The organism is Bifidobacterium aquikefiri (assembly GCF_002259795.1).
Lineage (GTDB): Bacteria > Actinomycetota > Actinomycetes > Actinomycetales > Bifidobacteriaceae > Bombiscardovia > Bombiscardovia aquikefiri.
On the sequence record NZ_MWXA01000003.1, the window covers coordinates 173,015 to 230,685 of the forward strand.

Annotated in this window: 50 protein-coding genes (2 of these 50 running past the window's edge); 34 read left to right on the top strand and 16 right to left on the bottom strand. The window is 53.0% G+C overall.

Going from position 1 to position 57,671, the window contains the following annotated elements:
- Positions 1-1,182 carry the 5' portion of an aryl-sulfate sulfotransferase gene (locus BAQU_RS02420; RefSeq protein WP_094692678.1) on the bottom strand. It extends 579 nt beyond the left edge of the window, so 1,182 of the gene's 1,761 nt are visible here — the first part of the coding sequence; it begins with the start codon at positions 1,180-1,182; the stop codon falls past the left edge of the window.
- Between the two features lie 375 nt (positions 1,183-1,557).
- On the opposite strand from BAQU_RS02420, the gene BAQU_RS02425 reads away from it, so the two are divergent.
- Both BAQU_RS02425 and clpB read left to right on the top strand, forming a co-directional pair.
- Complete coding sequence (locus BAQU_RS02425) at positions 1,558-2,373, top strand: fumarylacetoacetate hydrolase family protein (RefSeq protein WP_094692680.1); 816 nt, start codon at positions 1,558-1,560, stop codon at positions 2,371-2,373.
- Between the two features lie 197 nt (positions 2,374-2,570).
- Entirely contained in the window at positions 2,571-5,306 is a 2,736-nt protein-coding gene (gene clpB / locus BAQU_RS02430; RefSeq protein WP_094692466.1) for an ATP-dependent chaperone ClpB, read from the top strand.
- 55 nt (positions 5,307-5,361) lie between these two features.
- Here clpB and BAQU_RS02435 read toward each other — a convergent pair whose 3' ends face one another.
- Complete coding sequence (locus tag BAQU_RS02435; protein WP_094692467.1) at positions 5,362-7,302, bottom strand: HAD-IC family P-type ATPase; 1,941 nt, start codon at positions 7,300-7,302, stop codon at positions 5,362-5,364.
- A 176-nt stretch (positions 7,303-7,478) separates the two neighbouring features.
- On the opposite strand from BAQU_RS02435, the gene BAQU_RS02440 reads away from it, so the two are divergent.
- The 11 genes from BAQU_RS02440 to BAQU_RS02490 all read left to right on the top strand — a co-directional run bounded on the left by BAQU_RS02440 (position 7,479) and on the right by BAQU_RS02490 (position 20,094).
- On the top strand, positions 7,479-8,897 hold the full coding sequence (locus BAQU_RS02440) for a DNA recombination protein RmuC (RefSeq protein ID WP_094692682.1): 1,419 nt from the start codon (positions 7,479-7,481) through the stop codon (positions 8,895-8,897).
- A gap of 14 nt (positions 8,898-8,911) precedes the next feature.
- On the top strand, positions 8,912-9,607 hold the full coding sequence (locus BAQU_RS02445) for an orotate phosphoribosyltransferase (RefSeq protein WP_244568403.1): 696 nt from the start codon (positions 8,912-8,914) through the stop codon (positions 9,605-9,607).
- The gene (locus BAQU_RS02450) at positions 9,604-10,329 is read left to right on the top strand and encodes a TrmH family RNA methyltransferase (protein ID WP_094692468.1); all 726 of its coding nucleotides are present in this window, start codon (positions 9,604-9,606) and stop codon (positions 10,327-10,329) included. Before BAQU_RS02445 ends, BAQU_RS02450 begins: the two co-directional genes overlap by 4 nt.
- A 46-nt stretch (positions 10,330-10,375) precedes the next feature.
- The gene (gene gatC / locus BAQU_RS02455) at positions 10,376-10,672 is read left to right on the top strand and encodes an Asp-tRNA(Asn)/Glu-tRNA(Gln) amidotransferase subunit GatC (protein ID WP_094692684.1); all 297 of its coding nucleotides are present in this window, start codon (positions 10,376-10,378) and stop codon (positions 10,670-10,672) included.
- An 8-nt stretch (positions 10,673-10,680) separates the two neighbouring features.
- Positions 10,681-12,237, top strand: coding sequence for an Asp-tRNA(Asn)/Glu-tRNA(Gln) amidotransferase subunit GatA (gene gatA, locus BAQU_RS02460; RefSeq protein WP_094692469.1), 1,557 nt, complete (start codon positions 10,681-10,683; stop codon positions 12,235-12,237).
- A gap of 21 nt (positions 12,238-12,258) precedes the next feature.
- A complete protein-coding gene (gene gatB, locus BAQU_RS02465) occupies positions 12,259-13,761 on the top strand; it encodes an Asp-tRNA(Asn)/Glu-tRNA(Gln) amidotransferase subunit GatB (protein WP_094692470.1) in 1,503 nt (500 codons plus the stop codon).
- A 199-nt stretch (positions 13,762-13,960) separates the two neighbouring features.
- Positions 13,961-15,205 (top strand): GNAT family N-acetyltransferase, encoded by a 1,245-nt coding sequence (locus BAQU_RS10745; RefSeq protein ID WP_094692471.1) that lies wholly within the window; start codon positions 13,961-13,963, stop codon positions 15,203-15,205.
- Between the two features lie 3 nt (positions 15,206-15,208).
- The gene (locus BAQU_RS02475; RefSeq protein ID WP_094692472.1) at positions 15,209-15,523 is read left to right on the top strand and encodes a DUF2469 domain-containing protein; all 315 of its coding nucleotides are present in this window, start codon (positions 15,209-15,211) and stop codon (positions 15,521-15,523) included.
- A 92-nt stretch (positions 15,524-15,615) separates the two neighbouring features.
- Positions 15,616-17,238, top strand: a complete 1,623-nt coding sequence (locus tag BAQU_RS02480; protein ID WP_094692473.1) for an NAD(P)/FAD-dependent oxidoreductase — start codon at positions 15,616-15,618, stop codon at positions 17,236-17,238.
- A 294-nt stretch (positions 17,239-17,532) separates the two neighbouring features.
- Positions 17,533-19,527 carry a transcription termination factor Rho gene (rho, locus tag BAQU_RS02485; protein ID WP_094692474.1) on the top strand — a complete coding sequence of 665 codons (1,995 nt, stop codon included), beginning with the start codon at positions 17,533-17,535 and terminating at the stop codon, positions 19,525-19,527.
- A 174-nt stretch (positions 19,528-19,701) separates the two neighbouring features.
- Complete coding sequence (locus BAQU_RS02490) at positions 19,702-20,094, top strand: chorismate mutase (protein WP_094692475.1); 393 nt, start codon at positions 19,702-19,704, stop codon at positions 20,092-20,094.
- A gap of 140 nt (positions 20,095-20,234) precedes the next feature.
- Here the strand turns inward: BAQU_RS02490 and valS are convergent, their stop codons facing one another.
- The 4 genes from valS to BAQU_RS02510 all read right to left on the bottom strand — a co-directional run bounded on the left by valS (position 20,235) and on the right by BAQU_RS02510 (position 26,287).
- Positions 20,235-22,970, bottom strand: coding sequence for a valine--tRNA ligase (gene valS, locus BAQU_RS02495; RefSeq protein WP_094692476.1), 2,736 nt, complete (start codon positions 22,968-22,970; stop codon positions 20,235-20,237).
- A 246-nt stretch (positions 22,971-23,216) separates the two neighbouring features.
- Positions 23,217-24,836: an ABC transporter substrate-binding protein gene (locus BAQU_RS02500; protein WP_158215615.1), complete on the bottom strand. Its 1,620-nt coding sequence runs from the start codon at positions 24,834-24,836 to the stop codon at positions 23,217-23,219.
- Positions 24,833-25,510, bottom strand: coding sequence for an endonuclease III (nth, locus tag BAQU_RS02505; RefSeq protein ID WP_169713249.1), 678 nt, complete (start codon positions 25,508-25,510; stop codon positions 24,833-24,835). Before nth ends, BAQU_RS02500 begins: the two co-directional genes overlap by 4 nt.
- 33 nt (positions 25,511-25,543) lie before the next feature.
- Positions 25,544-26,287 carry a winged helix-turn-helix transcriptional regulator gene (locus BAQU_RS02510; protein ID WP_169713256.1) on the bottom strand — a complete coding sequence of 248 codons (744 nt, stop codon included), beginning with the start codon at positions 26,285-26,287 and terminating at the stop codon, positions 25,544-25,546.
- Positions 26,288-26,565: 278 nt separating this feature from the next.
- On the opposite strand from BAQU_RS02510, the gene BAQU_RS02515 reads away from it, so the two are divergent.
- Complete coding sequence (locus BAQU_RS02515; protein WP_094692479.1) at positions 26,566-27,357, top strand: hypothetical protein; 792 nt, start codon at positions 26,566-26,568, stop codon at positions 27,355-27,357.
- 144 nt (positions 27,358-27,501) lie between these two features.
- Here the strand turns inward: BAQU_RS02515 and BAQU_RS02520 are convergent, their stop codons facing one another.
- From BAQU_RS02520 to BAQU_RS02530, 3 genes are all read right to left on the bottom strand, one after another.
- On the bottom strand, positions 27,502-28,092 hold the full coding sequence (locus tag BAQU_RS02520; RefSeq protein WP_169713250.1) for a manganese efflux pump MntP: 591 nt from the start codon (positions 28,090-28,092) through the stop codon (positions 27,502-27,504).
- Between the two features lie 385 nt (positions 28,093-28,477).
- Positions 28,478-28,972 (bottom strand): inorganic diphosphatase, encoded by a 495-nt coding sequence (locus BAQU_RS02525; protein ID WP_094692481.1) that lies wholly within the window; start codon positions 28,970-28,972, stop codon positions 28,478-28,480.
- A gap of 113 nt (positions 28,973-29,085) precedes the next feature.
- Positions 29,086-31,380, bottom strand: coding sequence for an alpha-1,4-glucan--maltose-1-phosphate maltosyltransferase (locus BAQU_RS02530; RefSeq protein ID WP_094692482.1), 2,295 nt, complete (start codon positions 31,378-31,380; stop codon positions 29,086-29,088).
- 243 nt (positions 31,381-31,623) lie between these two features.
- Between BAQU_RS02530 and BAQU_RS02535 the strand changes: the two genes are divergently transcribed.
- From BAQU_RS02535 to BAQU_RS10260, 3 genes are all read left to right on the top strand, one after another.
- Positions 31,624-33,918 carry a hypothetical protein gene (locus tag BAQU_RS02535; RefSeq protein WP_094692483.1) on the top strand — a complete coding sequence of 765 codons (2,295 nt, stop codon included), beginning with the start codon at positions 31,624-31,626 and terminating at the stop codon, positions 33,916-33,918.
- Between the two features lie 255 nt (positions 33,919-34,173).
- Positions 34,174-34,431: a GlsB/YeaQ/YmgE family stress response membrane protein gene (locus BAQU_RS02540; protein ID WP_094692688.1), complete on the top strand. Its 258-nt coding sequence runs from the start codon at positions 34,174-34,176 to the stop codon at positions 34,429-34,431.
- A gap of 559 nt (positions 34,432-34,990) precedes the next feature.
- The gene (locus BAQU_RS10260) at positions 34,991-35,248 is read left to right on the top strand and encodes a hypothetical protein (RefSeq protein WP_143241953.1); all 258 of its coding nucleotides are present in this window, start codon (positions 34,991-34,993) and stop codon (positions 35,246-35,248) included.
- A 139-nt stretch (positions 35,249-35,387) separates the two neighbouring features.
- Here the strand turns inward: BAQU_RS10260 and BAQU_RS02545 are convergent, their stop codons facing one another.
- The gene (locus BAQU_RS02545; RefSeq protein WP_158215616.1) at positions 35,388-36,869 is read right to left on the bottom strand and encodes a polysaccharide deacetylase family protein; all 1,482 of its coding nucleotides are present in this window, start codon (positions 36,867-36,869) and stop codon (positions 35,388-35,390) included.
- A 251-nt stretch (positions 36,870-37,120) separates the two neighbouring features.
- Here BAQU_RS02545 and BAQU_RS02550 point away from each other — a divergent pair, with 251 nt between their 5' ends.
- The 4 genes from BAQU_RS02550 to BAQU_RS02565 all read left to right on the top strand — a co-directional run bounded on the left by BAQU_RS02550 (position 37,121) and on the right by BAQU_RS02565 (position 42,510).
- Positions 37,121-38,311, top strand: a complete 1,191-nt coding sequence (locus BAQU_RS02550; protein ID WP_094692485.1) for a thiolase family protein — start codon at positions 37,121-37,123, stop codon at positions 38,309-38,311.
- Positions 38,308-39,666 (top strand): hypothetical protein, encoded by a 1,359-nt coding sequence (locus BAQU_RS02555; protein WP_094692486.1) that lies wholly within the window; start codon positions 38,308-38,310, stop codon positions 39,664-39,666. Before BAQU_RS02550 ends, BAQU_RS02555 begins: the two co-directional genes overlap by 4 nt.
- A gap of 90 nt (positions 39,667-39,756) precedes the next feature.
- Positions 39,757-40,953, top strand: coding sequence for a hydroxymethylglutaryl-CoA synthase (locus tag BAQU_RS02560; protein WP_211277092.1), 1,197 nt, complete (start codon positions 39,757-39,759; stop codon positions 40,951-40,953).
- A 255-nt stretch (positions 40,954-41,208) separates the two neighbouring features.
- A complete protein-coding gene (locus tag BAQU_RS02565) occupies positions 41,209-42,510 on the top strand; it encodes a hypothetical protein (protein WP_094692487.1) in 1,302 nt (433 codons plus the stop codon).
- Between the two features lie 79 nt (positions 42,511-42,589).
- On the opposite strand, the gene BAQU_RS02570 is transcribed toward BAQU_RS02565, so the two are convergent.
- Complete coding sequence (locus BAQU_RS02570) at positions 42,590-43,507, bottom strand: VIT1/CCC1 transporter family protein (protein ID WP_094692488.1); 918 nt, start codon at positions 43,505-43,507, stop codon at positions 42,590-42,592.
- 181 nt (positions 43,508-43,688) lie between these two features.
- On the opposite strand from BAQU_RS02570, the gene rpmB reads away from it, so the two are divergent.
- The 13 genes from rpmB (at position 43,689) to BAQU_RS02635 (ending at position 52,413) form a co-directional block, all read left to right on the top strand.
- Entirely contained in the window at positions 43,689-43,928 is a 240-nt protein-coding gene (rpmB, locus tag BAQU_RS02575; RefSeq protein ID WP_094692489.1) for a 50S ribosomal protein L28, read from the top strand.
- 34 nt (positions 43,929-43,962) lie between these two features.
- The gene (gene rpmG / locus BAQU_RS02580) at positions 43,963-44,133 is read left to right on the top strand and encodes a 50S ribosomal protein L33 (RefSeq protein ID WP_094692490.1); all 171 of its coding nucleotides are present in this window, start codon (positions 43,963-43,965) and stop codon (positions 44,131-44,133) included.
- Positions 44,134-44,151: 18 nt separating this feature from the next.
- The gene (gene rpsN, locus BAQU_RS02585; protein WP_094692491.1) at positions 44,152-44,457 is read left to right on the top strand and encodes a 30S ribosomal protein S14; all 306 of its coding nucleotides are present in this window, start codon (positions 44,152-44,154) and stop codon (positions 44,455-44,457) included.
- A gap of 107 nt (positions 44,458-44,564) precedes the next feature.
- The gene (locus BAQU_RS02590; protein WP_094692492.1) at positions 44,565-44,828 is read left to right on the top strand and encodes a type B 50S ribosomal protein L31; all 264 of its coding nucleotides are present in this window, start codon (positions 44,565-44,567) and stop codon (positions 44,826-44,828) included.
- Between the two features lie 74 nt (positions 44,829-44,902).
- Positions 44,903-45,025 carry a type B 50S ribosomal protein L36 gene (gene ykgO, locus BAQU_RS02595; protein ID WP_094692493.1) on the top strand — a complete coding sequence of 41 codons (123 nt, stop codon included), beginning with the start codon at positions 44,903-44,905 and terminating at the stop codon, positions 45,023-45,025.
- Positions 45,025-45,192: a 50S ribosomal protein L32 gene (gene rpmF, locus BAQU_RS02600; RefSeq protein WP_094692494.1), complete on the top strand. Its 168-nt coding sequence runs from the start codon at positions 45,025-45,027 to the stop codon at positions 45,190-45,192. The genes ykgO and rpmF overlap by 1 nt, the downstream gene beginning before the upstream one ends.
- Positions 45,193-45,649: 457 nt before the next feature.
- A complete protein-coding gene (locus BAQU_RS02605; protein WP_094692495.1) occupies positions 45,650-46,408 on the top strand; it encodes an ABC transporter ATP-binding protein in 759 nt (252 codons plus the stop codon).
- Positions 46,405-47,064, top strand: coding sequence for an ABC transporter permease (locus tag BAQU_RS02610; RefSeq protein ID WP_094692692.1), 660 nt, complete (start codon positions 46,405-46,407; stop codon positions 47,062-47,064). The genes BAQU_RS02605 and BAQU_RS02610 overlap by 4 nt, the downstream gene beginning before the upstream one ends.
- On the top strand, positions 47,061-47,738 hold the full coding sequence (locus tag BAQU_RS02615; protein ID WP_094692496.1) for an ABC transporter permease: 678 nt from the start codon (positions 47,061-47,063) through the stop codon (positions 47,736-47,738). The genes BAQU_RS02610 and BAQU_RS02615 overlap by 4 nt, the downstream gene beginning before the upstream one ends.
- 49 nt (positions 47,739-47,787) lie before the next feature.
- On the top strand, positions 47,788-48,705 hold the full coding sequence (locus tag BAQU_RS02620; protein WP_094692497.1) for an ABC transporter substrate-binding protein: 918 nt from the start codon (positions 47,788-47,790) through the stop codon (positions 48,703-48,705).
- Between the two features lie 266 nt (positions 48,706-48,971).
- Positions 48,972-49,922 carry a uridine-preferring nucleoside hydrolase UriH gene (gene uriH, locus BAQU_RS02625; RefSeq protein ID WP_169713251.1) on the top strand — a complete coding sequence of 317 codons (951 nt, stop codon included), beginning with the start codon at positions 48,972-48,974 and terminating at the stop codon, positions 49,920-49,922.
- Positions 49,919-51,358: a uridine transporter UriT gene (uriT, locus tag BAQU_RS02630; RefSeq protein ID WP_094692499.1), complete on the top strand. Its 1,440-nt coding sequence runs from the start codon at positions 49,919-49,921 to the stop codon at positions 51,356-51,358. Before uriH ends, uriT begins: the two co-directional genes overlap by 4 nt.
- 50 nt (positions 51,359-51,408) lie before the next feature.
- Positions 51,409-52,413 carry a ribokinase gene (locus tag BAQU_RS02635; RefSeq protein ID WP_094692500.1) on the top strand — a complete coding sequence of 335 codons (1,005 nt, stop codon included), beginning with the start codon at positions 51,409-51,411 and terminating at the stop codon, positions 52,411-52,413.
- Positions 52,414-52,552: 139 nt separating this feature from the next.
- On the opposite strand, the gene BAQU_RS02640 is transcribed toward BAQU_RS02635, so the two are convergent.
- The 5 genes from BAQU_RS02640 to BAQU_RS02660 all read right to left on the bottom strand — a co-directional run.
- Complete coding sequence (locus tag BAQU_RS02640) at positions 52,553-53,917, bottom strand: MFS transporter (protein WP_094692501.1); 1,365 nt, start codon at positions 53,915-53,917, stop codon at positions 52,553-52,555.
- A gap of 77 nt (positions 53,918-53,994) precedes the next feature.
- Complete coding sequence (locus BAQU_RS02645) at positions 53,995-54,657, bottom strand: winged helix-turn-helix domain-containing protein (RefSeq protein WP_094692502.1); 663 nt, start codon at positions 54,655-54,657, stop codon at positions 53,995-53,997.
- A 267-nt stretch (positions 54,658-54,924) separates the two neighbouring features.
- Complete coding sequence (locus tag BAQU_RS02650) at positions 54,925-56,163, bottom strand: MalY/PatB family protein (RefSeq protein WP_244568404.1); 1,239 nt, start codon at positions 56,161-56,163, stop codon at positions 54,925-54,927.
- Between the two features lie 109 nt (positions 56,164-56,272).
- On the bottom strand, positions 56,273-57,226 hold the full coding sequence (locus BAQU_RS02655) for a LysR family transcriptional regulator (RefSeq protein WP_244568414.1): 954 nt from the start codon (positions 57,224-57,226) through the stop codon (positions 56,273-56,275).
- Positions 57,227-57,490: 264 nt separating this feature from the next.
- Positions 57,491-57,671, bottom strand: the final stretch of a protein-coding gene (locus BAQU_RS02660; protein ID WP_094692504.1) for a uroporphyrinogen decarboxylase family protein. The gene runs 869 nt beyond the window's last position; the window shows 181 of its 1,050 coding nt (coding positions 870-1,050); its start codon lies off the right edge, out of view — the gene reads right to left on this strand; it ends in the stop codon at positions 57,491-57,493.

The following is a 57,671-nucleotide window of genomic DNA, read 5'->3' on the forward strand; positions in this document are numbered from 1 at the left end:
CGCACTTCCATCGTCCAGGACCTGGATGGTGTTGAGGTGAATCCAATCCTTCTTATGAGGTGTGGAATCGGCATTGAAGTCGGAGCTGTTGCTATCGGATGTCGAAGATTCTGAAGTACCGAGTGAAGCGTTCTTTGCTGTTGCCTCATATGATTTGAACAGTGAGACCATGTCCACCAAGAGGCTGACCTTGCCAGTGGTGGCATTGATCTTGATGATTTTGTCCTGGATGCTCTGTTCCCTAAGATCGGTTGCCAGCACAATGAAGTTTCCGTGCTTGTCGAATTCGTAATCGTGATGCAGTATGTAGTTCGTGCCGGTGTTATAGAACTTGACGAGCCTGCCGAGTTTGTTCATGCCAACGATCAGATGTGTGGAAGCGCTGAAGTACATCAGATCGTTACGGAAGAGCAGTCGGTGGCTTCTATAGAACAGGATGGGAATCTCACCGCGGATCACACCATGGGTGTCGTAGTAATACATGAAATCCTGTTCTGTACTGTCGTTGCCAAGAATGGCGTACAGGCCGTTGCCCAAATTCTGGGAGGAGTTCTTCTTGGTGCTGGACAGCTGAACCTCGACATCGCTTTGGAGCTTGCCTTGCTTGTGCTGGATGGTTCTGGTGAACTGTTCGCCATTCTTCAAGGTGAGCGTGATGGTTATGACGTTATTTGCCTCTGGAATGAGGCCCAATGCCTGGAACTCATGCGTTGTCGTGAATTCGTCGCCTTTGTCGGGAGTTGCGCTGAAATCAGGATAATCGGTGTCCGGGGCTGAAATCGTATAGCTGACCTTGGCGGGCTGATCGGTGGTGAAATAGATGTATGCACCTGTGGTGCTGGTTCCGTAGGGGTTGTATTTCACAAAGATGTTGTCTTGATTGTGGGCACTCTTATCGCGCTGGGCAATCAGATCCGCCTGCGCTTTCTGCTGATATGAAGTGGTATAGATCTTTTCGATCTTTGCGGTCAGACGCGAAAGCTTAACCTTATTGATGCTTGTGGTCACGCTTGTTGCGGAGGCAAATGAGACTACCGTGATGATTGCTACGACAATGATTCCCGTAACAATCCTGCCGATGGGCCCTTTGAGATCCTCTTGGAATCTCTTCAGGCGTGGGTGTGTTGCCTCATTCGATGATGAGGATGGCGAATCCTTATCATCGGGTGTCTTCGCTGACATAACATGATCCTTTCCGATATTCATAATCTGCCTTGGTGCAGATCCCCTCTGCTTTCCATGCTTCGGCCGTATGTCTCAATAGTATTGTGAAGACTTGAAACTTTCTGGAATTATCTCGAAGAATTCCTGATATTTGCCATGAACGGAGATCCCTCGACTCCGCTCCGCTTCGCTCGGGATGACGGGGTGGGCTACGTTCCGCTCGGGATGACAGGGAAGGCTCCGCTCGGGGTGACGGGGTGGGGCTTGCTTGTGATCTTGACGTTTTTCCTGTCATCTCGAGCGAAGTCGAGAGATCTCCCCGACTCCGCTCCGCCATGCTCGGGATGACAGGGAAGGCTGCACTCGGTGCGGTGGTGGGGATATGCTGGTCGCATGAGAATTGCACGTTTTTCATTGAACGACCAGCCGCAATATGCGTTCGTTCAGCACGATGACAAAGAAAACAAAGACTACCTGATCTGCCTCGATGGCTATCCATTGGGGGCGAAACAGGTGAGTCCGACCGGTGAGCGCCATGCCTTGGATGAAGAGGGCATCCGTCTGCTCGCACCGGTAATCCCGTCCAAGGTGTTTGGATTGGCAAAGAACTACGCAGCGCACGCCAAGTTCATGGCCGATGCCGGGCATGCCCCAACTCCTGTCCCACCGGAACAGATGGTGATTTTTTCGAAGCCATCGACCTCGGTCATCGGTCCTGACGATCCGATTGTTTACCCGAGCTTCTCTCATAACATGAACTTCGAGCCTGAGCTTGCTGTGGTGATTGGTCGCATTGCCAAGAATGTGTCTGAATCCGAGGCGATGTCGTATGTGCTGGGCTATACATGCGTCAACGACGTTACCCTGCGCGATCTTCAGGGCGGCGACCCGATGTGGACAAGAGCCAAGGGCTTCGACACCTCGTGCCCGCTTGGGCCATGGATAGAGACGGATGTCGATTATGCCAACACCAGGATTTCATTCTCGCTCAATGGCAAGGATGTTCCTGAAGCCAGTGGCACGACTGCGCAGCTCGTTCATTCGATTCCTGCTCAGATATCGTTCATTTCAAGTTTCTCCACCCTGCTTCCTGGCGATGTCATCATGACGGGGACTCCGAATGCATCCATGGAATTAAAGCCGGGAGACGAGCCAGTCGTTCATATTGAAGGTGTTGGCAGTCTGCGTAATGTGGTGGTTCAAGGCTGAAACGAGAAGCAACAGCGAACCAAACTTCTTATATTCCCAAAACTTGAGTCGACATCACTCAAGTTTTGGGAATATTATTTTTTCCGAGTGGTTGTTCATAGCAGAACACAATCGTCAAGACATATGGCTGGCGTTGGACCGAACTATCAGCATGCAATCGGGATGTTGCAGGCAGGTACCAGCCTTTTGGAGGAAATATGGAACAGAAATTCACCACGTTGGCACAACAGGCAATTGGTGATGCGATTCAAAGCGCATCAGCTGCAGGCAATGCGCAGGTCGACACTCTGCATCTGCTGGATTCGTTGATGCGTCAACAAGGAGGAGTCGTCGGCGCTCTGCTCAAGGAGGCGGGCGGTGACTCCCAGCAGATTGGTGCTCAGGTGCGCAATGCGCTCGTGGAGCTGCCGGCTGCAAGCGGTTCAAGCACTGCTCAGCCACAGGCGAGCCGTCAGCTTACCGTTGCCCTGACCCAGGCTGAACATGAGATGCAGCACATGGGAGACGATTATGTCTCTACGGAACATTTGCTGATTGCCATTGCAGTGGGACCATCGCAGGCCGCGGATATCTTGCGCAAGTCTGGCATCACTCCGGAGAATCTGCGCAAGGTGATTCCAAGCGTGCGTGGGGGAGCGAAGGTCACCAGTCCAGACGCCGAGGGCAATTACAAGGCATTGGAGAAGTACTCATCCGATCTGACAGCTCAGGCGAAGGAAGGCAAGCTCGATCCGGTCATCGGCCGTGATCAGGAGATTCGCCGCGTCATTCAGATTCTCAGTCGTAGAACCAAGAACAACCCGGTGCTGATCGGAGAGCCTGGTGTCGGCAAGACAGCCGTCGTCGAAGGTCTCGCGCAGCGGATCGTCGCGGGCGACGTACCGACTGGTCTACAGGGCAAGAAGTTGATCTCTCTGGATCTGGGTTCGATGGTTGCGGGCAGCAAGTACCGTGGCGAATTCGAGGAACGATTGAAGTCAGTGCTCAACGAGATCAAGAGCGCCAATGGAGAGGTCATCACCTTCATCGATGAGATTCATACTATTGTAGGCGCGGGTGCTGCTGAAGGATCGATGGATGCCGGCAACATGCTCAAGCCCATGCTCGCTCGCGGCGAGCTGCGTCTGATCGGCGCGACGACACTCGACGAATACCGCGAGAACATTGAGAAGGATCCTGCACTTGAACGCAGATTCCAGCAGGTGTTTGTCGGGGAGCCATCGGTTGAGGATACCGTTGCCATCCTTCGTGGCTTGAAGCAGCGGTACGAGGCGCACCACAAGGTGACTATCGGTGACGATGCCTTGGTTGCAGCAGCGACACTCTCGAATCGATACATTACCGGTCGCCAATTGCCAGACAAGGCGATTGACCTGGTTGACGAGGCAGCGGCCCATCTTCGCATGGAGCTCGATTCGCAGCCTGAGGAAATCGATGAATTGCAGCGTAAGGTAACGCGTCTCGAAATGGAGGAGATGCAGCTGAAAAAGGCCGAAGATCCTGCGTCCAAGGACCGTTATGAGAAATTGCAGTCTGATCTGGCTGATACCAAGGAAAAGCTTGGTGGGCTGACGGCTCGGTGGAACGCCGAGAAGGCAGGCCACAACAAGATCGGTGATTTGCGTGCCCAATTGGATGCCAAGCGCGTCGATGCTGACAAGGCGACACGTGAAGGCAACCTTGAAGAGGCCTCGCGCATTCTCTATGGCGAAATTCCAGCGATTCAGAAGGAGTTGGCAGCCGCCGAGAACGCTGCGGACGAATCTAACGAGCAGCATGATGGAAATACTGATGAAGGTGCCGATATTGCAGGCGGTCCTGCTGAAGAGCCAATGGTTCCTGATCATGTCGATGCCGATTCCGTCGCAGAAATCGTCGCGGATTGGACCGGCATTCCTGTAGGCCGTCTGATGCAAGGTGAGAACGAGAAGCTCCTGCATATGGAAGACACCTTGGGCAGGCGTGTCATCGGTCAGAAAACCGCCATTAGTGCAGTCTCTGATGCGGTTCGTCGCTCTCGTGCAGGAATCTCCGACCCTGACAGACCAACCGGTTCATTCATGTTCCTCGGTCCTACTGGTGTAGGCAAGACTGAACTGGCGAAAGCGCTCGCAGACTTCCTCTTTGATGACGAGAAGGCCATGGTGCGCATCGACATGAGTGAATACATGGAGAAGGCATCGGTGTCTCGGCTCATTGGTGCGGCTCCGGGCTATGTCGGTTATGAAGAGGGCGGCCAGCTCACTGAAGCGATTCGCCGTCGTCCATATTCGGTCGTGCTGTTCGATGAGGTTGAAAAGGCCAATTCCGAGGTATTCGACATCCTGCTGCAGGTGCTTGACGATGGTCGACTGACCGATGGCCAAGGCAGAACCGTGGATTTCAAGAACACGATTCTGATCATGACCTCAAATCTGGGATCACAGTTCCTGATTGACGATTCGCTCGATAAGGAAGCGAAGCATCGTGCCGTTATGGATGCGGTGCACGCTCACTTCAAGCCTGAATTCCTCAATCGACTCGATGAGATGGTGGTGTTTGATCCTCTCACACGTGAGGAATTGGCAGGTATCGTCAACATCCAGGTCAACCAGGTTGCCGCGCGTCTGACCGACCGTAGAATCATGCTTGATGTAACGGATTCTGCTCGTGAGTGGCTCGCAGATGCCGGCTATGACCCGGCCTATGGTGCACGTCCATTGCGTCGGCTGGTACAGACCGAGGTTGGTGATCAGCTCGCAAGAATGCTGCTTGCCGGCAAGATTCACGATGGCGATACCGTACTGGTTGATCAGACGGGTGGTGAGCATCTTGAACTCACCGCATGGCCAACTGACAATCTGGTCAGCGACGATACGTCGACATCATCAGGCAATGGCAATGATGTGCACGTTGATGGAATCAGCGAGGATCCGCCAGCTGAGAACAGGTAATCTGCCATCGCAGCGCTCGCAGGTCTGAGTGTAAGCATGTCTGTGCGCTGAACCGCTAGATTTGGGTCACGATATGTGGAGTCCGATGGACAATGTCAGACTCCACATATTCCCATGTGTGCTTGATATCGGTCTTTGAGAGACGGTGGGCATTGATGATGACGCATAGGAGCGAACATGTCATCGCCAGTCCTGCTATGGCAGGTGTAAGCAGCCATCCGGTGAAGGGATAGAGAATACCCATGGCAAACGGTATGCCAACGACGTTGTAGATCAATGCCCAAACGAGATTCTCGCGCATATTGCCAATGGTTTGTCGAGAGAGCGATATGGCATGTAACACTCCCTGCATGTCGCCGCTAAGAATCGTAATATCTGCCGACTGCATGGCTTGATTGGATGCCGTACCGAGGGCGAAGGCAACATCGGCTTCATCGAATGCCAGGGTATCTTTCTCGCTGTCGCCAACCATGGCGACCAACCCACTGCCCGAGTTCTGATCGACGAAGTGGCGTATCCATTGAGCCATTTCAACATTGCGCTCATGCAATGAAGGTTGGGGCTTGTGCTGAATGTCGGATTGCATGTTTGCGTCATTCGGCACCGCTAGCGGAATGATTTCGTCTACGCCAAATTCGGATGCCTGACGCATCGTGTCGGCGCTCGTGTCGTGTGTAAACATGCCAATCGAAATTCCCGCCTTGTGCAGCGCTGCTGAGGTTTCCTTGGGATTTCTCGTGTCGTGGGTGGAGAGCATGTCAGCTTCGAAGAAAATCTTGGTAATGCTGCGCGCTCTTGACAATGACAGGCCGGAAGACATGAGAATGCCTTGGGTTGCCCCCAGATTCATTGCTACGAAAGCGGAAAGCGGTGTCGCCAGGGCGAGGGCGCAGGGGCAGGCGACGATCAGCACGCTGATTCCTGTAACCAAGGCATGTGAAAGGCGTGGTTGTGGCCCGACGACAATCCAGATCGCGAAGGTCCAGATGGCCAGAATGATGACTGCTGTCACGATGATTCTGCTGAGCCTGAGTGCGAGTGTCTGCAATGGTGCAGAAGTGCTGCGAGCCTTGGAAACCAAGGCAATGATGTGTCCGAGAACGCTGTTCGTAGCGATGGCGGTGACCTGCACAAGAATCGAACCTTGAACGACGAGTGAAGTCGCGCAGACTTTGCGGCCATACTCGATATGGATGGATTGACTGTTGCCTGTTATTGAGGAGTCATCGATTCTTGCAGAGCCTCCGACAACCAGTCCGTCCGCAGGGATGCGCTCGCCAACGCCGACGAGCACCACGTCGCCGGATCGTAACGTCGAGGTTTCGGCATCTTCGATGGGGATTGCATCGAGATTGAGATTGTCGTTCGTATGATTGCCCGTTTTCAGAGAGGAAGCAACCTGTGCGGACACCTTATGGGAATTTTGCGGATATAGCCGTTGCAATGCCGAAACCGCCTCGCCGGAACCGGCGCGAACCTTATCTTCCAGAAGTTTGCCCAGCAAGACCAGGGTGATGATGATGCCGACTGATTCAAAATAGGGATCCCGTGATCCGACGGGCAGTACATCCGGTGCGAAGCATACAAAAAGGCTGTAGAGATATGCGGCCCAAGCGCCGAGTGAGACGATGGAATCGATGTTCGGTGCACGATGGACAATGCCGCGCCAGCCATCATGATGAATGGTTCTGCCACAATAAAACATTACTGGCGTGATGAGTATTGCCTGAATCCAAGGACTGCGGAGCCATTGAGGTACCAGGATATCGCTGAGCAAGGGAAGCATGATGATCAGAAAGACCGGTATCGTCAGTAACGCCGCAATGATGAGCAGGCGTTGCGTCATGGTAATGCTGCTGGGGGAATCCTTGTCGGGTGGCTCACCGATAGGGACGCTCTCCATCTGACCTTTCGGAAAGAAGAACCACAGCATGAGCCAGGTCAAGGCTCCTGCAACGACTATGGTGATTCCAAGCATGAATATGTCGAATCCCATTCACCCTCCCTGCGTGGGTATGGCAGCTCATTTTTCGTCCAGCGATGGATGCAATGCACGGGCATTGCAGCAATGCTCCCATCATCTTCTCACTGATTGCCGGTCAATGGCGTAAAGTTCAGGCTCAAATGCGCCGATATTACGAAGCGTCCACACTTGCTGATTCTATAGAACATATGTTCGAAACTGCCTCATCTATTATCATGCTCCTTGGCCTCGCGGTGATCACCGCCATACTTGGCTTGGCAATTGGCTGGCTGCTGGGCAGGAATCAAGGTTCTGCACATGCAGAGAACAACAGTGCTGAAAGCTTGAACCAACTGCAAGCGGAATCTGCAATGCTCAAGGACCGTCTTGAGCAGGCAAACGCTGGGGTCATTCAGTTCAAGACACAGGCGGTTGCCTTGCAGGAACAGCTGGTGTATGTAAAGAACCAATTGAGCCAGGCGCAGGCCGATGAACGCATGCGACTGCAACATGAGCGCGAGCGAGCAGATGCTGAAGCTGAGAAGAAACGCGAAGAGCAGGCAAAAACCATGCAGGAGCAAAGCAAGGTACTCAGTGCATTGGCACCTGTGCAGAAGAATCTCGATGCCCTGCAGCACAAGGTTGCGCAGATTGAAGAGGGCAGAAAGCACGAGATGGGTGCTCTCGATCAGCAATTGAAGGGACTCGGCGAGCAGCAGCTACGGCTCGGCCGCGAGACGAGCTCGTTGGCATCCGCATTGCGCAACAATAAGGTCCGAGGAGCATGGGGCGAGGCACAGCTCAAGAATATTGTCGAATCCGCGGGTTTGCTTGAACATGTCGATTTTGACACTCAGGTTGTTGTTGAAGACGGCGACGGCAAGGTATATCGACCTGACATGGTGGTGCATCTTCCCGGCGGCAAAAGCATTCCCATTGATGCGAAGGCTCCATATTCGAACTATCAACGCGCGTGTGAGATTCCAGATACGGCTTCCGAAGATGAAATCAATCGTCGATCCGAACTGTTGAAGGCGCATGCGAAGGATCTGCGAGAGCATGTCAGGGCGTTGGGAGACAAAGCGTACTGGAATGCGTTCAAGACCGCCCCTGACTTTGTGATCGCATTCATTCCCAATGAATCCCTGCTGCAAGCAGGGCTGGAATCCGATCCGGCATTGATGGACGATGCCTTTAATCGCAAGGTTGCGCTCACATCACCAGTAACGCTTTGGGCTGTTCTGAAATCTGTCGCGTATGCATGGCAGCAGCAGAGTCTGAGTGATGATGCCAATACCTTGTTCGAGCTGACCCGTCGTCTCTATGACCGTCTCTATACATTGGGCTCCCATGCCAACGCACTGGGCAAGTCGATCACCAATTCAGTGAAGGCATATAACAAGTTCGCAGCAACGCTCGAATCTCGGGTATTGGTCACCGCGCGCAAACTCGAGAAACTCGATAGTTCAAAGGTCATCGCAGAGGTGAGCCCGATAGAACCCAATAATGCTGACATCAGAGAACTCACGGCAGCAGAACTTGTCGACACTGATGACACGGATGACACGGATGACACTGGCGACGGTGGAGACACCGATGACAGTGGCGACACAGTTTCGAAGTCATGAGATAGGCTGTAGCCATGAAGTCGAAACATGGTTCAGAAGAATTGAGTGACGCTTCTTGCGCAATCCTTGCCAAGAAGCTTGCCCGTTCCATACAGGGCAAGGCCTTCAGTGAACTTGCTGATGTCACCTTCGATCACCGTGGTGCGGTGCTTATTGGCAGGGTGTTCATCAAGTCGTTGCAACGTTGCGGTTACGATCTTTCAGATTTTGATGCGGTTGGGGCGCTTACCTCGGCCGCGGTACCAATTGTCGACGCAATAATCCATACAGCGGCTGCACAGGGCAGCGAATTGAATGCATTCGTCATGGATTTTGTGTATCCCAGCATCAAAGGTCCTTCCATTGCGGGCAAGCGGGTACTGCTGGTCGATTCATGGCTGAGCGAGAAATCATATATTCAAACGTCTTCGCTGGTCACATTGCGCGATGGCAATGAACTCGGACTTGACTTCGGCATCATTACGAAGGAGGGTGCGACGGTCGTCGCCATTGCCAGCCTGATTGGATCTCAACAGCAATTCGGGCATGCACCCAAGTCGGATCCGAGTCCACGGTCCTTCGAGATCGAAGCCGTGAATCCGGCGACACAGGAACATGCGACAATACCCTTTGTCATGGTTTTCGACGAAGACACACTGCGATCGCAGCTTCCCGCCGATTCAGATACCACTGTTAGATCTGAACGCGGCATGGAGGATACTGAAGCGTGAGGGAGCCGAATGAAGTGACGAAGGCAGCCCTTGCCTCAGGAGAACCAACATTTCGTCCCATTGGCGTAGGTCCATGGAATGAGACTCACGCGGATGAGCCTCGCCCGGATGATCCCAATTCACCACAATTCGATCCGCGCTTCGATACTGAACTGCTTGACGAAGGCGATCATCGCAACGTTCTTGACCAATACCGCTACTGGACGGTTGATGCGATCAGGGACGATCTGGATCGTAAGGGGCGTCATGGTTTTGAAGTGGCTATAGAGAACTGGACCCACGATTTCAATATTGGTTCGATGGTCAGAACTGCAAACGCATTCAGTGCCCAAACTGTGCACATTGTCGGTCCACATAAATGGAATCGCAAGGGTGCGTTGATGACCGAGCTCTATCAGCACGTTGAGCATAGCCCCAGCATCGAAAGTCTGGTAGATGAAATCCGCGCCAGAGACGAACGACAGCATGTCCATACTCGAATCATCGCCATTGACAATGTTCCGGGGTCAGTCCCGATTGAGACTTACAGCTTTGTGGAGCATTGTCTCATGATTTTTGGCGCGGAAGGCCCAGGCCTTTCACGCAAGGCTCTTGAACTGGCCGATGATGTTGTATACATCTCGCAATACGGTTCCGTTCGTTCAATAAATGCAGGTGCAGCAGCCGCGGTTGCCATGCATGCATGGATATCGCAGCGTGCAAAACCGGTATTCAACCTGTAAACCATGGGTCAGAGCTGTGTCACACTGAACACATATGATGTGGATTATGCCAACATTCACACGTGAAGAAATCGAGCATCTTGGTGATCTTGCCCGCATCGCGTTGACTGATGAAGAAGTCACGCGAATGCAAGGCCAATTGAATGTGATTGCCGATGCCATTGCAAAAGTCCAGGAAGTTGCCTCTGACGACATTCCACCAACGGCCAATCCGGTACCGCTTGAGGCGTATATGCGTCCAGACGTTGCCGTGACGCCGTTGACCCAGGAGCAGGCTTTGGCGGATGCGCCTGCGACCGAGGATGGCATGTTCGTTGCACCGCGAATCATGGGCGAGGAGTGAGTTTGGGTATGTCACAACAGGATAATTCCCGACAGGATGATCTGGTCAGACTGTCTGCAGCCGAAATGGCTGACAAAATAAGAAACAAGCAAGTTTCCAGCCGAGAATTGGTTGAGGCTGAGCTCAAGGTCATCGAATCTGCCGAGCCAAGCATTCAGGCGTTCCTGCATATCTCCAAGGATGAAGCGTTGGCTCAGGCCGATGCCTTCGATAAGAAGCATGCCTCTGGAGACACCGAAGGTCTGCCGGAATTGGCTGGTGTGCCCATTGCGATCAAGGACATGATCGTCACGAAGGGCATTGAAACGACCGCTGCCTCGAAGATACTTGAGGGCTGGGTTCCACCATACGACGCAACCGTCATCACCAAGATCAAGGCAGCCGGAATGCCTATCCTGGGCAAGACGAACCTTGATGAATTCGCTCAGGGTTCCTCAACCGAGCACAGTGCATACACCACAACTCATAACCCTTGGGACACTGAGCGCGTCCCCGGTGGTTCCGGTGGTGGCTCGGCTTCAGCCGTGGCATCATTCGAAGCGCCGGTTGCTCTGGGAACGGACACTGGCGGTTCCATTCGGCAGCCCGGCGCACTTACCGGCACGGTCGGCGTGAAGCCCACCTATGGTGGCGTATCACGTTTTGGTGCCATCGCCATGGCTTCCTCACTCGATCAGATTGGTCCAGTGTCAAGAACTGTTCTTGATGCCGCACTGCTTCATGAGCTCATCGGCGGCTATGACGAGCATGACTCCACCTCCATTCCAAAGCCACTGCCTTCCATAGTGAAAGCGGCCCGCGAAGGTCAGAAGATGGATTTGAAGGGCGTGAAAGTTGGTCTGATCAAGGAAATCTCCGGCGAAGGCTTCCAGCCCGGCGTGCAGGCTCGCTTTGACGAGGCGTTGAAGGCATTGCAGAACATGGGTGCCGAGGTCGTGGAAGTCTCATGCCCGCATCTCTCCTATGCCCTTGGCGCGTATTACATCATCATGCCTTCCGAGGTCTCAAGCAATCTTGCCCGTTACGATGGCATGCGCTATGGTCTGCGTGTGATGCCTCCTACAGGCACCGACCAGACTGCGGCCAATATGATGGCAGCCACACGTGAGGCGGGCTTCGGTGACGAGGTCAAGCGCCGTATCATTCTCGGCACCTATGCACTTTCTGCAGGCTACTACGATGCGTGGTACGGCTCGGCTCAGAAGGTTAGGACGCTGATCATTCGCGATTACGAGAACGCGTTCAAGCAATGCGATGTGCTGGTCTCTCCAACGAGCCCCAGCACGGCATTCAAGTTCGGCGAGAAGATGGACGATCCTCTGACCATGTACCTGGAGGATGTGGCAACGATTCCTGCGAATCTTGCAGGTGTGCCAGCCATGTCGATTCCAGCCGGCCTGAGCGATGATGGCCTGCCAGTCGGATTCCAGTTCTTCGCACCACAGATGCGCGACGATCTCATGTATAAGCCTGCCGCAGCGCTCGAGGCAGCGCTCGATCAGGCTCGTGGCGGCCCGATGCTGCAATCCCTGAAGACACCGTGGCTTGAGAGCCTCGCAAAGTAAGCATCGTAAAGGAAAAGAATCATGGCTGATACATTGATGAAATTTGCCGATGCCGTCAAGAAGTACGATCCGGTATTCGGTTTGGAAGTCCACGTTGAGCTCAGTACAAATACGAAGCTGTTCTGCCCGGCGCACATTGAATTCGGTGGTGAACCAAACTCGCAATTGACGCCGGTATCGCTCGGCTTGCCTGGCAGCTTGCCGGTTGTCAATAAGACCGCGATTGACTATGCGGTAAAGCTTGGTCTTGCATTGCACTGCGACATTGCTGAGTGGAGCCAGTTCGCCCGCAAGAACTACTTCTACCCAGACATGCCGCGTAATTATCAGATCTCCCAGTATGACAAACCGCTGAACGGCAACGGATACCTTGATGTTGAGCTGGATGACGGCGAGATCTTCCGTGTCCCGATCGAGCGCGCGCACGTTGAGGACGATGCTGGCAAGAACACGCATGTCGGCGGCGCCGATGGTCGCATCGAAGGTGCCGATCACTCCCTCTGCGACTACAACCGTGCTGGCGTACCGCTGATTGAGATTGTGACCAAGCCAGTCGAGGGCGCAGGCGCACGGGCCGCCGAAATTGCAGGTGCTTACGTTCGCACGATTCGTGACATCGTCCGCGCACTGAACATTTCCCACGCTCGCATGGAGCAGGGTAATATGCGTGCCGATGTGAACATTTCACTGCGTAAGACGCAGCAAGATCCATTGGGAACGCGTTCCGAAACCAAGAATGTGAACTCATTCAAGGGCATCGAGAAGACACTGGTATACGAGATTCGCCGTCAGGCCGCCATTCTCGACAAGGGTGGTGAAATCCTTCAGGAAACCCGTCACTGGGACGAATCCACGCAGACTACGGCCGGCGGCCGTGTGAAGTCCGATGCCAACGATTATCGTTACTTCCCGGATCCTGATCTGGTCATGGTTCACGTCACCAAGAGCCACATCGAGGAATTGGCGGCACACATGCCTGAAATGCCTCGTGAACGCAGGGCACGCTTGAAGGCCGAGTGGAAATTCTCTGATTTGGAGATGCGTGATGCGGTGAACGCAGGAGCGCTCGATCTGATTGAAGAGACCGTCAAGGCTGGAACCGATGCAGCCGGTGCTCGCAAGTGGTGGATGGGCGAACTGTCCAGAATCGCCAACGAGCAGGGTGTATCGCTTGAAGAGCTTTCGATCACGCCGCACAACGTTGCCGATGTTCAGAACATGGTTACCACAGGCAAGCTCAACGATAAGCTCGCCAAGCAGACCGTTGCGGGTGTACTCGCCGGTGAAGGAACACCTGCCGAGGTCGTTGCCAAGCATGGATATCAGGTCGTTTCCGATGATGGTGCTTTGGAAAGTGCCGTCGTTGAGGCTCTTGACAAGAACCCTGATGTTGCTGAAAAGTTGCGCTCCGGCAACATGAAACCCATGGGAGCAATCATTGGTGCCGTAATGCGCGCAACGCATGGTCAGGCAGATGCCAAGGCTATCAGCAAGATCGTCATTCAGAAGGTTCGTCAGGGTTGATTTTCCACTCCGAATTTCCGCTGGTTGCGCATGCAATGACTGGGCATGACCTGAATGCCAAGGTTTTGCTGGGAAGTGTCTCGGCAATCAGCGGAATATGGGGTTGTTTTTCAATGATTCACTGTTGGTAATACCAACGGTGGAGATACCGCAGTACTATCGTATCGGATAAGAAACCGTCGAATTCGAGAGTGGCATTATGACACGCAGCACTGGGGACAAGTCATTATCCGGTCAGTCAAGAGAGCTTCCGGAGCGCATCATCATTCCTGATATCAAAGGGGAGATGGTGTATTTACGCCCCGCCACACTTGATGATCTTTCGCGTATGGAAGAGCTGGACGCCTTCTATAATGCCTCGGGAATCACTGGCAAAGACAAGCAGACCGAGCGTGCTGTGGTCCGCACATGGGTACGTCGCTCCGTTGCGTGGACGTGGGGTCAGAAAACTGTGGATTCCGGCGTGGGCGATCCGGAATTCCGTCGTACTGTCGCATGGGCATTGGTTGCCGAGCCCACGGATCGCGACACTGAGAACACATCTGATGAGGAATCGGATGCCGATCGCGTCATCGGCATGATCTTCCTCATTGACATTGATGGTTGGGCTCGTTCTGCTCGTATTCAGGTGGTGCTGGGCAAGGATTATCGTGGCCGTGGATATTCAAGGGATGCCATGCCTCGCGTCATGACGTATGGTTTTGCCCCTGAACCGGTTGGCCTGGGTCTGCATCGTATTTGGGTGAGCATTCCTGAGAAGAACACACGTTCCATCTCTGTGTATCAGTCACTTGGATTCCTGCCATTGGGTGTATCCCGTGATGCATTATGGGATGCTGCTGCAGGAAAATATCAGGATCTGATCGTCATGGACACGCTCGTGGACGAATATGATCCGATACGTTCGCTTGATGCTTTTGGCATGCACGTCTTCGAAGAAAATCCTGGTGTCAAAGAGGCGATGACGGTGCAGCATATAGCGCCTGAGCTGCATCATCTTGAGAATAAGCGCGGCATAGTTGCCGACAGAATCGGCAAGGGGCCCATCAGCGTCAGCAAGCAGCGCTCGTTTGCAAACACTGCAGAGTCCGAGAATGCATCGAATGTGGATTCAGATCTCGATGCTGTTTCGGCAACGAAATCCCCACGTGATGGCACAACGGCATCCGCTTATGATGACAATGCAGGTGAACACACATCCTCTGCCTCGCAATTGAGCGACGGCGGCAATCGTCAGGGGGAAAGGCAACAGCCACAGGGCGGACGATACGCCGAAAACCCCTCGTCGAACTGGCATTTCGGCAGTGGTAGAACGGATGGCGACGCGGCTTCAGATCAGGTTGAATGGCCATACAACCAAACTGACAGAAAGCCATCGAAGCGCGCATGGTGGCGTAGTCTGGGGAATAAACACAAGCAAACCCCGGAAGATCGGAAAGACTGACATATGAGTGCTGAGGACCTCGATAATTACGAAACCAAGGCTGAACTTGCCCTGTATCGTGAATACAGGGATGTCATCAAGCTCTTCACCTATGTTGTCGAGACTGAACGACGCTTCTATTTGGCCAATAAGGTTGACTTCAATGTACGTTCAGCTGGCAATGATGTATATTTCGATGTGCAACTGACCGATGCCTGGGTATGGGATGTATATCGCTCTAGCAGATTCGTAAAAAATGTCCGCATTGTCACATTCAAGGACGTAAATGTGGAAGAAGTGCAGAAGTCTGACATCGATATTCCAGAAGAGATGCCATAATTTTGTTGAAAATGTAGTGTTGTTCAGGTTTGAAATGCTTGAGAGCAGTGATAAGCGTTACGCAGTGAATAAAACAATAAGAGGAGGTTGCTGTGACTGAACGGGAATCCACGGATAAGGGTTCGGAAGAAAGGCAATCAATCGTGATTGTTGGAGGTGGGCCAGCAGGTCTCACCGCCGCCTGGGAATTCGTCAAGGACGGAAACTGTGACTATGATGTCACGGTTCTCGAGGCAACCAGCGAATTTGGCGGCATTTCAAGGACTGTGAAGCATAACGGCAACCGCATGGATATCGGTGGTCACCGTTTCTTCTCCAAGGATGACAGAATCATGGAGTGGTGGAAGACCATGCTTCCATTGCAGGGTGCTCCGTCATTCGATGACAAGAAGCTGGGTCGCCACCACGATTTGGAACCCGGCGGTCCAGATCCTGAGAAGACCGACAAGGTGATGCTGAAGCGTCATCGTGTGTCGAGAATTTTCTGGAATCATCACTTCTTCGATTACCCGATCTCACTTTCGCCAAATACCTTGAAGGCGCTGGGATTCAAGTTGACGATGGAGGCTGGTTTCAGCTACCTCAAATCGTGCGTTCACAAGCTTCCTGAAGACAATCTTGAAAACTTCTACATCAATCGTTTTGGACGCAAGCTCTATTCAATGTTCTTCGAGGGGTACACCGAGAAACTTTGGGGACGTTCACCGAGTCAGATCAGTGCAGACTGGGGCGCACAGCGTGTGAAGGGCCTGAGCATCATCGGCGTGCTGAAGAATGCCGTGATGAAGATCTTGCCGAAGAAACGCGATGCGCATGAGGTTGAAACCAGTCTCATCGAGGAATTCTGGTATCCGAAGCTTGGACCTGGGCAACTGTGGGAAACCGTTGAGAAACGTTGCACCGATGCGGGTGTGAAGGTACTTACTGATGCACGAGTTGTTGAAATTGACCAGCACGAAGGCAAGATTTCCGGCGTGGTCTATACCAATGCCGAGGGCGAACACGTTGCATTGAAGGCCGATCAGGTAATTTCTTCGATGCCGGTGAAGGACCTTGTGCACGCCATTGCCGCTTCGCCGAAGTCCGCTCCAACGGATATGCAGCATATCGCCAATGGTCTGCCATACCGTGACTTCGTCACGATTGGCCTGCTGGTCAAGAAATTGAGGATACGCAATACTACGAGCATCCCAACGCTTGGTCATCCGCCAATCGTTCCAGACTGCTGGATTTATGTGCAGGATCCGGGATATAAAGTTGGGCGTCTGCAAGTTTTCAACAACTGGAGCCCATATCTCGTGAAGGACGTTGAAAATACCGTATGGATCGGTCTTGAATACTTCTGCGACGAAGGAGACGATTTCTGGAATCTTTCCGAGGACGAGGCCAGGAAGTTCGCAATCAGTGAGTTGACGCGCATGGGCATCATCAACGGACCACAGGATGTTCTCGACTCGCACCGAGAAGAGGTTCCGAAGGCATATCCCGCTTACTTCGACACCTATCCACAGATGCCGGAGCTGGTCGAATGGCTCGATTCCTTCGGTAATCTATATTGCGTCGGCCGCAATGGCCAGCACCATTACAACAACCAGGATCACTCCATGGCGACTGCGATGGAGGCTGTCAAGAACATTGAGACTGGACGAACTTCCAAGCGCAATGTATGGAATGTCAACACCGAGAAAAGCTATCACGAAGAGAAATCGAACTGACCAAGTCATCATCGGCCGTCATTGTTCGTGAACGTTCATAGTGAAGATGTGCACGGTGAATGACTGAAATGAGACCGCCAAGAGTCCGGCTGTGTGGGGAGTGCCTCGCCTAGCCGGACTCTTGTATTTTTGAGATATATGGCGTTTTATTTTGCAAGAATCCATGGGGCGTTGTAAGGTGTGTGGAGTCCGATTGCTGGGTCAGCCTCGGATATTCATATGCAGATGAATCTGCAATCATTTTCAAGCCACGCCTGACACTTTGTCAGCGAGCGGTAGGAAAGGCATTATACAGTGGCAACAAGCCAAAATCTTGATGATATGAAACTGCCTGAGCTCAAGGAGCTCGCCAAGCAGATGGGTCTGCGCGGTACATCCACCATGCGCAAGCCAAAACTTGTTGAGACCATACAGGCCGCACGTTCCGGTGGCGCTGCTCCCGCAGGTGTGACTGTTCGGGCTCCGAAGCAGGTGCCATCGTTGAACTCTTCAGCTGAAACGACCGATGCAGATCAGCAGTCGCCAGTTGCACAAACACTTCCAGAGGAACGTTCGTTGATTCGTCGACGTACCCGAAAGAACTCTGCGATCAAGGAGACCTCATCACACGAAGACGCACAGCCTTTGAAAGATGCGGATGTTCAGCAGAGCGAGGATCGCAAGGCTCAGCACGGAGCACAGAAACAGAACCGTTCAAAGGATCTGTTCGACGTGCTCGGCATCGATAACTCGGCATCAGGCAGTGAGGAACGACACGATAATCGCCGTGGTGAGCATCGTGACTCGGAGAATTCCAATGGAACTGTTCTCCCGCTGCGCAGAAGAAGTCGCAAGCACGACGTTGTTGAAGACAATGCCGAGCAAGACCATGAAAAGGTTCGCGATCTCGATGACATCCTGGCATCGCTGCCAAATCGCAGTGAGCGCTCCTCGCGTCGTCAAAACGACGAGCGCGGCGACAATCAGGACGGCAATCGCCGCAGTCGTGACCGCCGTGAACGCAATAATCGCAATGATAATGTGGATCGCAATGAGCGTTCTGATCGTAACGACCGTAATGAGCGCAATAACGACCGCAGGGGTCGCAACCGTCGTGAACGCAATCACGACTTCGAATCCCGCGAGGAGGAAAAGCGTGATGATGCAAGGCAGGAAGAGCTTGTCCCTGTTGCAGGCATCGTCGATGTGCTTGATTCCTACGCCTTTATTCGTACTTCCGGCTATCTGCCAGGTCCAAACGATGTCTATGTTTCGATGGGTCAGGTCAAGAAATACAGTTTGCGCAAGGGCGATGCCGTTCACGGCTCAATTCGTCCACCTCATGAGGGCGAGCGACGCAATCAGCGTCAGAAGTTCGTGCCACTGCAGTCCATTGACACCATCAATGGCATGAGTGTGGAAGAAGCATCCTCACGTCCTCATTTCAGCAAGCTCACGCCTCTGTATCCACAGGAGCGCCTGCGCATGGAGACCCAGCCAAACAAGATCACTGGTCGGCTGATTGACATCGTTTCGCCGATTGGCAAAGGCCAGCGTGGTCTGATCGTTTCGCCGCCAAAGGCCGGTAAGACCATCACCTTGCAGAATATTGCAAATTCTATTACCACGAATAATCCTGAAGTGCATTTGATGGTGGTACTCGTTGATGAACGGCCTGAAGAGGTTACCGATATGGAGAGAACGGTGCAGGGTGAGGTCATTTCCTCAACTTTCGACCGCCCTGCATCTGACCATACGACCGTTGCGGAACTCGCCATCGAGCGCGCCAAGCGTCTGGTTGAACTTGGACAGGATGTTGTCGTTTTGCTTGATTCGATGACTCGTCTGGCTCGTGCATACAACATTGCGGCCCCTGCATCTGGTCGTATTCTTTCCGGCGGTGTCGACGCTCAGGCGCTCTATCCGCCCAAGAAGTTCTTCGGTGCAGCTCGCAACATCGAAAATGGCGGTTCCCTGACCATCATTTCGTCTGCCCTGGTGGAAACCGGTTCGAAGATGGATGAAGTCATCTTTGAGGAGTTCAAGGGAACCGGCAACATGGAATTGCGCCTCTCGCGTGAATTGTCAGAAAAGCGCATGTTCCCGGCAATTGATATCAACGCTTCCGGCACTCGCCGCGAAGAGCTCATTACACCGCCGCAGGAGCTGGCGATCATCTATCGTCTTCGCCGTGCATTCGGTGGCATGGAACCTGAGCAGGCATACCAGACCCTGGTGCCTCGTCTGAAGAAGACAGCAACCAACAAGGACTTCCTTGCTGCGCTGACTCAGAATATTCCTCAAACATGAGTTTGTGATTTCGCAGTCGCGGCTCGTACGATGTCCTCAATACCGAAGTTAAGGTATTGAGGACATCGCGCATATCTGTGTCAATATAAATATCTGTGCCAATGTAAATGACTATGCCTGTGTTGATGATCTGCGGCTGATGATTGGTTGAAGCTGGAAGCTATTCTTAAGGCTATGAGCGAATCTGAACAAGAAGATGAGAATTCAACCACCATTGACAGGCACATGGCCGCAGAGAACCCAGAAACTGCGAGGGCAGTGGCGCAGATAAAAGAGTTGAGAGCATCGATCGACAATGTTGACACCGCAATCGTGTCTCTGCTCGCCGAACGGTTCAAATATACTTCCAGGGTTGGCGTAGTGAAGGCTCGTGCGGGCTTTGCGCCAGCGGACTATGCACGCGAAGAGCGTCAGATTGCTCGCTTGCATGGCATTGCCGAGGCTGCAGGACTTGATCCAGAAATCGCCGAGATGTATCGCGAATTTGTTGTCACCGAAGCTAAAAAGCGTCATAAACGCATAGCCGAAGCCGGGGGGAACCCCGGTGTTCTCGACGTTTTTGCATGAAGTCGATAGATATGAACAACGTTGATATGACCAACATCGACATGACCGACTGAGAAAACCAAGATCTTGAAAATCCTGTAGCGGCAGTGGGATTCGGTCACGATATCGGCCGAATCCCGAAAATCGGCCACTATGATTGATTACTTCCGCGGTTTCTTTGCCGGGGGCTCGCCAAGGGTGCTCGAAATGACCTTGATCGATGGCACCTCACCATCCTGAGCATCGGTATCAGAAACAGCCGCGACTTCGATGGTGATCTCGCCGGTGACTCGACCGGCTTCTGCTATATCAATCAGTGAGGAACGCACGGCTTCCTCCGCCTCGGCAGGAACCTTCAACGTGACGGAAGTGATTGGGGTGCGCATGGAAACCTTCGCCTCTGACTTGATCTTGCGCAACTCGGCAAGGGCATTGCCTGACCAGGTGAGCACATCAGGGTTCACGCCATCGCCTGCATCCGCATAGGCAGGAGCCTCTGGCCACTGAGCGACATGTACCGAGCCGGCGCCGTCATGCATCCAGCTCCAGACCTGTTCGGTGGAGAATGGAAGATACGGTGCAAGCAAGCGTGCGAAGGCATCCAAACCAAGGCCGAGCGTCGTGCGAGCGGACTGCACGGCATTGGCATCGGGAATCTTCCCCGTTGCATCGGCAGTGCCATAGGCGCGGTTCTTGACAAGCTCGATGTAATCATCGCAGAAGTCCCAGAAGAAGCTCTCAATGGATTCCAACGCCTTTGAATGCTCATAGGACTCAAGCGAGTTGCTTGCGGCGGCAATCACCTCGCCCAACCGAGTAAGCACTGAACGATCGATGGTCTCAGTCACGTCTTGCGGGTTCCAAGTCACCTTCGTAGCCGACGCAACGTGATGATTCTCATCTTCACGCCCGATTGCCAGTGCAAACTTGGTGGCATTGAGCAGTTTTATGGCCAGTCTGCGGCCAATCTTCATCTGCCCTTCGTCATAGGTGGCATCGAGACCCAAACGTGCTGAGGCAGCCCAGTAGCGCACTGCATCGGCACCAAATTTCTTGATGGGCTCGTTGGGAACCACAACGTTGCCCTTGGATTTGCTCATCTTCTTGTGATCAGGATCGAGAATCCAACCTGACAGGGTGGTGTTGGACCAAGGCAGACAGTGATTTTCAAGATGTGCGCGGTCAATTGAGCTGAACAGCCATGTGCGAATGATGTCCTGACCCTGCGGACGCAGATCCATGGGGAATGTGGACTTGAACAGCGCTTCGTTCTCTTTGCCTGGTTCTGCCCAGTGCGTCACGATCTGAGGTGTCAGCGAGCTGGTTGCCCACGTGTCCATGATGTCGTTCTCGGCGGTGAAACCACCGGGGACGTTTCGCTCAGAAGCATCAAATCCAGCGGGAATATCGCTGGTTGGATCAATCGGCAGATCTGCTTCGTCAGGCGTGATGGGATGGGCATAATCGGTTTCACCATCAGCCTTGACTGGATACCACAATGGGAATGGCACACCGAAGAAGCGCTGACGTGAAATGAGCCAGTCCCCATTCAGGCCGTGTACCCAGTTGTCATAACGAACACGCATGAAGTCGGGATGGAAGTTCAGCGCCTTGCCACGGTTGATGAGCTCAGCATTGAGAGCCTCGTCAGTGCCACCATTGCGCAGATACCACTGGCGCGAGGTGACGATTTCGAGAGGCTTGTCGCCCTTTTCGTAGAAGTTTGTCATACGCTTGGTCGGGGTTGGATCCCCTTCCAAATCGCCGGATTCACGAAGTTCATCAACAATGATCTTGCGTGCACTGAACACAGTTTTGCCGGAGGTCTCAGCAAAGATATCACGGCCGTGACTATCGGTGATCCAATCAGGAACATCGCCGACGATACGGCCATTGCGTTGAAGAATCGAACGCGTCGGCAGCTTCAAGTCACGCCACCACTCAACGTCGGTAACATCACCGAAGGTGCAGCACATGGCGATGCCGGCACCCTTGTCCATCTCAGCGGCAGGGTGCGCGAGAATGGGCACAGGCACCTTGAACAGAGGCGAATAGACATTCTGGCCAAAGTACTTCTTGTAGCGTTCGTCGTCTGGGTGCGCAATCAAGGCACCACATGCTGCAAGTAATTCGGGACGGGTCGTTTCAATGTAGATCGGAGTTCCATCTTCGAAGCGGAATGCAAGCTTATGATAGAAACCAGGGTATTCGCGAGATTCCAGTTCTGCCTGCGCCACAGCAGTCTGGAAGGTGACATCCCACAGACCGGGGGCATCCTGCTGATATGCCTCACCGCGAGCTAGGTTGCGCAGAAAGGCCTTCTGGGCAACTCTGCGAGGGTGCTCACCAATGGTGTGATAGGTCTGGGCCCAATCGATGGAAAACCCGAGTGAGCGCCACAGTTGCTCGAACTGCTGTTCGTCCTGTGCGGTCAGCTTCTCGCACAGTTCGATGAAGTTCTGGCGTGAGATGCGAACCAGATCACGAGCCTCGAGCTTCTTGCCCTCGGTGCCTTCGAACGGCGGTTTGAAATCAGGATCATAGGGCATTGACGTGTCTACGCGCACGCCATAATAGTTCTGCACGCGACGCTCGGTCGGCAGACCATTGTCGTCCCAGCCCATCGGATAGAACACGTCATAGCCGAGCATGCGCTTGTAGCGTGCAATGATGTCGGTGTGAGTGTAGGAGAATACATGGCCAACGTGGAGATGCCCCGAAACCGTTGGCGGTGGGGTGTCAATCGAATACACCTCTGAACGGTCACGATTATGCTTGAATTGATAGATGCCAGATGTTTCCCACTGTTTCTGCCACTTGGCTTCCAGACCATCGACGGCAACGCGGTCTGGAAGTGGGGTCAGTTGAGCGGAAATCGGTCCTTGCTTCTCAGTCATACTCGCAAGTGTATGAATTTAGCGTGACAAAGGCATCATTGCCTGTAGAAGTGACGTTGTACGCGAATATTCATGTAAATCCACGCACACTTTATCCTGTTCCTCTCGCCGATTGAGACCTGCAACCTTCATTGTGAACTTCGAGAAGTACATACACCTGCAATCGATGGGAATCAGACCATATTGAACCGAATATGACCCTCGCTCGCGTCCTTATACTTGGTGAAGTTCACAATGAGCACAGCATCATCGCGCGGAGCCGATGCCTCGCAATGGAAAGTACTCGGCGGTTGAATTCGATGGCACATTTGTGACGGTGTGATTATATGCAGTTACCGGTGTTGAAACATAAAGCCAGTCGACAGGGGATTGCGTTGATACTGTTGAGGCATATGCGGCGATGCTCTTGCGATATTCTGTGTCATTCCTCGATGCCTTGACGCTTTTCCACTCGCTCTGTGCATCGGGGCTGTCATATCCGCTCAGTGAGGTGGGGTCTGCAAATGTGGCTGCATCCGCTGCACCCGTCATTGGTGCCAGAGTCATGTCAAAAGCATGCTGTGATTCGACCGTTTTCTTCCAATCCGCATCGCTGACCGTCGTAACCGTTACCGGAACTCCACCCGCAGCCAGTTGCGTCTTGACCAATTCGCCGATGGCAGAGCCATAGGATTGCGGATATATGAATCGCAGACTTCCGTTGTAATAGCTTGGAGGGAAGTAATAGGCCATCTGAGCGCCCTTGGCGGTGTTATGTGGGTGCAGTCCGGTTAAATCCTCGTATCCCTCGTCAAGTGGTGAGAGAGGACCGCCAATTGCCGTTGCAGTGCCGTTTTGCGTTGCCACTATGGCGGCGTGATCAAGCATGTAGCGAATTGCTTCACGGAAGCGCTGATCAGACAGTACGGAATCCGTACGAGCATTGAACACCAGAGCCAGTGTGTCGCTGCTCTTGCCGGTGACCAGTGAGATTTTCGAAGCCTTCGCATCATTGCTTGCCTTGGCCATCGAAGCGGGTGCCAACGGCGTGGCAATGTCTACGCTCTTGCTTTGCAGGGCGTCCACCATGGCGGCAGCATCCGAGAAGTATGTGAAGGTTGCCTGTGTGACTGCCGTAGGCTGAGCGCCCCAATACTTCGTGTTAAGCGTGAGTTGGAGCTTCGTGCCAGGCTTCCAGCTGCTCACGGTGTAGGGTCCTGATCCGAGAGCCTGAGTCGCATAATTGATGTTCGCGTCCTTGTCGTAAACGATGCCGGCACGCCCATACAAGTGCCGCAGCAGCAGAGGATCCGGGCTGGTAAGCCGTATCGTGACCGTTGATGCATTCGAATTTGAGACTTCGGCCACATTGGCAAGAGCGTTTGCATCGACGAGCTTATTGGTGATGATCTGCTTCAGGGACCAGACAACATCAGCAGCATCGAGAGCATCGCCATTGGAGAAGTGCATTCCCGAATTGAGATAGAAGGTGTAGCTGCGACCATCAGGGGAGATGACCCAGGATTTTGCGATGCCGGCTGCTGGAGTACCTGAGGAATCCTGAGAAACCAGCGTTTCATAGACATTGTTCAGCAGAGCCTGCTCAATGCCTTTCCCTGAGTCTTTTCGCAGGTCCAAGGATTGAGGTGCCGATGTGCTGGCGATGGAGATTGCCTTGGTGGGCATTGAAATCGTGTGTTCGAAAACCTCACCTTTACGGTTGTACAGCAGCCAGCCGCCCCAGCAGACACCGCCGAGAATCACAACGATGACAAGAAAAATGACGAATGAGATGAAACCGTTCCTGTGATGGGAACCCCCTTGCAGGGCATCATAGGAACGAATGCCATTATGGTCTGGTCCGTGGTCTTCCCGGTGGCTGCTCATACCGCCGAGTGTATACCAGATGCGGCATCGAGAGCGGCCTGCATCAGGCATTCGCGGCAATCCTTGCTGCGGGCGGTGCAATATTCCCTTCCGAAATATATCAGTCTATGAGAGAGCACTGTCCACTCTTCAGGGTGGAAATATGACGTTATCTCTCGTTCCACATGCACAGGATCGGGATGCTTCGAGCGCCAGTCGGTTCTCCAGCGCAGACGTCCGGTGACACGCATGACGTGAGTGTCAACAGGGAATCCAGGGATGCCAAAGGCATTGCCCAAAACGACGTTGGCTGTTTTTCTCCCGACACCGGGAAGTGTGACCAATTGATCCATCACTGGAGGAACTTTGCCGTCAAATTTCGTGGTGAGAGCGCTGCCAAGACCTATCAGATGACGCGCCTTCGAGCGGAAGAAACCGAGTGAGTGAATGATATCTTCCAATGCTTCTGGATTGGCCGACGCAAGTGCCTCAGGTGTTGGGTACCGCCGGAACAGCGTTGGCGTCACCTTGTTGACACCGATATCAGTGGTCTGGGCGCTGAGGACCGTTGCAACGACGAGTTGGAATGGGGAATCGAAATTGAGGCTGCAATGCGCATTCGGATACAACTTCGTGAGTATGTCATAATCCGAATGGATGCGTTCACTACGCTGTTGCCGAGTCTCCCTTGCCAAACTCCGTGCCGTCCTTGCCTAGAAAAAAATATTTCACTGCTCCGAATGACTTGATTTCTTTGCCTGCTCCTGAGCCTGTGCCTCGCGCTCGCTGCCCTCTGGAGGATCAAAGCGATAGCCAACGTTGCGGACGGTGCCAATAAGGTGTTCGTATTCGCCGCCCAGCTTGGCACGCAGTCTTCTGATATGTACATCAACCGTGCGAGTGCCGCCGTAGTAGTCATACCCCCATACTTCCTGCAGGAGCTGGGCACGGGTGAAGACCCTTCCTGGGTGCTGGACCAGGTATTTCAGCAGTTCGAATTCCTTGTATGCCAGGTCGATTGGACGTCCGAAGAGGCTTGCTGTGTAGCCGTTGGTATCCACGATGAGTTCACCGGAACGGATCTGCCCGTCGTCATTATGCGAGCTGACCTGCTGAGATTTGGCCCTTACCGGATCATAACCTGTGCTGTGCTCCGATATGATGCGCAGCCTTGCCTCAACCTCGGCAGGGGATGCGGAATTCACAATCACATCGGCAATGCCCCACGAGGAATTGACCACCGTGAAGCCACCTTCGGTAAGGATAAGCAGCACCGGTGTGGATAGGCCTGAGGCTCTGATGAGATTGCATAGGGTCTTTGCTGTTGCGAGATCGTCTCGAGCATCGAGAAAAAGTATGGTGTTCTCTGGCATCTTCACCAACGATGCGGCATCCATCGGCAACACACGAACGCGATGGGAGAGCAAGGCAAGCGAAGGGAGCACGGACGCAGGATCTGCTGCAAACGTCATCAGCGTCAAGTCGGTCACGTTGGTTCCCCTTAGTATGTAAGAACTGCCATTCTTGATGAAGCAGTTCAATTGTACAGTCTTGAGAAACCTGTGGATGATGCCCCGTTCACGATACGTTCATTTTCTCGTGGCCTGGAGTTCTCATAAGGTTTCTTGTATTTGTACAAGCCCTTGTGGACAGTTCACGCTACATTGTTACACAGGGAAAGGTCTGAGCTCCAGGGGCATTCGCCTGGGAGCCATCGCCCGTGATTGCAAGGAATGTTGAGGCTAACACCATGGTAGATGACAAGATGCAGATAAGTGAGCAGAGCAAGGCTTCTGCCGCCTCTCTCTGGTCAAGAATAGCGAAGGCGTTGACTGGCAAGGTTGCTGGTGTGCAGCTCGCCTTCTATTTCGTGATGCTGCTGGGAACCAGCGCATGCACCTTGTTGTCGTCGGGATCGGTGGCTGTGATCTGGAGCTTGGTTGCTGGATTGGCCATGCTTGTTGTGTTCATTCTATTGTGGCCATTCAAGACTTCGAATGCCGAAGGGGCTGATCTTGCAGTCGAGTGGACTGGTCGAATCGTTGCTGGTATTGCCGGAGTGCTTTCGCTTGTGTTTTCTGCCGTGCAGCTGAGGTCTCTTCTTGCTCCGGCCGTCATTGGCGGGCGGGCGAGATATCTGCTGCCATGGGCTGCAGCCTTTGCCATTCTTGTGACGGTGCTCGTCATCATTGGATTTGCTCTGCAGATGGCAAGGCGCAAGCGAACTCACCTTATCCGTTCACTTTCGGAAAGCATTTTTGGCGCAGTCGCATGTACCGCTGCTGGCGGATGGCCATTCTTCGCCTTCCTGACGCGAATGGTTGCAGACGGTTATCAGAGTCGTTTTGCAATGGCTTTGGTCATGGTGACGATTCTTGCATTGGTCATGCTGACCGCAATCGGCGTTGCAGCGACCCTGTGGTGGCGCGATATCAGGGCGGATGAACCAGGATCCTGGTTCGGAGTCGCGATGTTACCAGTCATGTTCGCTGGAATGGTTTTTTATCTCTTGAGCATTTGCGTGTTCTATCTGCTGTTCTGAGTCATGCGAATGGGTATCGATGTGCAGTATTGATGTGTAGTATTCATGTGAAAGGCATGACACACAGAGGCGAGGTACATGTTGCTCACCTCATGCACATGCTTGTCAGCAAAGGTCTGAGACCGTGGGGTTGTTTTGGGACTCCTAGAAGAGCATTGATCGAAGTACTTCAAAGAACCCTAGGTGATCCAGCAGTATTTCAAGACCGAGCAGGATCAGCACGCTACCGCCGCAAATTTGTGCGGGTTTGCGCCAGCGTGAACCAAAGACATTTCCAATCTGTAGACCTGCAACGGACATGGCGGCTGTCATGATGCCGATACTGATTATTATTGGCCAAATTCCCTCGGAAACCACTGAGATGCCGATGCCAACGGCAAAGGCGTCGATACTTGTGGCTACGGCAAGTGGCAGCATTGAACGCCAGCCGAATGAGGATGCAACCTTGTGACTCTCGTCGCTCTGATCTGCAAGACCTTCACGGATCATGTTCACACCCAAGGCCGAGAGCAAGCCAAAGATGATCCAGTGATCGAAGGAGGTGATGTAGGTGCGGAAACCTGCTGCAGCAAAGTATCCAAATAGGGGAAAGAGCGCTTGGAATCCGCCCAGCCACAATGCGATGGTGAGGCATTGGCGCGCTGTAGTGCGTCGGATGCTCAGTCCCTTGCTAATTGATACAGCAAAGGCATCCATTGAGACACCTAATGAAATCGCAAGCATTTCAAATAACACGATAACTCCATTCACATATTGAATTAGGTATTAAAACGTTGCTAGCTGCATTGGTTTGTAAGCTGTGTGGATTTAATACTTTTGATTGGTGCTGTGACCAACCACTTGTGAATGGAACAGTAATAGCCACTTAGCCTTACTGCAAGGCTAAAAATGACTACCCCTTGCCGCCTGAATGTTCGACCCATCAAGCTTGAATTTCGCATGTACTTGATTCATTGTGAACTTCGAAAGATATATACAGTCGTACAAGGCCGAAATGGTCGTCATTTTGATGAAGAACCGTGTTCTATACTTTCGGAAGTTCACAATAAACGTTTGGGGTCTGCGAAATATCAGTTTCGCAGACCCCAAACGTTTATGACACTAATAATTTCTGAAGAAATTACTTTTCTGAATCGGCCAGACGCTCCACGGAAGCAGCAATCTGCTTTTCTGCCTCTTCGGCATTCGTCCAGTAATCTCCGGGCTGAACTTCCTTGCCTGGCTCAAGAGCCTTGTACTGCTCGAAGAAATGCTTGATCTCTGCCTTGTGGAATTCGGAAACGTCGTCAACGTCCTTGATGCTGTCGAAGCGGACATCGGCAGGTACGCACAACACCTTGTCGTCACCGCCGGCCTCATCAACCATGTGGTACAGACCGACTGCTCGACATTCCACAACGCATCCCGGAAAGACGGAATCGGGAATCATGACCAGGGCATCCAAAGGATCGCCGTCTTCGCCCAATGTGCCGTCTATGTATCCGTAATCATCCGGATATCCCATGGAAGTGAAAAGTGTGCGATCCAGCTTGATACGGCCAGTCTCATGATCCACTTCGTACTTGTTGCGTGACCCGCGTGGGATCTCGACAACCACTTCAAATGTTGATGCCATGTCGTCTCCTTGTCTGACGTGCTATGTGACGTTTCAACCCTTGAGCATAATGCTCTGACGCCACCACATTACCCGTAGCCCACGAAAGCTGGATCGTGGGCAAGGCTCTCGGATCAATCTCGGTGCGGATGGCGAACGGTGAGAATGTGCGCAACGTCAGCCCAGGGTGCGAGCGAGACATAGTCAGAGCCACTCCAGACAAACTCACGTCCGGTCAGTTCATCGTGAACGTCAAAGACATGACCCGGTTCGATGCCGAATGTGGTTGGATCGCTATAGATACCCGAGGAATGTGCGTCATGTCCATCAAGGTTCACCACCACGATGACGGTATCAGGCATGCCATTGGGAGTGAGAGATCCATTGATATGGCGTACGAATGCCAGAACATTGGGGTCCGATGATTCAAGAATGCGCAGATCGTGATAACTCATGAGTGCAGGATGAGCATGGCGTATCTGATTCAATCGAGTGAGCAACTCGGCGATGCCATATCGCTGAGCTCGACTCCAGTCACGAATCTTGATCTCGTACTTTTCGTTGTCGAGCTGTTCTTCGAAGCCTGGCCGCTGCCGGTTTTCAATCAGCTCATAGCCGTTGTATATGCCCCAGCTTGGGCTTCCGGTAGCTGCAAGTACGGCTCGAATGGCATGGCCCGCTATGCCGTTATCACGAATGTAATCGGTGAGAATGTCCGGAGTGGTCGGCCAGAAGGTGTTGTGCTGATAGAAGGCTGCATCACCATTAGTCTCCTGCAGATAATCCTGTAGCTCCTCCTTGCCGTTGCGCCAGGGGAAGTAGCAGTGCGATTGGGTAAAACCGACATAGCTCAGTGCGCGCATCATTCCCGGACGGGTGAATGCTTCGGCAAGGAAGAGAATCTCAGGATGACGTTTGGTGATCTTCGCAATGATGTCCTGCCAGAATCTGACTGGCTTCGTATGGGGATTGTCCACGCGGAATATGGTGACACCGGCATCGATCCACAGTCTCATGATGCGTTCGACTTCGCGTTCTATGCCGGGCATGTCTTCGTCAAAATCAATCGGATAGATATCCTGGTATTTCTTCGGTGGGTTTTCGGCGAATGCAATGGAACCGTCGGGCTTGTGTCTGAACCATTCCGGATGGCTGTGCACCCAGGGGTGATCGGGAGAGCACTGCAGCGCAAAGTCAAGAGCGATTTCGATGCCAAGTTCGTGTGCCTTGGAGACAAAGGCTTTGAAATCATCCATGGTACCCAGCTGCGGATTGACAGTGTCATGCCCCCCTTGCCTCGAACCAATGCCAAAGGGGGATCCAGGATCGTCCGGCCCGGCAACGAGTGCGTTGTTCCGACCTTTTCTATTGGTCGTTCCGATGGGGAAGATCGGGGGAAGATAGACGATGTCGAAGCCTTCGGCCTTGGCTCTTTCCAAGCCCGATACCGAAGTGGCAAAGGTTCCCGAGATGATTTCCTGCGTGCGTAGATCGACGCTTGCACCTTCTGAGCGGGTAAAGAATTGATACCATGCAGCAAAGCTGGATGCCGGGCGCTGTACCAGAATTTCTTTCTCTCTTGATGCGCAGAGATGATCGCGCAAGGGGTGCTCGGCATGCAGTCTTGCGATTGCAGTGCCTTGCGCTGCAGCAAAGCGCTGTGATATATCGGCGTTCACGTCAAGCATGGATTGTGCGGCATGCGCCAATGTGCGCCTGTCTTTGGCTAGAAGACCCTTCTCTTCCTGCAATGACCACCGCCTGAGCAGCTTGCCACCTTCTTGCAGTGTGTTTTCTATATCGTCATTGACGCTGATTTTGATAGTGGCATCGTGAAGCCACGATGCATATGAGTCTTCCCAACCCTCAATGGCAACTGTCCACAATCCCAGATGTCTGCGAATGGCAGAGAATGAAGGTTCCCAGGGTTTCACATCGCTGTGCTCCCCGGCTTTGAGGCTGACTTCCCATGTATCGAGCCCTGCATTGGTACAGACCATGGGCGTTTGCGCCATCACTTTGCCGTGCGGATTGCGTAGTACGGCAGTTGCACCCACCTTGGTGCGTCCCTCGATGAATATCTGGGCCGAGATCTGGAACATCTCGCCAAGTTCGACGCGTGCTGGAAAGTCGTCATCCTCAATGGTGGGCGTGGTGTTCATGACCACAATTCGTCCAAACAGGTGGCTCGCAAGAGTCGGCTGTGCTTTGGTTCGGGATGGGGCAGAACGACCGGTTTTCTTACTGTGTGCTGGTGTTGCAGCTTCGCGTTTGGATCTCACTGCTGGTTTGGATGTGACCGCTGGTGTGGCTGCGGTGGTGATGGAGGGTGATGGTGTGGGTGACTTGAGCGCGGGGGAGGACTGAGCGTCGGATCTGGCACTGTTCTTTGTGCCTGCGCTCGCATGTGATGCTGTATGTGAAGCCATAACGTCTATTGTAAGTAACAATTGTTCAAAACGGGCATCACATTCGACCACATTGAAAAATGAGCCTTGTGTATAACTATGGATATCTGCAACACTTTTGCATTATTCAACCGCTCTTTCTCGGTAATTCGCCATAGGCATGGGCTAACAGGGCATTTCGAGTCTTCTCCAGACACAACCGTGGCATTCACCAGCAGTGGACGATTCCGGGAGTTTCGTGAGCGCTATCAAGGGGGATTCGATATGCACCGTCAACACAAACGACGGCTTGGTTATCTCTATACATTCGTATTCGGATGTGCGGCCCTGCTCGCCTTGGCCTTGGCTTTTCCTGCGTTTGCGCAGGATGGACTCAAGCCCGTGGGAGAGGAGTGGTACATCCCATACACCTTTGACGGCTATGGGGTTTCCATAGGAGCCATGGCGGATAGCGCCGATGGAAGAAAGGTCTATTGCATGGAAACTGGAGAGCTTGTTTCATATGACGTTTCGCATGCACAGAGCATTCCCGACTCTCAGTTGGCGCGCTCCATAGCATGGCTGACCCAGCATTACCGCAATACCGCGAATGCACTGACCCAAGCTGGCATCGGCATTATCATTCACGATGCCTACGATTTGAATCCCGCAGTCTGGAAACTGCGCAAAGAGACACTGAACGACACCCATCCCGAGACGATAGTCAGGGCACAGCAGCTCTTGATGGAAGCAACCAGCAATACCGCTACCGGAGCGAATCTGAACATGACCTACGAAGTCGGCAGACGTCGCGGGTACATCGATGTCACGGTGAAGGGACCTCAGGGCGTGAATGTAGCGAATGTGCCGTTCACGCTGAAATTCGAGGGGCCAGCGGTCTTCGTTTCTGGCGGCACCTCGACCTTCTCGGCCACGAGCACATCCACTGCACGGCGTGTCTATTGGACAGCGACCGGCACGGGGGACGTGAAAGCTTCGGTTTCGTATGAGTATGGCACCATTGAGCAGCTTGTCAGTAATCAGGATTATGTCAGATTCGCTACGGTAAAGGCAGCTGCCGGTGCGGATCTGAACTTTGCGGTGCGCAAGGAATTTGCTCCGACAATAGGCACCACCGTGCCCCACAGGATCATTGATGAGGGCGATCAGGTACTTGACACGGTAACGTCTGGAATCTCAGCGGGAGACGTCTGGGAGGAAGGTGTTCAGGTCAAGGCGCTTGGATATTACTTTGACTCTCTGAAGCACGGCGATCTGGGTAATGTTATACATCCACAGAGCAATGAGAGCGTTACGTCGTATTTGGCACGTTTGAGCGCATTGGGGTACAAGCCCTCAGGGTATGGCACTGCGCTTTTCGATGCCCCTAATCGCAGCGTTCAGGTTAAGGCCACCACCAAACCCGATGGTAGCGAGCCTTATCGAGCATCGGCGAATTTGGGCATCGGAACATGGGTGTGGGTGATTGATCATAGTCAGCAGGAGACACTCACCAAGGAATTTGTTGTGAAGGATGTATTGAGCGATTTTCTCGAAATCGCCGAGACCGTGTCCATTCGTAGGAAGCTCATCGTCGATTCGAGTGTGACCGAACATGCTGCCACGGTTGGTTCGGAGCTGAGCGATGTGATAACCATCAGTGGATTTCCTGCAGACAGCGGTACCTTCAAGGGAAACACAGACTACGGCTTACAGGCGGATCTTCCCCATGCTGAAGTTCAGGTCTTCTGGTCGGGCAGTGGCAACGGCGGAGACGATGAGCCATATAAGCCCGATGCGAGTGACTTGCCTCAAGTTGATGCTCATCATGAGTTGGTGGGCTCCTGGAAGTACGCAGCTACAAACAGCACGATAAAGGTCGGCGCAGGTGCGCCTGATATGCTTGGCGATCCAGTGCATATCATTGCGGGTAAGCCCGGTTACTATGTCTTTGTCTATTCCTTCTCCGGGGATGCGAGAACAGCACCGATTCATAGTTCCTACAGCGATGCCTGGGAGCGGGTTCGGGTGCAGGCTTTTGCCGATCCGGTGCCTGTTCAGGCGACGATAGAAACCCATGCAGAACCGTCGAAGGTCAAGCTTGGTGAAAGCTCATACGACACGGCAACCGTCACGGGAACGGTGCCTGAGGGCTCATACTTGACATTCAGTGCCTTTGCCGGTGACCAGCAGACTGGGACGATAGACATGAATGAGCCGGTTCTTGAGGAATTTCGTGTGGATCTTGCTGCCGATCTTGCCTCGCAGACAGTCATGAGCAGTCGAGTGATTGCAGCCAATGTAGGAAGTTTGCAGTGGAAGGCTACATTGTGGACACCTGACGGCGTGATTCTCGACTCACATGAGCTTGGACTGGAAGAGGAAATCACCACGATTGTCTCTCGTGCACCTGAGAATGCAGATGATGAACCGGATGAATCTGAACGCAAGCCGGCAGCGGCAAAGGAACTCGCCCATACCGGCGTGTCCATGATCAGCGTATTCGGTATCCTTGCAATCATCGCTCTTATCAGTGGGATGGTGATGGTGTCAATCGCACGTACTTGGAGAGAAAAGTGACGGGTTGAAGATTTCAATCCAAGGAATTTGAACGTTTTCGCGTATCCTTGTGTACGGGAAACCGCTTATGCAGATCCAATGTCTGCATATGCTCGGCACTCAGATGGCGGATTGTACTATCGTGACCGTCGCAGCATTGCTCACGGTGACTGAACCGTTGTGGGTTTTGCAGTGAGAGCCCCGGGTTGGACTGCGAAGGTGAGTTCAAGAGTGCCGTTCATCACAGCGGCAACCATGGAAGGAAAGGGGAAAGTCATGGGATTTCTTGGTTGGATTGTTCTAGGTTTGATTGCTGGAGCGATTGCAAAGGCAATTCTCGGTGATAGAGCCGCAGGTGGTTGGCTCGGATCCTTGATTGTAGGCATCATTGGTGCTGCAGTGGGTGGCTGGATTGGAAGCGCAGTGTTCCACGTCGGACTTGAGAATTTCTGGAGTCTGCAGACATGGATCATCGCAATTCTCGGTTCTGTCCTCGTGCTCTTCATCTATGGTGCTTTGAGCGGAAAAAGATGATTCCTGCGCTCGCAGGCATCCATACCTGCGAGTTGCTTTTCGTTTGCTGATGCCTCGACATCCACTGAAGTGGTTGTCGAGGCATGTGTCGTTATGGGCGGGATTGATGGCTTTCGCTTGCTGCTGGCATCACGTTGCCGTTGTGGGAGAAGTGTGGGGAATTGTTTTCTGGTTCTTGTGGGAGTGGGTGTTGTTCCTGTTTTATATTTTTTACGCTGGTATAACGGCACGGCACAAAGTGTGTGTGTGAAACATGTCGTGAGACGTTCTCCCAACTGGGGTTTGTGCTGGTTGATAATCCTGCATGACCTGGGAGGCATGAACGTAACCCCATACCCGCATTGCGGCACCATCATGCATCGCAACAGAACCACGAGAGCAGGAACGGCCCAATATCGATGCCCGCCATCCCAACCTCTCTTGTCATCCCGATCATCCCCACTTCCCCTGTCACCCCGACCGAATGTCATCTCGAGCGAATCCACCTTCCTTGTCACCCCGACCGTCCCCGCGTCCCTTGTCATCTCGAGCGAGCGGAGCGAGTCGAGAGATCTCACCCTTGCAAGCATCAACAGCGAAGATCCCTCGACTCGCTACGCTCGCTCGGGATGACAATGGTGTTGTCGCTCATATGACCGACTCGCTGTGCTCACTCGGAGTGACGGCCCTTGGGCTAGCAGCAGGTCGGTTATCTGAGCGGCTCATTCCGCTCGCTCGGGATGACGATGGTGTTGTCGCTCATACGGCCGACTCTGACGATGGAACATATAGCTTTGACGAGTCCATACCACCGACTCGCTGGGCTCACTCGGAGTGACGGGAGAGGGGCATGGCATCGACTGGAATAAATTACACGCCGGCACACCAGCGAAGGCATAAACCCACACTTCTATGCCTATAACCCACAGAACGGAGCCGATGTGGCAGAAGCGAGTAATGTCTGGCGATGGGGTGCCTCATTGGGCGTCGGGTTTGGGAGCTACGACATTGTTCTTCACCCAATCCGGGAAGCGGCCATCCATGGAGATGAGTTCATTCATGGTGACGAATTGATAGCCTTGCGACTTGAGACTGTCAATGATATCAGGCAGAACATGGATGTCCTGCGTTCGATTGCCGCCGCCGTCATGCATCAAGACGATGGCACCCGAATATGCGTTGTTCATTACTTCATTCTTGATTGCATTCTCTCCTGGCTGTTTCCAGTCCTGTGTGTCTATCGTCCACAAAATATTCGAACTGACGATATCCGAGCTATTCATCCACGTTTCCTTGTTGAAGGAACCATATGGTGCGCGCAGCATTCGCGTGGTGCTGTTCGAAGCCGTCTTGAGCGCATTGAATCCCGAAGTCAGCTCCTTTCGCAAGGCATCTCGGTTGAGTGTGGTCAGATCAGGGTGTGAATAGCTGTGACTTACGACCTGATTGCCATCGGCTAGCATCTGTTGCTCGATCTGAGGCATCTGAGTCGATTGGTTGCCGATATCCATGAAGGTTGCCTTCACTCCCTTGCTTTTCAAGATCTGAAGTATGGGAGTGCTGTATTGACTAGGTCCATCGTCAAAGGTCAATGCAATGACTTTCTTGTCTGCCGGAGGCCGTGGATTGATGGAATCGATCTGAAGTGTCTTAGGCTGTGCGATGACTTTCTTCGGCACCGTTTCGCCGGAGTCCTTGCCTACCCAGTACTCCTGCTTGCCATCCTCTCCCTGTTGGGCGACGAACTGTACCGCACCGCCAAGCTTCATTGTTGCGGAATAGGGGATGGTCTTTTTCTCAACGGTGTGCCCTTCGGTTTCGTCGCTACCGGTGCTGACCGTGACGATGTCGTTGCTGTGAAGATGGGTCGAATCGAACTGGGATGGTGAAATACGGTGGGAATTGAGTTTTATAACAATGGCTTCACCACCATTGGCCTTGAGCGTCTTTCCGGTCAACGATTTCAATGCTCCCGGCTTGGTGCCAAAGTAATTGTGGTTTTTCAGAATCGAGTCCAAACTTTGCTTGCCGGTGACCTGCATACTTTCATCATTGATGGAGACGGAGAATCGTCTATAGTTGTTCCACCAATACCAAGTACCACTCAAAATGAAAATTGCCATGACGCATAACAACGATACCGTCAGCACAATGGAGATACGGTGGTTTCTGGGGGAATTGGGAATGTCATCTACGGCCAGGGGAGCTGTTGCAGTCGTCTCCTGTGCGTGAGCAGTATCTGGATGATGTGGCCGAGGTGACAAGTCCGCAGAACCTTTGCCCTGAGGAAGCGGTGGATGTGGTGGTTCGGAACCTACTATGGCATGGTTCATTGCATGGGGATGCTGTGCGGACGCCTGTGCCGGTGAGGATGCTTGTGCCTGCGCCGGCGCAACGGTTGAATCGTGTGCGTGCTCAGACGCATGTTCGAGATTGCTCTCGTTCTTCTGTCTTCCCACAGTTGTTCCTCCCCATCTCTGACCGCATATCATTGTAGAAGTATGCTTGGGCGGAATTGTTTGTGAAAAACACGAAATTGTCAACGTCAGCATTCCTCTGACCAGAGCAATGGCTTCGTGTTGATGCATCAATCGGCACGAGTCGTATTTGTGTTCAAATCATCGAAGTTTCACGAAAGTCATGCATTCCTGCTGCACTGTGGCTAGAGTTTCTTTGAAATGTCTGGCAACGAAATGGATTGGGAACACTAGTGGACAAAGTTGTGATTGTCGCCGCCGTGCGCACCCCCTTCGGAAAATATCGGGGTGCTCTGAAAGAATGGTCGGCTGCCGATTTGGCACGGCAAGCCCTGATTGCCGCCATGAAGCAGTCGAAGGTACCCGCAGCCAGTGTTGAGGGACTGTATCTTGGCGTTGCCGTTGCGGCAGGGCTCGGACCAAACGTAGCTCGTACCGTTGCCGTTTCGGCTGGCATGCCAATCGAGTCTCACGCCGTTACCGTCAATGAAGTCTGTGGATCGAGCCTGAAAGCTCTGCGTATGGCGCAGCTGAGCATCATGGCGGGCGATGCACAGATGCTCGCCGTTGGGGGTGCCGAAAGCATGACGCGGGCACCGATGATTATTCCCTATGACGTTCACCATTGCGCAGAAGACCCTGAACATGGCAGTTCTGCGATGCTTACGCAGCCGGTCAAGGCAATTTTCAAGGATGGACTGATCGATAGCTTCTCAGGATCGATCATGGGGCTTACCGCTGAACATATTGCTGATGCCTATTCGGTTTCACGTGAAGCACAGGATGAATTCGCCTATGCGTCGCATCGCAAGGCAATGCGCGCGGTGTCGCAGCATCATTTTGATGATGAAATCATTCCCATGGAAGGCTTGAGTCACGATGAAACGATTCGACCAGATACATCGTTGTTGAAACTCGCCTCATTGACGCCGGTGTATCGCGAGTATGGCAGTGTCACCGCAGGCAATGCGGCACCGTTGAGCGATGGTGCCGCTATGCTCATCATCGCCACCGAGAGCAAGGCCGCTTCATTGGGATTGAAGCCTTTAGGATACCTCGGCAGCTATGCAGAGGTTGGCTACGATCCGGCGTATATGGGATATGCGCCTTCGATCGCCATTGCGAATCTGCTGAAGCGGTCGAGAAGCAGGATGGAGGATTACGATCTCTATGAAATCACGGAGGCCTTCGCAGCTCAGGTGATAGCGGTTCGCGATTCACTTCATATACCCGATGATCGGCTCAATATCAATGGTGGATCACTCGCTCTGGGTCATCCCCTGGGGGCAAGCGGAGCGCGTCTGGTCATCGCACTGCTCAATAATCTCAAGTCGCATGACCTGCACAGGGGTATTGCAGCTCTGTGTATCGGTGGAGGTCAGGGCATTGCGATGGAGGTCTTTCGGGAGGATCGGACGCTATGACATCTCAATCAGGAGCACATGCTGCAGTTCACTCTGTGGCTCACGCCGCAGTACAGGCGGCAAGACGTGAAACGCCCCAGAACATGCCGAAGAAGCTGTATCAGATGAGCATCGAAGAGCGGCTGAGCCATTTGGTCTCGAACGATGTGCTTTCGCGGGATGCCGCAGACGCATATCTTGCCAGTGTGGTCGACGATTCCACGAGCCGGATGTCAGAGAACGTGATTGGGGAGCTTGTTTCACCCATTGGGATTGTTGAGAGCATCGAGGTAAATGGTGAACGATGCACGGTTCCAATGACGACTGAAGAGCCGTCTGTAGTTGCCGCTGCCAATCATGGAGCGAAGATGGCCGTATCAGGGTTCATCGCAACGAGCCATCGCGACGGCATATATGGCCAGATCCTTCTGGATGCTCCGAGGACTGGAATGAAGCCTTCCGATTTCAACTGGCAACAACTCAATGATGTCATTCCCGACCTCATTCGGTTGGTTACCCAACGATTTGATAATCTTTCGAAGCGTGGTGGTGGATTGGTGAGCATTGAGACGCACGAGCATGGCATGAGTTGCGATATGCTCATCAAGGTCAACACTGCTCAGGCTATGGGAGCCAACATCGTCAATTCGATCCTCGAGTGCTTGGTACAGGAGATCGAGCGGGTGTTGCCTGGACTCAATGCCATCATGGCGATCGTCAGCAACTACCCGAGTCAGCTGGTCGATGTGGAATCGCGTATACCGTTCGCGCAGTTGGCGAAGACGGAGTCGGCGGGCAGATCCATCGCCAGAAATATCGATCGAATAGCACATTTTGCCGAGCATAATGCGTATAGGGCAGTCACAAACAATAAAGGCATCATGAATGGCGTTGATGCGGTCATTGCGGCCTGTGGCAACGATACGCGCGCGGTCGAGGCGGCTTGTCATCAGCTCGCCGCGCTGTCTGGGCAGTATCTGCCGCTCTCACATTGGCGTGCCAATGAAGACTCACAGGAGCTCGTCGGCACGATGACGCTAGCTTTGCCGATAGGCGCTGTCGGTGGGGCGATTGCCTCCAGACCTGCAATTCGGCGCAATATGGAACTGATGCGCAAGCCGGATGTCAGAAGACTCAGCGAACTTGTTGCATCCGTGGGTCTTGCCAACAATCTTGCAGCCTTGCACGCCTTGGCGGGCGAGGGAATACAACATGGCCATATGCGGCTTCAGGCGGTGCAGACGGCCGTTGCCGTTGGTGCGAACGATGAAGAGATCGCACAGTTGACTGCTCGCATGGTAGCTCGATCGGACTATTCGCAAAGCTGGGCGGCTGACGAATTGAAGCGATTAAGGGATGCGCCAGATGCGCAATGACCAGTTCTGAACGTTGCGCCTGTGCTGCGATTGGCAGCGAATGGGCAGAGTTCGATAGGCCAGAGTTGACATGAAGAGAGAGGTACGTGAATGAGCAGCAATACAGAGGTGCATATTGGCATCGACCGCATGGGCATGTTTGTGCCAGAGCAGTATCTCGATGTAGAGGATCTTGCTCGTGCACGACACGTTGAACCGGCAAAATTCACGCGCGGCATCGGGCAATCTCGCATGAGCGTGCCGCGACACTGCGATGACATCGTGAGTATGGGAGCGAACGCGATTGCGGAGATTCTTCCTGATATTGACATTGATCGTCTTGGTCTGCTGATTGTGGGAACCGAGAGCGGTATCGATCAGTCGAAGTCGAGCTCGTTGTTCATCAAGCACTTGTTGAATCTTGCGAACCGCATCGAAAGCTTTGAAATCAAGGAAGCCTGCTTTGGCGCCACGGCAGGGCTCTTTGTTGCATACCATTACGTTGCCGCTCATCCAGATCGAACGGTGCTCGTTGTTGCCAGCGATGTTGCGCGGTATGGACTGGGAACCGCGGGCGAGGTGACCCAGGGTGCGGGTGCGATTGCGATGCTGGTGAGCGCTGATCCCGATATTCTTGTGCTCAACGATGATGCTGAGGACTACAGCGATGATATCAACGATTTCTGGCGCCCGAATGGGCATACCGAAGCTTTGGTCGATGGCAAGTATTCAACGCAGGTGTATCTCGATTTCTTCCGACATGTGTTCGATGAGTATCGTGACAAGACAGCTTTGGGCTTGGATGATTTTGGCGCGCTTCTCTTCCACCTGCCATTTACGAAGATGGGTATGAAAGCGCTACGTGTAGCTCTTGAAGATGCGGATGTCGATGATCGCAAGCGGCTTGAGCACAATTTTGAGATGAGTGCCAGATATTCCCGTGATGTGGGAAATCTGTATACCGGTTCGCTGTATTTGAGTTTGCTCAGTTGGCTTGAGCACGCGGATCTGGATCAAGCTGGCAGTGGTGACGGCAGTCTTGCTGGAACACGAATAGCCCTGTTCAGCTATGGTTCCGGCGCGATGTGCAAGTTTTTCACGGGCCGGATTCAACCGGGTTATCGCCGTGGTCTCCGTGCAGAAAGCCATGCAAGAATGCTGAATGCACGCAAGCGCCTGACTGTTCAGGAATATGAGCAACTTTTTGATGAATATTATGCAAGCGAAGATGTCCAAACCGAAAAACCTGAGTCTGGTTTCTATTATGCGGGCGTGAAGCATGACATACGTCAATATTCACGAGCTTAATGAGTCGTAACGAAGCGAGATTTACGAGTTTTGTTGCCTTTTTGAGCCATTAACCCTGTATTTCGCTGCAATGACGTTGATATAAAGCCAATTTTTCCGGTTTATACTGACAAAAGGCCACAAAACTCGAATCCTCACGAAGCTCGGCTGTATGATTACGCAAACAATTTGACAACCAGACAGGGAGCATGCAATTATAAAGATTGAGAATCGTTATCAATAGTTTGACATATGTAGGACGGTAGGGAACTCGATATGCCCAAGGTGTTGCTTTGCACTGGTATACAATATTCAACTCAGCTCATGGGGATGTGCGCGCTCGAATGCCCGCAGCGGCACGATGATGTTACTGAGCATGAACACGGCAATGACAACAATGTAGCGGAAGCGGCAACTGTAGCCGAAACGTTGATCATCTCCTATACGGCACGATGTGATGAACATTGCGGTCTGGTTGTGCACAGAAGGATCGGCACACCGTCGGACATGCTCTTCGCCACCAACCTGCATACCGACACAGTGCCATTGGACGATTGCTGCCTGAGCTGCACGATCAAGCACGACCTCTATTCCTGGCTTTCCCGTGAATCTGGTGAGGGTATCGCACCTCGCATCATCGTCATACTGCCCAAAGGGCTGCAGGCGGCTCCCACCGCTGAATATCTGAAGGAAATGGAGCTCGTGCAGGAGGCGTTCCAACCGCAGAAAGCACGTTTTCAGTTTGAATCCATTGTTGCAGTCCTCGATTCGGCAACCCTGAAGGATTGTCTCTTCGATGATGCGCCATTCCATCAGGATGATGATAGCGATGGGAGCGATCCGAGTCTGATGAGCAGCAGCTACGAAGACGATGTCGATGAGCGTTGCATCGGGGGAGCTCTTGCGGGTGTGATTGCTGACGCAAACGATGTGCTGCTGCTTCCCAGTATGGATTGCGAACAGAGAGACGAGGAATTGTGCAAGCTTGTTGAAGCTTTGGCTTCGGAAAACTGCCACGTTCGTTGTGGTGTTCCCAGCGTCATGCCCAACGTCATGCCCAACGTCATGCCCAACGTCATGCCCAACGTCATGCACGCTGGTGTTCCCGGCGGCAGGTGCCCTGAGAACGCAGACAGTGAAGAAAATCAGCCAGATGAGTCTGTAACCGGCGATATTACATGGGCATCGCTTGGCCAGGATGTGATTGGTCTGAGCATTCGTTCCCATGCACCACTGCATCCGAGCCGGTTGTCGGACTTGCTGGCCGACAAGAGCGTGTCAATGCATATTCATGGCCATTTTGCGGTGCCTAACAAGCCATTTTCAGCTTTCATATGGGAGGGTGATCCGGACGGCTCGATCATTGAGACCGTCGATCGCGGGGTGGTTGATGAAGCACGGTTTGAGACAGAGATTCTAGTCGTCGCTCGTCTGGTGCAAGGCAATCAGAGTGACGAGGCGCGTGCGTGGATCAGCCGTTTTGGGAGTCTGCCGGTAACGCGCGAAGAGATGCAACGTCCACTGATGAGTTGGATGGAGCAGACCGACACCTTTACACGTTGGGCCTCTATGGACTGATCGACTGAGAAGTGTTGTTTGAGCCATGTCATTCAATCTCAATGTGACTGCAGCGCCGCTATGGCGATCGGCGAAACAGCTATACGGTGACTCCGAAGATCTTGCCAATGACCCAGGCAAAGAGCATGGTCGACAGCCCCATGACAACATTGCGAATGATGGCTTTATGCTTTCTCGTCCCGACTATCTGTGCCGAGATGAAACCTGTCAGCAGCAGGGCGAATGCCACGGCGAGCACGATGAAGCTTACACGGGCGAGGAACGATGCAGGGATTTGAGAAATCAACAATGGAAGCAATCCGCCGCTTACGAAGGCAAAGAAGGAAGAAATGGCCGCCTGCCAAGGATTGGTGAGTTCGTCCGGATCGATATTGAGCTCTTCGAGTGCGTGAGCGCGTAGTGCATCATGGTGCATGGCCTCATATGCTGCCTTGTATGCCGTGGGACGGGTCATGCCTTTGGTTTCATAGATCTGTGTCAGTTCGTCCAGTTCCTCGACGGGAAGGTTGATCAGTTCCCAACGTTCCTTGTCGAGGATACTTTTTTCCGTATCGCGTTGTGCGCTGACGGAGACATATTCGCCTCCGGCCATGGAAAATGCTCCAGCGGAGATGGCGGCAACGCCGGCGATCAGCAATACATGAGGATTGTTGTCGGCTCCAGCAACACCCAAAATGGTGCCAGCGACAGAAACGATGCCATCGTTGGCTCCCAGGACTGCAGCGCGAAGGCTGTTGAGCGCTTTTGAGGATTCGTTGGCTTTATTGTGGATTTCGCCTGCATGAGGCGTAATCTCATCGCGAGATGCAGGAGTCTGTTCGATGCCAAGCCATCCGCCCTGTGCAATCGATGGGATTCTCGTGCGAGACTCGTCCACGTAGCGGTCGTTGTGTGAATGCTTGGTGGCCGGGTCATATGGAACATTGACTTGGGTTCTGTGGGAATCGTGATCTGTAACTGGATTGATGTGTGGCTGCGCGTCAGCATTATTTTCCATTGGATTCTCCCATTCCCCCGGTGAACAGTGAAACCGTCCGTACCAATCCTAGAAGAGCAATTCTGTTGACTGTGTGAAGTATCGAGGTGAAGTATCGAGGTGAGTTCGAAAAACGGTCAATTATGCGACCCGCCAAATTCACTACTTGCGAGAATGATTATCATTAGTTATAGTGTCAGACATGGCTAAAACATGTCAAGTATTAGGAATACACGTCAGTTTCGGCAACTCCGTGTCCCATTCGCACCGGAGAACGCGTCGACGCTTCCAACCGAATCTGCAGCGCAAGCGCTATTGGGTGCCTTCGCTGAACAGATTCATAGCACTTGAGGTGAGTGCCAGAGGAATCAAGACCATCGATAGAAGAGGAATTGAAACCGTCGTTGCCCAGTTGCGCGCTCGTGGTGATCTCAGCATCTGAGTGAGCTGCATACGGCAGAGAGGAAAGGATGCCCATGGCGTCTCAATCACATGTGAACCGTCCAATCATCACGTTGAAATCCACCGAGGGAACCGGTTCGACATATACAACGCGAAAAAATCGTCGGAATACTCCAGACAGACTTGAACTGCTGAAATTCGATCCCGTGCTCCATCGCAGAGTTATGTTTCGCGAAACTCGCTGAGCTGAAAAGAAAGCAAATATGGCAAAAACCAGCAAAATAATGAAGCAGCGTCAGCGTGAGAGCATTGTCGAACGCTTTGCTCAACGTCGACGGCAATACAAGAACGACAGCGTAGATCCCCACCTGAGCCAAGAGGAGCGCGATGCTGCGATGAGTAAGTTGCATGCGCTGCCGCGTAATGCAAGCCCAACACGGTTGCGAAATCGCGATTCGACCGATGGACGTTCGCGCGGCTATCTGCGCAAATTTGGCTTGTCTCGCATCACGATGCGTGATCTCGCACACCGTGGAGAGTTGCCAGGAGTCACCAAATCGAGTTGGTGATGAACAAGAAACCGTAGAGGCGATTCCCGTTGCAAAAGGCGAAGGACTCGTCTCTGCGATGCGTCCAGTTGCACTGAATCACCCTAAATATTGTGAAAAGAGGAAGTATGAAACAAGGCATTCATCCAACATACGGCTATGTGATCTTCCATGACCGTTCCGCCAACACGATGATGTTGACGCGCTCGACGCTCGCTGCAAAAGCCAGTTCACTGCCAGTCATGAAGTGGGAAGACGGCAGGGAGTATCCGGTTGTCAATGTAGATGTCTCGTCGAGCAGCCATCCCTTCTATACAGGCAAGAATGTGGTGCTTGACACCGCTGGTCAGGTGCAGAAGTTCAACAAGCGCTATCAACGCGCTTCGAAGTAGAGATCGGCACAACTGTTGACGATATCCAGAGAGCAAGCAAGGGCAGGAATTACTGGGAAAGGCGGGAGATCATCATGAAAGTGAAATCGTCCATCCGATCGCTCGCGCGCAGACCGGGTTCAACGGTCGTGCGCCGACGTGGACACGTGTATGTGATCAACAAGAAGAATCCGAAGTTCAAGGCAAGGCAAGGCTGATGGCATTACCAAAATACAAGACTTCGCGAGCGAACACGCATGCTCGTCGAGCCCAATGGAAGGCGCAGAGCGCGCAACTCCTGACAGTGCGAACACCTGATGGTCGCGATGTGCAGGTGCCGCAGCATCTCGCGGCGGCGGTGCGCAAAGGATACTTCACACTGTAAGTCGCCGCCGGCCACATGCCGACCGTGCACTATGTGCAGCACCTCAGATGATTCAGAGCAGCAATGGCCCATGATAAAGGCCATTACTGCTCTTTTTCGTTGTAGTGAAGTCGTTTGCAGCAGTTCAGACGTTGCTGTGCCATTGACCAGACCGGGCGTAAGTCAGTTGCAAGGATACCAATACTGTAATTCTTCAACTGTCTCAATCGATGTGTTCCTAAGCTGAATTGATCAATGAAGATGGTAGGTTGGAATTCGGTTTGCTATACGGGCTGCCTGATTCATAGGCGCGAATGTGCCTGACAGTCGTATCTGATCAGTGCCAGCGCTTAAGGCCAACGGCATGGGCATGAATGGAAAAGCTGTGGGGACTTTGGACGGATCTGGAGCAAACGTGCCGGGTAACGTACAGGGACACGCCAGGGCAATATGGCAATGATGATTGCATGGGGGCTGAATGGAGCATGGTTTGGGGATTGCGTGGAAATCGGTTTCGAAAACATACAATGACGGAACTGTCGCAGTAAACAACGTCTCTGTGACTGCCGACGAGCATAGGACGCTCGCGCTGGTGGGATCTTCAGGTTCCGGCAAGACCACCCTGTTGCAGATGGTCAACCGTATGGTTACTCCCAATTCGGGTACGGTCCTGATTCAAGGGCAGGACAATCAGGGGATGAATCCCGTCACGTTGCGTCGTTCGATAGGATATGTCCTGCAGAATGGCGGACTCCTGCCAAATAAAACCGTTCTTGACAACATCGCCACAGTGCCGGTGCTTCAAGGAACGAGACGCAAGGATGCGAGAGTTCATGCCTTGGAGCTTCTTGATGAGGTTGGACTTGAGAAAAGCATACAGAACCGCTATCCATCCGAACTTTCGGGCGGCCAGCAGCAAAGGGTCGGTGTTGCCAGGGCGCTTGCTGCAAATCCAGAAATACTCCTGATGGATGAACCCTTTGCAGCCGTGGATCCAATTGTCAGAAGAAACCTTCAGGATGAATTGCTCAGACTTCAATCGGAAATTGGCAAGACCATCGTGTTTGTCACCCACGATATCGATGAGGCCTTCTATCTGGGAGACAAGGTTGCACTGCTGCGTCCGGGTGGCACGCTTGCACAGGTTGGCACAGCAAGGGAATTGATCGATCATCCGGCAGATTCGTTCGTCGCTTCATTCATCAATGCAGGATGCTTGAGGAGCGAGCTGCAATGAACTGGCTGATCCTCAATTGCGCGCAGATACTGCATTATGCGCTGCAACACATGCTATTAAGCGTATTTCCGATACTTCTGGGTACGCTTGTTGCCGTGCCATTGGCAAGATTGGCGAATGGATTCAGACTGACTCGAAGCAGCATATACGTGGCATCCAGCGTGCTGTATGCGATTCCTTCTTTGCCGCTGCTGATATTCCTGCCCGCGCTGCTGAGGACGAAGATATTGAACCCGGTGAACATCGAAGTTGCACTGACCATATATGCGATTGCCATCATGCTCACCTCGGCTTCGCATGCATTTCTTTCCATAGATCCGAGCGTGATACATGCCGCTGATGCCATGGGATTCGGAGCATGGAAGAAGTTCTTCCAAGTTGAGCTCCCCTTGGCCGGCTCTCAGCTTCTTGCAGGTATTCGAGTGGTTTCCGTGAGCACGATCAGCCTCGTCACGGTGGGATCCCTCATCGGTGTGAACTCTCTGGGATTCTTCTTCCTTGAGGGGTATCAGAGAGATTTTCCATTGGAAATCTGGGTTGGCATTGCCGCTACGGCATTGATTGCCTTGCTGTTCGATCAGATTCTGGCCATCTGTGGTCGAGTGCTTATGCCGTGGAATCATCGCAGGGTTACACGGGAAAGGTCAGCGGCATGAACGTATTTTCGCAGACATTGCTCTGGCTCGGCGATGCATCCAATTGGGAAGGAACAGGGGGAATCAGCGTCCGCCTTGTTCAGCACATGCAATATTCCTTGGCGACACTTGCCATCACCTGCGTGATTGCCATTCCTCTTGCTTGCTATATCGGACACTTCGGCAGGGCTCTCTTTGTGATTCCTGTGATCAATGCGTTGCGTGCACTGCCAACGCTGGGAATGCTCAGCGCGCTCGCCCTGATATTTGGACTGGGAATATCGGCTCCCATGATCGTAATGGTGATGTTTGCAATTCCACCGGTACTGGCTGCCACATATTCAGGCATAGCCAATGTGAGTCAGACCACCACCCATGCGATGAGGGCGATAGGTTTCAGTGAATGGCAGATTCTGTGGAATGTCGAGCTGCCGACCGCATTCCCTGCAATTCTTGGAGGCATTCGCTCGGCATTCACGCAGATCATTGCCACATGGACGGTTGCAGCATTCTTGCCGGTTGGGGGATTGGGACGCTTCTTGATCGATGGGCTGGCCATTCGTGATTACTCGCAGATGCTTGGGGCATCATTCCTTGTCATTGGACTTTCCATCGCAGTCGATGTACTCATGTTGATCGTGCAGAACACGATTGAGAGACATTCGCGATATTCGCAGCTGACAACTCAATCCTAAGCGATACGTAAATCTATACACAGAGCAATGCAACAAGAAGGGGAGCAATATGAGTTCGTTTGGAAGAAAACTCATTGGGGGAGTACTGGCAGGAGTGGTGATGATGGGGACGGTTGGCTGCGGATCCTCCAATCCACTTGATTCCTCATCGTCACAGGAGAGCGATGCATCAACGATCACGATCGGCTCCGCGAACTTCGCGGAAAGTGAGATACTTGCCAACATGTATGTGCAAGCCCTCGCATCACATGGCATTCATGCCGCATTGAAGCCAGATATTGGAGCGCGCGACGTATATATTGCCGCACTCAAGGATGGATCGATAGATCTGGTGCCCGAGTACACCGGTAATCTGTTGCAGTATTTTGACAAGGATTCCACGGCGCACAGTGCCAGTGACGTCTATTCGGAGCTGAAGAAGGCGCTCCCCAGCAAATTCGCAGTGCTGGATCAAGCAAAGGCCGAGGATTCCGACTCGCTCAACGTGACGAAATCCTATAGCGAGCAGCATCATGTCACCAGCATCGGCGATCTTTCCAAGATCAATGGACTCAAGATTGCCGCCGCTCCGGAATTTGCCACGCGACCATATGGCATCACAGGACTGAAACAGCAGTATGGAGTCGATGCCACCCTGATTCCAATCAACGATGGCGGTGGAGCGACTACCATCAAGGCACTGCTCAATGGAACGGTGCAGATGGCAAATATCAATACAACATCGCCGAGCATCAAGACGAACAATCTCGTGACACTCAAGGATCCGCTGCAGATGATTCTTCCGCAGCGCGTGATCCCTCTGATCTCGAAATCCGCTGAATCAGACAAGGTCACCAGCGTACTCAACGAAGTGCAGAGCAAGCTGACAACACAGGATCTGATGACGATGAACGGCGAGAGCATCAACGACAAGGAATCGGCCTCCGCGATAGCGAAGCACTGGCTACAGACGTACAAGCTTGTGTGACACATTGAGCACAGATCTCACGTGTGCGGGAGCGTTTCCTCGTCAGGGTGGTTGTACGATTTAATTTTGAGGGAAAATAGCCATCACCAGGAATCCGGCGATACAAGGCTATGACAGAGTGTCGAAGCACGGTGGATTTACGATGTTGTTGGGCGAGGAACGGCCATGGTGCGCAATTGCACAAGACAAGGCCAAGCACCGGGCAAGGTGGGTTTCAACGGCACAAACCCTTGATTTGTATAGGTATAGGGAATGAAGGAGTTGAAGTGGGACGAAAAATCATTCTTGATTGTGATCCGGGGCATGACGACGCAGTCGCTATCCTGTTGGCGCTTGGTAACGACAACATTGATTTGCTCGGCATAACAACCATCGGTGGCAATCAGACATTACACAAGGTAACCTATAACGCGCTCGCTGTTCTGGAACAGGCTCATGCTTACAGTGTGCCTGTTGCTGCAGGCTGTGCCTCGCCGCTCATACGTGAATTGGAAACCGCGCCCGGCGTGCATGGTGATACGGGACTTGACGGCGTGGATTTGCCGAAGCCATCGCACGATGTCATTGGCAAGCATGCGGTTGACTTCATCATTGACACGATCATGGGCAATGAGCCCAAAACCATCACTCTGGTTCCTACGGGACCGTTGACCAACATCGCAATGGCAGTGCGCAAGGAACCGCGCATCGTCGAACGCGTGAAGGAAGTCGTACTGATGGGCGGCGGCATCCATGTCGGCAATTGGAGCGCAGTCGCCGAATTCAACATCAAGGTCGATCCTGAAGCGGCCCACGTTGTCTTCAATGCATCCTGGCCGGTGACGATGATTGGGCTGAACCTCACTCATCAGGCTTTGTGCACCCCTGCTCGTCAGCGTGACATCGAGTCGATAGGAACCCCAACGGCAGACTTTGTGAGTCATCTGATGGATTTCTTCCGCAAATCGTATGCCGAGAACCAAGGCTTCGTGGATCCTCCGGTGCATGACCCATGTGCCGTGGCATATCTGCTCGACCCTGAGGTCATCACCACACGCAAGGCTCCCATTGACATCGAGACCAAAGGCGATCTGACGTTGGGAATGACAGTCGCAGATTTGCGTGCTCCGGCTCCTGCCGATTGCCATACGCAGTTTGGAGAGAAGCTCGATGTGGACCGCTTCTGGGGGCTGATTCACGACGCGATCGCACATATCGGTGAAGGAATCGACAAATGACAACGAATACGAAGCTTTCCACAAACAAGCCTGAATCACCTTCATCGATCGTCGGTCTGATGATCGCCCTGCTGGTTGCCGTGTTCGCATTCCAGCTCAATACCTCCATGCTCTCGCCTGCATTGGTGACCATGCAACGCGAGCTCAACACGACAGCATCCCAGGTTGCCTTGACGCAGACCGTCTTCTTCACGGCAGCTGCATTGTTCTCTCTGTTCCTTCCCCGCCTGGCAGACTCGGCAGGTAGGAAGAAAGTCCTGATCGGCATGCTTGTCGCCACGGTCGCAGGGTGCATCATCAGTGCGGTCGCGGTCAACGTTCCGATGCTGATGATCGGACGTGTCCTGCAGGGGGTCTGCGGTCCGATCGTGCCTCTGTGCCTGATCATGCTGCATGTCCGTGTGCCTGATGACAAGCGCTATGCACGCCTGATGGCCATCATCACCTCCGTGAATGGTGGTATCGCTGGTGTGGATGCTCTGCTTGGTGGCTGGCTCGCCGCTCACTATGGCTTCCGCTCGATATTCTGGACGATGGCGGCGATCGCATTGATTGCAGTCATCATGACGGCTTTGTACACGCACGAAAGCTGGGCCGACACCAAGGCCGGAATGGATTGGATCGGTGCCGTGCTGCTCGTCATTGCCATCGGTGCTCTGTTGCTTGCCGTGGACGAAATCGAGAAGCTTGCCGCTGCCAACTGGGTCTATGTGATCATCATGCTCGTGATTGCAGTGGTGGCATTCATTGTCTTCTGGAATGTTGAGAAACGCAAGAAAGAGCCAATGGTCACCACGCTCTATCTCAAACAGCGTAGGACCTGGGGCCTGCTGCTCACCACGCTCCTGACCATGACTGGTGTTTTCGCCATCATGAACGGCATCGTGCCTGCAATCGCTCAAGATGCGAAATTTGGCGCCGGATTGAGCGCCGATGTCGCATCTCTCGCCACGCTTACTCCTTATGCACTGGCAGGTCTGGTGTTCGGCCCTGTTGCAGGATGGCTCACCAGTCGCTATGGCTATCATAAGGTCTTGCGCTATGGCTTGGTTGCAACGGCAATCGGCGTCATAGCCATCATGCTCACCGCAAGTTCCGTCAGCGTCTGGGCGTTGGTATGCGTTTCGATCTTCGTCGGCATCACCTATGCCGGGACCGTGAACATCATGCTCAACGGCTTGGGCATTGTGCTTTCTCCCGCCGATAACACCGGTTATCTGCCGGGATTGAACGCAGGAGCCTTCAACCTTGGCGCTGGGTTGAGCTTTGCAATTCTCTATGCAGTGATGACTCAGGTCGGTGGTGGGTCAGGCACCATGTCCTATGTGTTCAGTGTTGGAACTGGTCTTGTTCTGGTCGTTCTGGCTCTTGTCTGCTCCTTCTTCATCCCCTCGGTTGAAAAGACAGAACAGGAAGCTCGCCAGCTCGCAGACTGATGCAGGCAAAGGATTGCAGATAGGCGCAGAAGTTGAGAAGGGATGGATGCGTGAAAGAACTGAAGTTGAATAAGGATGAGATCACTGATGAGTTGGATCGCATTGCCTCATCGTCATCTGAGTCTCGCGTATCCATCGTGGGTTCGATGAATGCAGACAATGTGGTTGAGGTTGAGACCATGCCACAGCCTGGAGAAACCATAATCGGCGGCCCCATGGCAGTTCATGCCGGTGGGAAGTCTGCAAATCAGGCAGCAAGTTGTGCCAGATTGCAACTGCATACCGATCTGATTGGAGCTGTGGGATCGGATGCCAGTGCAGAGTTTCTGCTGCATGAACTCGACGATGCCGGTGTGGGAATCGGCAGCATCGAACATGTCGAGGGTCCTTCAGGTTCTACAATCATCGTGGTCGACCCTCATGGTGAGAACTTCATCGTGGTATCTTCCGGCGCCAACGGCAAGGTTGATGGCGGTTTCGTGCACAGACACAGTGAAGTCATCGAACGCTCCGACATTCTGGGGCTGTGTCTGGAGGCACCGTTGCAGGTTGTCGCTGAGTCCTCGCGCATTGCCCATGCCGCGCATACAAGGGTCGTGTTGAATATTTCGCCGATGCCCGAAGATCTCAACCCTTCGTTGAAACATTGTTTGGCGGACATCGCCGATATTGCCGTCATGAATGAGCACGAGACGGCACAATGGCTGGGATTGGCCTATGAGCCGAACCTTGAATCAGACTGGGATGATCTTCACGATCAGCTGTGTGCAACGGGACTTGGTCGCGTTGTCATCACCTTGGGTGCAGCCGGTTCGGTCATTCTTGATGGTTCTCAGGCATTGCATATTCCTGCGTTCACGGTGCAGCCGGTAGATACTACGGGTGCAGGCGATTCCTTTATGGGCTCAATGCTTGCCAGCCTGGCAAGCGGCAACTCGCTGGATTCTGCATGTGAGGTGGCTTCTGCGGTATCGGCATTCTCAACTCTAGGCAAAGGTGCTCAGTCATCGTATGGCGATACTCAGCAGATAACGGATTTTGTGCTGAATCATTAATGTCAGGCTTTGCTTGGAATCAAGTCAACGGGCAGCCACCCATTCGGTGACTGCCCCTTTTCAGTGGTTGCAATGAGTGGTTGCAACGAGTGGCTCCAACGATGTTGATTGTTATGACGCATCTTTGAGATCGTTGTTCTTAAAGCTCGACTTCAGCGGCGTCACCGTCACCAATGATCGCTCTACGCTGCGGCCGCTCGATGCGGTGCAGGGCTGGAATGAAGATTGGCAACAGGGTCACCACGAGATATATGGATCCAAGAATCGTGAGCGTCAGATGAAGACCAAGAAGGTGAGATGAGAAGCCACCGATAAGTGACCCTAGCGGCATCAATCCCCAGGTTATGGCACTGGTGAGAGAAATGACCTTGCCGCGCGCCTTGACCGGGATTCTCTCGTACATAACCGCTCCGAAGATGGGGTTCAGGAAGCCCGAGCCAAAGCCACCGATGGCAATGACGGCGATAATCACCGGTATCGGTGCATTCAGTGCCATCACGATATATCTGGGGAAACCGACGAGTAGATACCCGATGACCAGAACGGGGAAGCGGGGCAGCCGCTCCGCGATGATGGTCGCAATGGTGCTTCCCATAAGCGCTGGAAGTGAAAGTGACGCGAACAACAGTCCCAGCGAGGCTGAGCCAAGATGTTGGTCGAGCACCCATGCTGGAGTGAGCACATCGGTCCAGGCGACATCAATCATGTTGGTGACCGCTGGAATGAGGGCATAGCCAAGAATCACGGGAATGGTGAGCAATACTTCCCATCCTTCACCAACATTTCTTGCATAGGAACGGATATGCGATCCCAGCTGCGAGACAAGATTCATGGAACGGGCCTGTTCACTCTGAACGCTCGCTTGACTGCCAGAAGATTCGCCACCGGATTCGTCTGCCTGCTCAGCCTTATTCAAGGATGCAATGGCCGAGCTGTCACAGAGCAGTGCCGGACGAACAATGAAGCCAATCATGCATGCGCCAAATACCAGCGCCAGCGAAGTGAGGGCCAAGGCATATGGTCCTCCGACGAGCCCAACGATCACCCCTCCGAGCGCCGATCCAATTGTGCCAGCCAGATGGCTTGTGGTGCTTGAAAGACCGGTGATCCTTTCCATGGGCTGTTTACTCAAGGCAGCGATGCTTGGCGAGAGAATGTCCTTCGCATTGTTGGAAGGTCCACGCATGGCACCGACAACGGCAACCACGCCAATCAGCAGTGGAATCGAGAACAAGTGTGCAAACCACAGCACCGGAACAAGCGCGATGAATACGGCGCTGATGCAATCGCATGTTATGGATATGCGCGTTGGGCCGAGCTCATCGATCAATGGACCGCACAGCAGATTGGCCACGACGAGCATCCCCAGCTGAACTGCGCTGACGATGCCAGTTGCAACGGTATTATGTGTCAGATTCAGTACCATCCATGGCACGGCGAGGCTGCTCAGGGTGCTGCCAAAAAGTGAGACGATATCCGAGCATAGCCAGGCACCCAGCACCATTTAATGGTGATCGAGATACGGGTGCTTCCACGAGACGATTGTGCCCGATCGCTGAGTCTCTTCAGTGGGCAATCCTTTCATCTCAACAAGCCCTGGGCAATGGGGAAGAGGTGGAATTGCATCTCGACGGCTTTCCTTTGTGGATCTGTCGTTGACCCTTCTGTCTTCTTCGATCCCTGTGACCTCTTCGTATCGTGATGAATGAGCGGATGTTGCTGCATGGCGTTGAGAAGAATGCCCTGCACCTCTTTTGCGATGTCATCAGCCTCGTGTGGCGTCAACATCATGGCATAATCGCTCATGGTCGTGGCCTTCTGCCATGCCGTGTCCATCGTTCGCCAATCGCTTGCCGCCTGCAATATCTGACGGGTTGTTTCCGTCGCCGCAACTTGCATGAAGGCACCTGCAGCATCGAGCTTGTTCTCGATGTCATCAGAATCCGGCGAGGGGTCTTCAACTGTGGTGTAGAGCTGCTTGGCCTTCCAAAACAGCTTTCGACCAGAAGAAAGCTCGCTATCCCTCTCGATGAAGCCATATTTCGCAAGGATTCTTAAGTGGTAGCTGGTCGAACCTGTGTTGAGCTCGGTCATGCGGGCAAGATCGGTTGCGGTGGCCGACCCATTGATTCTCAATATGCCCAATAGACGTAGACGAATCGGGTGGGTGAGCGCCCGTAGCTGTTCTGGGGTAGGGGTTGAAGCCTCTGTGGAGGTGCTTGCCTGATCATGTTGTGATTCCATATATACAAATATACCTATGCAAAGAAATATGTGCAAATGAATCTTTGTATAAGTGTCATAGCATCAATACAACAACCAGTCCACATCACAAGTGGAGATTAAAAGCCCGCCTATTCCGTCATATGAGACGAAACGCCTCGCATAACGGTATAGGCGAACGCATTATGCGCACTATGCAGCGGATAACGACCGGATACACCGTTGACTTATAAACCAAAAACCGCTTCCCGAGCACGAGAAGCGGTAGGAATCTCCAGACTGATTTGTTCAGATGAGCCCATCGGCATGGAGTGCGTTGAACATGCGGTTGAAGCATTCTTCGAGCAAGGGATAAGGCATCGCAAAGTTCATGCGAACGCAGCCTGCGCCAACGGTGCCACATTCACGACCGTCAGTGAGGGCAACATTGGCCTTCTTGAGGAAGTAATCTGCTGGGTCATCGAGATGCAAAGGCGAGAAGTCAAGCCATGCGATATAGGTACCTTCAGGCTTGATATATCCCACATGCGCGAATCTGGTGCCCATTTCCTTGTTGACCAGTGCAATATTGCGCTGCACGTAGCGAAGAACCCCTTCGAACCATGCGGCACCGCCTTCGTAGGCGGCTGTTGTTGCTATTGCGCCGATGGTTGCGGTCTGATGTTCGGACCATTGCGCGCGCTGCATCCACATGGCAAGGTCGTTTGGGTTGGTAAGAATGACCTGTGCGCACTTGGTCCCTGGGATGTTGAAGGACTTCGAAGCGGAGGTTGAGGTGAAAGCCTGCGTAGCCGTCTGCTGGTTGATGGAGGCGAAAGGCACGTGCCTGTGTTCCCCATAGACGAATGGTGCGTGAATCTCATCAGAGAAGATGCGGACGTCATACTTCGCTGCCAAATCCGAGAGCTTCAGCATCTCGTCGAGTGTGAGCACCTTGCCGATGGGGTTGTGTGGATTGCAGAGAACAAAAGCGTGGCAGCCATGGGCAAAGGCCTGCTCGATTGCGTTGAAGTCGAATGACCATCCGCCTTCGGACTGTACTGTAGATGCCTCGCGAATCATTGGAATCTCAAGCAGTTTCACGTTATAGAGCTGAGGAACGCTGAGGAATGGCATGTATGCAGGCGTGGGAACGATGACGGAATTGCCGGATCCGACGATCTCACGAAGGAAAATCTCGAAGGCTTCCAGAACGTCTGGAACCGGTCGGATGCAGGCAGGATTCACATCCCAGCCGTAGCGTTGCTGCCATGCTGCACAGGAGTTTGCGACACGCTTCTTCCAAGGATCGGGAATGTATCCCAGACGATTATGGTCTGCTGCCTCCTTGATTGCGCTGACCACGCAAGGAGCCAAGCCATAGTCCATCTCAGCGATGAATGCGCCAATGCAACCTGCGTATCTGGTCCACTTATCTGAACCTACGCCTTGCAACTCCTCCATGGTCGTGGCATCAATTTTATCGGCATCGAATTGCGGCAATGGGTGTTGGGTGAGTGTGGAATTCTTGATTGTCTCTGTTCTCATGTGACCCATTGTCACTAAAGTCCGTTCCTCGCTCAACGCCTTGGCTCATCGATATGGTAATCATGCTCATAAAGTTGCTTATCGGATGGTGAAGGCTGCCACTATCTGTTCAGCTGTGTGAAGCTGACGGGTTGAGATATTTCGAAGCTGTGCGCTTCAGCTCCTTGATCATTGGTTCCATGACAGGGCGATGATCGTCTTTTCTCGTCACGATGCCGATCTCACGGTATGCGAATTCATCTCGTAACGGGCATGCCCGTAAATCTGGCTGCAGGTTGATGTGTATGTCAAGTTCTGGAACCAGTGACACGCCCATGCCTACCTCAACGAGGTTCTGCGTTGCCCAATAGTCGTCGGTTTCATGGCGAATATCTGGTTTGAAGCCGGAGCGGGCCGCCAATTTCACCAGGTTTGCGCGGCAGGTTTCACACCCAGCTATCCAATGCTCGTGTCTTGCCATAGCGAGGTCAATCGCCTGCCGATTATGCTGATAGTCCTTCGCAATCGGGTTCTCGCGGCGAATCAGCAGTCGCATCGGGTCGAATCCCAACGAATCGAAGGTGAGATCTTCCGTGATATCAAGAAAATTGGGAATTGCACGATATCGGAATACCACTGCTGCATCGACTTTTCCACGAGAGATTTGATCGAGGGCTTCGGGTGGTTCCAGCTGAATCAGGCTGAGCTCGATGTTGGTAAACAGACTCAGATTGGCCACTGAACGTGCGGCAATGGTTGAGCAGATCGAAGGAGGAGCCACAAGATGAAGATGCGTGTAATGCTGTTGCCGGTAATCCTCGACTTCGCGGGATGCCGACTCAAGACGCTCAGATATTGCTTCGCCATATCGAGCGAGCATCGCTCCCGTTGCCGTGAGTTCGACGCCATGCGATGTTCGTCTGACAAGTGTCGCATTGGTCTGCGCCTCAAGTCTCTTTATCTGCTGGCTGATGGCAGGCTGAGACCATCCAAGTGCTTTCGCCGTTGCAGAGAACGAGTTGTATTGCTCTATGTGCCATAGCGTGACCAATGACTGAGGATTCAAAGTTGCACCCAATTCCATCTCCTTCGTTTGACCACACATGTTGTCGATCTTGTGAAGAAATTCCAATGAGCCTCTGTTTTCAAGAGGGAAGTCGAGGTTATTGCTTCAACAATAGAGTGGGAATATTCAGTAATGTGTCGGCTCTCTGAGATGACCAAACGTTGAAGGGCTGCAGGAACCGTTGATCATCAACTTCTCTGCTGATGATCAACGGTTCCTGCAGCCCATCTGGTCATACTGACACGTGTGGTGCATGGGAATGAACGAGGCTTCTGCCGCTGTCTACCTGCAATTTCTCAATAGTTGGAGTGCATCATCCGATGCTGGTGTCGGAATGGTGCAGCTTGGTGCCAGCAGGAAGGGCTTTCCGCTGCGTTGCTGAATTGTTTCTTCAAGCTCTCTCGCGATTCTTGTGGTATCACCCTCGGTGGCGAATTCCGTGAAGCTTGCACCACCAATGGGC

What these genes read in the sequence shown, in the direction of transcription:
- BAQU_RS02490 (WP_094692475.1), top strand. Translation starts at nt 19,702, where the DNA reads ATGAGCGAATCTGAACAAGAAGATGAGAATTCAACCACCATTGACAGG.
- BAQU_RS02570 (WP_094692488.1), bottom strand. Translation starts at nt 43,507, where the DNA reads ATGGAAAATAATGCTGACGCGCAGCCACACATCAATCCAGTTACAGAT.
- BAQU_RS02645 (WP_094692502.1), bottom strand. Translation starts at nt 54,657, where the DNA reads ATGGAATCACAACATGATCAGGCAAGCACCTCCACAGAGGCTTCAACC.
- BAQU_RS02440 (WP_094692682.1), top strand. Translation starts at nt 7,479, where the DNA reads ATGTTCGAAACTGCCTCATCTATTATCATGCTCCTTGGCCTCGCGGTG.
- rpmG (WP_094692490.1), top strand. Translation starts at nt 43,963, where the DNA reads ATGGCGTCTCAATCACATGTGAACCGTCCAATCATCACGTTGAAATCC.
- BAQU_RS02555 (WP_094692486.1), top strand. Translation starts at nt 38,308, where the DNA reads ATGACATCTCAATCAGGAGCACATGCTGCAGTTCACTCTGTGGCTCAC.
- BAQU_RS02620 (WP_094692497.1), top strand. Translation starts at nt 47,788, where the DNA reads ATGAGTTCGTTTGGAAGAAAACTCATTGGGGGAGTACTGGCAGGAGTG.
- rpmF (WP_094692494.1), top strand. Translation starts at nt 45,025, where the DNA reads ATGGCATTACCAAAATACAAGACTTCGCGAGCGAACACGCATGCTCGT.
- ykgO (WP_094692493.1), top strand. Translation starts at nt 44,903, where the DNA reads ATGAAAGTGAAATCGTCCATCCGATCGCTCGCGCGCAGACCGGGTTCA.
- gatC (WP_094692684.1), top strand. Translation starts at nt 10,376, where the DNA reads ATGCCAACATTCACACGTGAAGAAATCGAGCATCTTGGTGATCTTGCC.
- BAQU_RS02475 (WP_094692472.1), top strand. Translation starts at nt 15,209, where the DNA reads ATGAGTGCTGAGGACCTCGATAATTACGAAACCAAGGCTGAACTTGCC.
- BAQU_RS02445 (WP_244568403.1), top strand. Translation starts at nt 8,912, where the DNA reads ATGAAGTCGAAACATGGTTCAGAAGAATTGAGTGACGCTTCTTGCGCA.
- BAQU_RS02565 (WP_094692487.1), top strand. Translation starts at nt 41,209, where the DNA reads ATGCCCAAGGTGTTGCTTTGCACTGGTATACAATATTCAACTCAGCTC.
- BAQU_RS02560 (WP_211277092.1), top strand. Translation starts at nt 39,757, where the DNA reads ATGAGCAGCAATACAGAGGTGCATATTGGCATCGACCGCATGGGCATG.
- clpB (WP_094692466.1), top strand. Translation starts at nt 2,571, where the DNA reads ATGGAACAGAAATTCACCACGTTGGCACAACAGGCAATTGGTGATGCG.
- BAQU_RS02435 (WP_094692467.1), bottom strand. Translation starts at nt 7,302, where the DNA reads ATGGGATTCGACATATTCATGCTTGGAATCACCATAGTCGTTGCAGGA.
- gatA (WP_094692469.1), top strand. Translation starts at nt 10,681, where the DNA reads ATGTCACAACAGGATAATTCCCGACAGGATGATCTGGTCAGACTGTCT.
- BAQU_RS02615 (WP_094692496.1), top strand. Translation starts at nt 47,061, where the DNA reads ATGAACGTATTTTCGCAGACATTGCTCTGGCTCGGCGATGCATCCAAT.
- BAQU_RS02425 (WP_094692680.1), top strand. Translation starts at nt 1,558, where the DNA reads ATGAGAATTGCACGTTTTTCATTGAACGACCAGCCGCAATATGCGTTC.
- BAQU_RS02590 (WP_094692492.1), top strand. Translation starts at nt 44,565, where the DNA reads ATGAAACAAGGCATTCATCCAACATACGGCTATGTGATCTTCCATGAC.
- BAQU_RS02530 (WP_094692482.1), bottom strand. Translation starts at nt 31,380, where the DNA reads ATGGCTTCACATACAGCATCACATGCGAGCGCAGGCACAAAGAACAGT.
- gatB (WP_094692470.1), top strand. Translation starts at nt 12,259, where the DNA reads ATGGCTGATACATTGATGAAATTTGCCGATGCCGTCAAGAAGTACGAT.
- rpsN (WP_094692491.1), top strand. Translation starts at nt 44,152, where the DNA reads ATGGCAAAAACCAGCAAAATAATGAAGCAGCGTCAGCGTGAGAGCATT.
- BAQU_RS02610 (WP_094692692.1), top strand. Translation starts at nt 46,405, where the DNA reads ATGAACTGGCTGATCCTCAATTGCGCGCAGATACTGCATTATGCGCTG.
- BAQU_RS02525 (WP_094692481.1), bottom strand. Translation starts at nt 28,972, where the DNA reads ATGGCATCAACATTTGAAGTGGTTGTCGAGATCCCACGCGGGTCACGC.
- valS (WP_094692476.1), bottom strand. Translation starts at nt 22,970, where the DNA reads ATGACTGAGAAGCAAGGACCGATTTCCGCTCAACTGACCCCACTTCCA.
- BAQU_RS02500 (WP_158215615.1), bottom strand. Translation starts at nt 24,836, where the DNA reads ATGAGCAGCCACCGGGAAGACCACGGACCAGACCATAATGGCATTCGT.
- BAQU_RS02510 (WP_169713256.1), bottom strand. Translation starts at nt 26,287, where the DNA reads ATGACGTTTGCAGCAGATCCTGCGTCCGTGCTCCCTTCGCTTGCCTTG.
- BAQU_RS02650 (WP_244568404.1), bottom strand. Translation starts at nt 56,163, where the DNA reads ATGAGAACAGAGACAATCAAGAATTCCACACTCACCCAACACCCATTG.
- BAQU_RS02605 (WP_094692495.1), top strand. Translation starts at nt 45,650, where the DNA reads ATGGAGCATGGTTTGGGGATTGCGTGGAAATCGGTTTCGAAAACATAC.
- BAQU_RS02540 (WP_094692688.1), top strand. Translation starts at nt 34,174, where the DNA reads ATGGGATTTCTTGGTTGGATTGTTCTAGGTTTGATTGCTGGAGCGATT.
- rpmB (WP_094692489.1), top strand. Translation starts at nt 43,689, where the DNA reads ATGGCTAAAACATGTCAAGTATTAGGAATACACGTCAGTTTCGGCAAC.
- uriT (WP_094692499.1), top strand. Translation starts at nt 49,919, where the DNA reads ATGACAACGAATACGAAGCTTTCCACAAACAAGCCTGAATCACCTTCA.
- BAQU_RS02535 (WP_094692483.1), top strand. Translation starts at nt 31,624, where the DNA reads ATGCACCGTCAACACAAACGACGGCTTGGTTATCTCTATACATTCGTA.
- BAQU_RS10745 (WP_094692471.1), top strand. Translation starts at nt 13,961, where the DNA reads ATGACACGCAGCACTGGGGACAAGTCATTATCCGGTCAGTCAAGAGAG.
- BAQU_RS02640 (WP_094692501.1), bottom strand. Translation starts at nt 53,917, where the DNA reads ATGGTGCTGGGTGCCTGGCTATGCTCGGATATCGTCTCACTTTTTGGC.
- BAQU_RS02515 (WP_094692479.1), top strand. Translation starts at nt 26,566, where the DNA reads ATGGTAGATGACAAGATGCAGATAAGTGAGCAGAGCAAGGCTTCTGCC.
- BAQU_RS02655 (WP_244568414.1), bottom strand. Translation starts at nt 57,226, where the DNA reads ATGGAATTGGGTGCAACTTTGAATCCTCAGTCATTGGTCACGCTATGG.